The organism is Streptomyces sp. NPDC051104, assembly GCF_040682835.1.
GTDB lineage: Bacteria > Actinomycetota > Actinomycetes > Streptomycetales > Streptomycetaceae > Streptomyces > Streptomyces cynarae.
This window is the reverse complement of sequence record NZ_JBFBBS010000020.1, coordinates 1-57,671: the sequence shown is the minus strand read 5'-3', so window position 1 is coordinate 57,671 and position 57,671 is coordinate 1. Positions and strand designations below refer to the sequence as shown.

General features: G+C 72.4%; 45 protein-coding genes, 1 rRNA gene and 1 pseudogene (1 of these 47 running past the window's edge). 26 read left to right on the top strand and 21 right to left on the bottom strand.

The features are described from left to right. Both AB0N14_RS24960 and AB0N14_RS24955 read left to right on the top strand, forming a co-directional pair. On the top strand, positions 1-580 hold the 3' portion of the coding sequence (locus AB0N14_RS24960) for a TetR/AcrR family transcriptional regulator (protein WP_366027922.1). Its footprint begins 80 nt before the window's first position; only the last 580 of its 660 coding nucleotides appear in the window; its start codon lies off the left edge, out of view; the stop codon is at positions 578-580. Between the two features lie 338 nt (positions 581-918). After that, positions 919-2,091 (top strand): acyl-CoA dehydrogenase, encoded by a 1,173-nt coding sequence (locus AB0N14_RS24955; protein ID WP_366027970.1) that lies wholly within the window; start codon positions 919-921, stop codon positions 2,089-2,091. Here the strand turns inward: AB0N14_RS24955 and AB0N14_RS24950 are convergent. Both AB0N14_RS24950 and AB0N14_RS24945 read right to left on the bottom strand, forming a co-directional pair. After that, positions 2,054-2,317, bottom strand: coding sequence for a hypothetical protein (locus tag AB0N14_RS24950; protein ID WP_366027921.1), 264 nt, complete (start codon positions 2,315-2,317; stop codon positions 2,054-2,056). The genes AB0N14_RS24955 and AB0N14_RS24950 overlap by 38 nt on opposite strands. Positions 2,318-2,419: 102 nt before the next feature. After that, positions 2,420-2,857: a hypothetical protein gene (locus AB0N14_RS24945; protein ID WP_366027920.1), complete on the bottom strand. Its 438-nt coding sequence runs from the start codon at positions 2,855-2,857 to the stop codon at positions 2,420-2,422. Positions 2,858-3,124: 267 nt separating this feature from the next. Here AB0N14_RS24945 and AB0N14_RS24940 point away from each other — a divergent pair, with 267 nt between their 5' ends. The 4 genes from AB0N14_RS24940 (at position 3,125) to fxsA (ending at position 7,268) form a co-directional block, all read left to right on the top strand. After that, on the top strand, positions 3,125-3,565 hold the full coding sequence (locus AB0N14_RS24940) for an Lrp/AsnC family transcriptional regulator (protein ID WP_110626847.1): 441 nt from the start codon (positions 3,125-3,127) through the stop codon (positions 3,563-3,565). Between the two features lie 47 nt (positions 3,566-3,612). Continuing rightward, entirely contained in the window at positions 3,613-5,229 is a 1,617-nt protein-coding gene (locus tag AB0N14_RS24935) for an amidohydrolase (RefSeq protein WP_366027919.1), read from the top strand. Between the two features lie 605 nt (positions 5,230-5,834). Then, positions 5,835-6,635, top strand: a complete 801-nt coding sequence (locus tag AB0N14_RS24930; RefSeq protein WP_366027918.1) for a polyprenol monophosphomannose synthase — start codon at positions 5,835-5,837, stop codon at positions 6,633-6,635. Between the two features lie 75 nt (positions 6,636-6,710). Next, entirely contained in the window at positions 6,711-7,268 is a 558-nt protein-coding gene (gene fxsA / locus AB0N14_RS24925) for an FxsA family membrane protein (RefSeq protein ID WP_366027917.1), read from the top strand. 139 nt (positions 7,269-7,407) lie between these two features. Here fxsA and AB0N14_RS24920 read toward each other — a convergent pair whose 3' ends face one another. The 4 genes from AB0N14_RS24920 to AB0N14_RS24905 all read right to left on the bottom strand — a co-directional run bounded on the left by AB0N14_RS24920 (position 7,408) and on the right by AB0N14_RS24905 (position 10,852). After that, complete coding sequence (locus AB0N14_RS24920; RefSeq protein ID WP_003977404.1) at positions 7,408-7,782, bottom strand: RNA polymerase-binding protein RbpA; 375 nt, start codon at positions 7,780-7,782, stop codon at positions 7,408-7,410. A 267-nt stretch (positions 7,783-8,049) separates the two neighbouring features. Continuing rightward, positions 8,050-9,396 (bottom strand): MFS transporter, encoded by a 1,347-nt coding sequence (locus tag AB0N14_RS24915; RefSeq protein WP_366027916.1) that lies wholly within the window; start codon positions 9,394-9,396, stop codon positions 8,050-8,052. Positions 9,397-9,440: 44 nt separating this feature from the next. Further along, on the bottom strand, positions 9,441-10,208 hold the full coding sequence (locus tag AB0N14_RS24910; protein WP_366027915.1) for a glycerophosphodiester phosphodiesterase: 768 nt from the start codon (positions 10,206-10,208) through the stop codon (positions 9,441-9,443). Next, positions 10,205-10,852, bottom strand: a complete 648-nt coding sequence (locus tag AB0N14_RS24905) for a hypothetical protein (RefSeq protein ID WP_366027914.1) — start codon at positions 10,850-10,852, stop codon at positions 10,205-10,207. The genes AB0N14_RS24910 and AB0N14_RS24905 overlap by 4 nt, the downstream gene beginning before the upstream one ends. A 142-nt stretch (positions 10,853-10,994) precedes the next feature. Here AB0N14_RS24905 and AB0N14_RS24900 point away from each other — a divergent pair, with 142 nt between their 5' ends. Then, a complete protein-coding gene (locus tag AB0N14_RS24900; protein ID WP_366027913.1) occupies positions 10,995-12,494 on the top strand; it encodes a PLP-dependent aminotransferase family protein in 1,500 nt (499 codons plus the stop codon). Between the two features lie 25 nt (positions 12,495-12,519). Here the strand turns inward: AB0N14_RS24900 and AB0N14_RS24895 are convergent, their stop codons facing one another. Together AB0N14_RS24895 and AB0N14_RS24890 are read right to left on the bottom strand one after the other, a co-directional pair. Then, positions 12,520-14,163, bottom strand: a complete 1,644-nt coding sequence (locus tag AB0N14_RS24895; protein ID WP_366027912.1) for a hypothetical protein — start codon at positions 14,161-14,163, stop codon at positions 12,520-12,522. Positions 14,164-14,199: 36 nt separating this feature from the next. Further along, the gene (locus AB0N14_RS24890; protein WP_263228856.1) at positions 14,200-14,394 is read right to left on the bottom strand and encodes a hypothetical protein; all 195 of its coding nucleotides are present in this window, start codon (positions 14,392-14,394) and stop codon (positions 14,200-14,202) included. Between the two features lie 301 nt (positions 14,395-14,695). Between AB0N14_RS24890 and AB0N14_RS24885 the strand changes: the two genes are divergently transcribed. From AB0N14_RS24885 to AB0N14_RS24865, 5 genes are all read left to right on the top strand, one after another. Beyond that, a complete protein-coding gene (locus AB0N14_RS24885; RefSeq protein ID WP_366027911.1) occupies positions 14,696-15,088 on the top strand; it encodes an ankyrin repeat domain-containing protein in 393 nt (130 codons plus the stop codon). A 300-nt stretch (positions 15,089-15,388) separates the two neighbouring features. Then, a complete protein-coding gene (locus tag AB0N14_RS24880; RefSeq protein WP_366027910.1) occupies positions 15,389-16,807 on the top strand; it encodes a HEAT repeat domain-containing protein in 1,419 nt (472 codons plus the stop codon). Positions 16,808-16,946: 139 nt separating this feature from the next. Further along, complete coding sequence (locus tag AB0N14_RS24875) at positions 16,947-18,113, top strand: glycosyltransferase family 1 protein (RefSeq protein ID WP_366027909.1); 1,167 nt, start codon at positions 16,947-16,949, stop codon at positions 18,111-18,113. After that, a complete protein-coding gene (locus AB0N14_RS24870) occupies positions 18,110-19,321 on the top strand; it encodes a glycosyltransferase (protein WP_366027908.1) in 1,212 nt (403 codons plus the stop codon). Before AB0N14_RS24875 ends, AB0N14_RS24870 begins: the two co-directional genes overlap by 4 nt. Beyond that, the gene (locus AB0N14_RS24865; RefSeq protein ID WP_366027907.1) at positions 19,318-20,172 is read left to right on the top strand and encodes an SGNH/GDSL hydrolase family protein; all 855 of its coding nucleotides are present in this window, start codon (positions 19,318-19,320) and stop codon (positions 20,170-20,172) included. Before AB0N14_RS24870 ends, AB0N14_RS24865 begins: the two co-directional genes overlap by 4 nt. 9 nt (positions 20,173-20,181) lie before the next feature. Here the strand turns inward: AB0N14_RS24865 and AB0N14_RS24860 are convergent, their stop codons facing one another. From AB0N14_RS24860 to AB0N14_RS24840, 5 genes are all read right to left on the bottom strand, one after another. After that, positions 20,182-21,051 carry a biotin-dependent carboxyltransferase family protein gene (locus AB0N14_RS24860; RefSeq protein WP_366027906.1) on the bottom strand — a complete coding sequence of 290 codons (870 nt, stop codon included), beginning with the start codon at positions 21,049-21,051 and terminating at the stop codon, positions 20,182-20,184. After that, positions 21,051-21,665, bottom strand: coding sequence for a 5-oxoprolinase subunit PxpB (gene pxpB / locus AB0N14_RS24855; RefSeq protein ID WP_366027905.1), 615 nt, complete (start codon positions 21,663-21,665; stop codon positions 21,051-21,053). Before pxpB ends, AB0N14_RS24860 begins: the two co-directional genes overlap by 1 nt. Continuing rightward, entirely contained in the window at positions 21,662-22,414 is a 753-nt protein-coding gene (locus tag AB0N14_RS24850; protein ID WP_366027904.1) for a 5-oxoprolinase subunit PxpA, read from the bottom strand. The genes pxpB and AB0N14_RS24850 overlap by 4 nt, the downstream gene beginning before the upstream one ends. Positions 22,415-22,486: 72 nt before the next feature. Further along, positions 22,487-23,335, bottom strand: coding sequence for a putative hydro-lyase (locus tag AB0N14_RS24845; RefSeq protein WP_366027903.1), 849 nt, complete (start codon positions 23,333-23,335; stop codon positions 22,487-22,489). Then, positions 23,332-24,651, bottom strand: a complete 1,320-nt coding sequence (locus AB0N14_RS24840) for an MFS transporter (protein ID WP_366027902.1) — start codon at positions 24,649-24,651, stop codon at positions 23,332-23,334. The genes AB0N14_RS24845 and AB0N14_RS24840 overlap by 4 nt, the downstream gene beginning before the upstream one ends. A gap of 171 nt (positions 24,652-24,822) precedes the next feature. Between AB0N14_RS24840 and AB0N14_RS24835 the strand changes: the two genes are divergently transcribed. The 4 genes from AB0N14_RS24835 (at position 24,823) to AB0N14_RS24820 (ending at position 32,761) form a co-directional block, all read left to right on the top strand. Next, positions 24,823-25,521: a GntR family transcriptional regulator gene (locus tag AB0N14_RS24835; protein ID WP_366027901.1), complete on the top strand. Its 699-nt coding sequence runs from the start codon at positions 24,823-24,825 to the stop codon at positions 25,519-25,521. Positions 25,522-25,620: 99 nt separating this feature from the next. Then, positions 25,621-27,147 carry a hypothetical protein gene (locus AB0N14_RS24830; protein WP_366027900.1) on the top strand — a complete coding sequence of 509 codons (1,527 nt, stop codon included), beginning with the start codon at positions 25,621-25,623 and terminating at the stop codon, positions 27,145-27,147. A 47-nt stretch (positions 27,148-27,194) separates the two neighbouring features. Then, entirely contained in the window at positions 27,195-28,073 is an 879-nt protein-coding gene (locus tag AB0N14_RS24825; RefSeq protein WP_366027899.1) for a hypothetical protein, read from the top strand. Between the two features lie 53 nt (positions 28,074-28,126). Further along, entirely contained in the window at positions 28,127-32,761 is a 4,635-nt protein-coding gene (locus AB0N14_RS24820) for a hypothetical protein (protein WP_366027898.1), read from the top strand. Between the two features lie 96 nt (positions 32,762-32,857). Here AB0N14_RS24820 and AB0N14_RS24815 read toward each other — a convergent pair whose 3' ends face one another. Continuing rightward, positions 32,858-33,373, bottom strand: a complete 516-nt coding sequence (locus AB0N14_RS24815) for a hypothetical protein (protein ID WP_366027897.1) — start codon at positions 33,371-33,373, stop codon at positions 32,858-32,860. A 423-nt stretch (positions 33,374-33,796) separates the two neighbouring features. On the opposite strand from AB0N14_RS24815, the gene AB0N14_RS24810 reads away from it, so the two are divergent. The 5 genes from AB0N14_RS24810 to AB0N14_RS24790 all read left to right on the top strand — a co-directional run bounded on the left by AB0N14_RS24810 (position 33,797) and on the right by AB0N14_RS24790 (position 41,818). Beyond that, positions 33,797-36,580, top strand: coding sequence for a nitrate- and nitrite sensing domain-containing protein (locus AB0N14_RS24810; protein WP_366027969.1), 2,784 nt, complete (start codon positions 33,797-33,799; stop codon positions 36,578-36,580). Continuing rightward, on the top strand, positions 36,577-37,017 hold the full coding sequence (locus AB0N14_RS24805; protein ID WP_366027896.1) for a roadblock/LC7 domain-containing protein: 441 nt from the start codon (positions 36,577-36,579) through the stop codon (positions 37,015-37,017). The genes AB0N14_RS24810 and AB0N14_RS24805 overlap by 4 nt, the downstream gene beginning before the upstream one ends. Positions 37,018-37,026: 9 nt before the next feature. Beyond that, a complete protein-coding gene (locus AB0N14_RS24800; protein ID WP_366027895.1) occupies positions 37,027-37,422 on the top strand; it encodes a DUF742 domain-containing protein in 396 nt (131 codons plus the stop codon). 192 nt (positions 37,423-37,614) lie between these two features. After that, entirely contained in the window at positions 37,615-41,232 is a 3,618-nt protein-coding gene (locus AB0N14_RS24795; protein ID WP_366027894.1) for a hydantoinase B/oxoprolinase family protein, read from the top strand. Then, positions 41,213-41,818, top strand: a complete 606-nt coding sequence (locus AB0N14_RS24790; RefSeq protein ID WP_366027893.1) for an ATP/GTP-binding protein — start codon at positions 41,213-41,215, stop codon at positions 41,816-41,818. The genes AB0N14_RS24795 and AB0N14_RS24790 overlap by 20 nt, the downstream gene beginning before the upstream one ends. A 135-nt stretch (positions 41,819-41,953) precedes the next feature. Here the strand turns inward: AB0N14_RS24790 and glpK are convergent, their stop codons facing one another. The 4 genes and pseudogenes from glpK to AB0N14_RS24770 all read right to left on the bottom strand — a co-directional run bounded on the left by glpK (position 41,954) and on the right by AB0N14_RS24770 (position 47,423). Then, positions 41,954-43,474 carry a glycerol kinase GlpK gene (glpK, locus tag AB0N14_RS24785; protein ID WP_366027892.1) on the bottom strand — a complete coding sequence of 507 codons (1,521 nt, stop codon included), beginning with the start codon at positions 43,472-43,474 and terminating at the stop codon, positions 41,954-41,956. A gap of 21 nt (positions 43,475-43,495) precedes the next feature. After that, entirely contained in the window at positions 43,496-44,254 is a 759-nt protein-coding gene (locus AB0N14_RS24780; protein ID WP_366027891.1) for an MIP/aquaporin family protein, read from the bottom strand. 338 nt (positions 44,255-44,592) lie between these two features. Further along, positions 44,593-46,233, bottom strand: a complete 1,641-nt coding sequence (locus tag AB0N14_RS24775; RefSeq protein WP_366027890.1) for a GGDEF domain-containing protein — start codon at positions 46,231-46,233, stop codon at positions 44,593-44,595. Positions 46,234-46,273: 40 nt separating this feature from the next. Continuing rightward, positions 46,274-47,423 (bottom strand): annotated as a pseudogene (locus AB0N14_RS24770) (lipid-transfer protein). 199 nt (positions 47,424-47,622) lie between these two features. Here AB0N14_RS24770 and AB0N14_RS24765 point away from each other — a divergent pair. Together AB0N14_RS24765 and AB0N14_RS24760 are read left to right on the top strand one after the other, a co-directional pair. Further along, on the top strand, positions 47,623-48,432 hold the full coding sequence (locus tag AB0N14_RS24765) for a M15 family metallopeptidase (RefSeq protein ID WP_366027889.1): 810 nt from the start codon (positions 47,623-47,625) through the stop codon (positions 48,430-48,432). 46 nt (positions 48,433-48,478) lie between these two features. Then, positions 48,479-49,018 (top strand): NUDIX domain-containing protein, encoded by a 540-nt coding sequence (locus AB0N14_RS24760; protein ID WP_366027888.1) that lies wholly within the window; start codon positions 48,479-48,481, stop codon positions 49,016-49,018. A gap of 49 nt (positions 49,019-49,067) precedes the next feature. Here the strand turns inward: AB0N14_RS24760 and AB0N14_RS24755 are convergent, their stop codons facing one another. Beyond that, a complete protein-coding gene (locus AB0N14_RS24755; RefSeq protein ID WP_366027887.1) occupies positions 49,068-51,431 on the bottom strand; it encodes a glycoside hydrolase family 31 protein in 2,364 nt (787 codons plus the stop codon). Between the two features lie 213 nt (positions 51,432-51,644). Here AB0N14_RS24755 and AB0N14_RS24750 point away from each other — a divergent pair, with 213 nt between their 5' ends. Together AB0N14_RS24750 and AB0N14_RS24745 are read left to right on the top strand one after the other, a co-directional pair. Beyond that, a complete protein-coding gene (locus AB0N14_RS24750; RefSeq protein WP_366027886.1) occupies positions 51,645-53,612 on the top strand; it encodes an acetoacetate--CoA ligase in 1,968 nt (655 codons plus the stop codon). 111 nt (positions 53,613-53,723) lie between these two features. After that, positions 53,724-54,617 (top strand): hypothetical protein, encoded by an 894-nt coding sequence (locus AB0N14_RS24745; RefSeq protein WP_366027885.1) that lies wholly within the window; start codon positions 53,724-53,726, stop codon positions 54,615-54,617. 73 nt (positions 54,618-54,690) lie between these two features. On the opposite strand, the gene ptsP is transcribed toward AB0N14_RS24745, so the two are convergent. Both ptsP and AB0N14_RS24735 read right to left on the bottom strand, forming a co-directional pair. Beyond that, positions 54,691-56,361 (bottom strand): phosphoenolpyruvate--protein phosphotransferase, encoded by a 1,671-nt coding sequence (gene ptsP, locus AB0N14_RS24740; protein WP_366027884.1) that lies wholly within the window; start codon positions 56,359-56,361, stop codon positions 54,691-54,693. Positions 56,362-56,440: 79 nt separating this feature from the next. Then, positions 56,441-56,890 carry a PTS glucose transporter subunit IIA gene (locus AB0N14_RS24735; protein ID WP_366027883.1) on the bottom strand — a complete coding sequence of 150 codons (450 nt, stop codon included), beginning with the start codon at positions 56,888-56,890 and terminating at the stop codon, positions 56,441-56,443. Positions 56,891-57,457: 567 nt separating this feature from the next. Between AB0N14_RS24735 and AB0N14_RS24730 the strand changes: the two genes are divergently transcribed. Continuing rightward, a 16S ribosomal RNA gene (locus AB0N14_RS24730) occupies positions 57,458-57,671 on the top strand; the annotation flags it as partial.

The following is a 57,671-nucleotide window of genomic DNA, read 5'->3' as shown; positions in this document are numbered from 1 at the left end:
CATCGCGATCGGACGGAAGTTATTCGCCGACACGTCCTACGACACGCTGTCGATGGACGACATCGCGCGCCATGCCCAGGTGGCGAAGGGGCTCATCTACTACTACTTCAAATCGAAACGCGGCTATTACCTCGCCATTGTCGAGGATTCGGTGGCCGACCTCGTGACCTCCGCGGCCGCCGGCCTGGATCTGCCGCCGGTGGAACGGGTGCACCGCACCATCGACCGCTATCTGCGCTACGCCGAGCACAACCAGGCCGCCTACCGCACGATCGTCAGCGGCGGCGTGGGCTTCGACGCAGAGGTCCACGCCATCCGGGACGGGGTGCGCGAGGCGATCGTCACCACGATCGCCGAGGGGGCGTACGGGCGGCGTGACATCGCTCCGCTGGTGCGCACGGGACTGCTCGGCTGGGTGTGCGGCGTGGAGGGCGTGACTCTCGACTGGATCGACCGCCCGCTACTGTCCCGCGACACGATGTGCGACCTGCTCGCGAAGACGCTGGGCGGCACCCTGCGCGCGATCGAGGAACTGGAACCCGCGTACCCGGCCCCGCCACCGGCCCGCCGGCCGTCCTGACCACAACGGGAGGACTGATCGACCCCCGAGCGGTCCCACCCGGGTGCCGGCGAAGCCGTCTCGGGCTGGTCCACGGCGAGCGGAGACGGCCTGGGGGCAAGACCCCTCCGTCGGATGTCGATCACGCCGCGGCACGGCATCCGCTTTCTTGAAGTAAGCGGTCGTTAACCGGTGACGCCATGCCTCCGATCGGGCATACTCCAAGCGCCACAGCCGCTGGTCAGCCGCCTCCGCGACCCGGAGCGGCGAGCATCGGCCAGGCTCAGTGAGACCCGGCGGCGCCGCCCCACCCAAGGCGCATGTCCGCCGACGTGCCCAAGAGGGAGGAGAGCGTCGCCATGCCCGACCGCGCCCCGCAGCCGGTGGACCGACAACTGCCCACGGACGAGGCCCGGGATCTGATCTCGCTCGTCCGCGACATCGCGCAGCGCGAGATCGCCCCGAAGGCGGCCGAGGAGGAGCACTCCGGGCACTTCCCGCGCGAGACCTTCCGCCTGCTCTCCGACTCCGGACTGCTCGGCCTGCCGTACGACTCCGAGTACGGCGGTGGTGACCAGCCCTACGAGGTCTACCTGCAGGTCCTCGAGGAGCTGGCCGCGGCCCGCCTCACCGTCGGCCTCGGCGTCAGCGTCCACACCCTGGCCTGTCATGCCCTCGCGCACTACGGCACCAAGGAACAACAGCTGGAACACCTGCCCGCGATGCTCGGCGGGGGCCTCCTGGGCGCCTACTGCCTCTCCGAGCCGTCGTCCGGGTCGGATGCCGCGTCCCTGCGGACGAAGGCGGTCCGGGACGGCGACCACTGGGTGATCAACGGCACCAAGGCATGGATCACTCACGGAGGGATCGCCGACTTCTACACCGTGATGGCGCGCACCGGCGAGGAGGGCCCCCGCGGGATCACCGCGTTCCTCGTCCCCGCCGACACCGAGGGGCTGAGTGCCGCGGCGCCCGAGAAGAAGATGGGCATGAAGGGGTCGCCCACCGCACAGGTCCACTTCGACGGGGTGCGCGTGCCTGAAGAGCGGCGCATCGGCGACGAGGGACAGGGCTTCGCGATCGCGCTGTCCGCGCTCGACTCCGGGCGGCTCGGCATCGCGGCCTGCGCCATCGGCCTGGCCCAGGCGGCCCTGGACGAGGCCGTCGCGTACGCCACCGGGCGCCGGCAGTTCGGGCGGCCGATCTCGGACTTCGAGGGGCTGCGCTTCCTGCTCGCCGACATGGCGACGCAGATCGAGGCGGGCCGGGCGCTGTACCTGGCGGCGGCACGGCTGCGCGACGCCGGGCGGCCGTTCGCCAAGCAGGCGGCCATGGCCAAGCTGCACTGCACCGACACGGCGATGAAGGTCACCATCGACGCCGTCCAGGTGCTCGGCGGGTACGGCTACACCGTGGACTTCCCGGTCGAGCGCTATATGCGGGAGGCCAAGGCGCTGCAGATCGTCGAGGGGACGAACCAGATCCAGCGCATGGTCATCGCCCGTCACCTCGCTGGTCCCGAGTCCCGCTGAACGACTCCTGGCCCGCCGCGAGCCGGCGCGGGCCGGCCGGCGGCGCCGCGAGCCGCACCCACTCCGGGTCGTGGCGCCCCGGGAGCGTGCGGCCGCGGTCGGCCCAGGTGCGCATCAGCGCGCGGTAGATGGGCGGATCCTGCGGCTGCGGCGGCGGCAGCGTCGCCGCCGGTACCGGGATGAACACCGGCCGCCGGGGTCCGGTCGTCGAATAACTGGGGCTCATACACGGAGCAACGCCCCGACGCCCGCCGAGGTCACCGACCCCGCTAATCGAGCGTGAGTTCCGCGGCGGACCGCCCGGGGAACCGCCGCTGCCCGCGACGTGTCAGGCGGCCTGGCGGCGCAGTGTCGCGAGCCGCAGCGGGCGCGAACCCGGGCCGCCGACGTGCGAGAACGGCTGCGTGCGCCAGTCGAGCCCCTGAGGGAGGGTCAGCAGCAGGGCCGTGTCCTGCTCCTGGGGCTCCAGGGACTCGTCCGCCGGGCGGGCGTCGGCCGCCGCACGGCCCGTACCGGAGCAGACCGTGAGACCGAACGGGTTCCACGGCGAGGCGCACAGCGCGTGCTCGGGCAGGACCTCCTCGTCCGCCAGGAGCGCGATGGGCTGCGCGCAGTCCGGGCAGATCACCCGGTACATCTCGAAGGTGTCGTACGCGTCGAACTCCTCGCCGTCGAGGGCGTCGGGTTCGACGCCCTCCGGCTCGGGATCGATGACCGGCTGCTGCCGCTTGGGCACGGTGCGACCAGGGCGCTTGGGATTCTGCATGGGTTTCTCCCCCTCGGGCTGGGCCGACAAGGCACTGCGGCCTCGACCACAGCAAGCACTTCCCGTCCCGTCTCCGGAGTAATCACGAGAGCATCACGAAGCCTGGCCGGACGCTGTGGCGTTCGTCACATGCCGCTCGCAGGTGCCCCGTGCGGCCGCGGGTCACCCGGGCGGCTCACGGACCGCTGTCACCAACATCACAAACCGGGTATGACCTGCGCTGCTGAGGTATCCGCGGAGTCAGGGCGCACTGTAGGTTCTAGCGCCATGGAGGAGCTGGACCGACAGATCGTGCAGCTGCTCGTCAAGGACGGGCGGATGAGCTACACCGACCTGGGCAAGGCCACGGGCCTGTCCACATCGGCCGTGCACCAGCGGGTGCGTCGGCTCGAGCAGCGGGGCGTCATCCGCGGCTATGCCGCCGTCGTCGACCCCGAGGCCGTCGGCCTGCCGCTGACCGCCTTCATCTCGGTGAAGCCGTTCGACCCCAGCGCCCCCGACGACATCGCAGAACGCCTCGCGGGCGTCCCGGAGATCGAGGCCTGCCACAGCGTCGCGGGCGACGAGAACTACATCCTCAAGGTCCGCGTGGCCACGCCGCACGAACTGGAGGAGCTGCTGGCCCGGCTGCGGAGCCTCGCGGGGGTGTCCACGCGCACCACCGTGGTCCTGTCCACGCCGTACGAGGCAAGGCCGCCCCGGATCTGATCGACCTCCGTGCGGTGCGTCCCGTGCCAGGGGCGACACTGTTGCCCATGAGTGAGCGCACCGCCGAGCCGAAGACCGTCCTCCTGCGCCGTGGCGAGGTCCACAGCCCCGCCGATCCCTTCGCCACCGCGATGGTCGTGGAGGCCGGACATGTCGCCTGGGTCGGTTCCGAGGGCGCGGCCGACGCCTTCGCGGACGGTGTCGACGAGGTGGTCGACCTCGACGGCGCCCTCGTCACTCCCGCGTTCACCGACGCGCACGTGCACACCACCGCCACCGGCCTCGCGCTCACCGGCCTCGACCTGTCCGGTGCCCCGTCCCTGACGGCCGCCCTCGCCCTCGTACGGGACTTCGCCGCCGCCCGGCAGGACGACCGGATCCTGCTCGGCCACGGCTGGGACGCGGCACGCTGGCCCGAACGGCGGGCGCCCCGCCGGGAAGAGCTCGACGAGGCCACCGGTGGGCGTCCCCTGTATCTCAGCCGCATCGACGTCCACTCGGCCGTCGTCACCAGCGCCCTGCTGGACCTCACCCCGGGCGTGCGCGACAAGGCCGGCTTCACGGACGGCGAGCCGCTGACCCGCGACGCCCACCACGCCGTACGGGCCGCCGCGTTCGCCGCGGTCACCCCCGCCCAGCGCACCGACGCCCAGCGCACTGCCCTCGCCCACGCCGCCTCGCTCGGCATCGGCTCGCTCCACGAGTGCGCGGGCCCGGAGATCTCCTCCCAGGACGACTTCACCGGGCTGCTGCGCCTCGCCGCCGAGGAGCCCGGGCCGCGCGTCGTCGGCTACTGGGCCGAGCAGGACGTCACCAAGGCCCGGGAGCTGGGTGCGCTCGGCGCCGCGGGCGACCTCTTCGTCGACGGCGCCCTCGGCTCGCACACCGCGTGTCTGCACCAGCCGTACGCGGACGCCGCCCACACCGGCACCGCCTACCTGGACGCCGCCGCGGTCGCCGCGCATGTCGTGGCGTGCACCGAGGCCGGGCTGCAGGCGGGGTTCCACGCCATCGGGGACGCCGCCGTCACGGCCGTGGTGGAAGGGGTGCGCGCCGCCGCCGAGAAGGTGGGCACGGCCCGGATCCGCGCCGCCCGCCACCGCGTCGAGCACGTCGAGATGCTCACGCCCGAGACCATCGCGGCCTTCGCCGAACTGGGCCTGACCGCCTCCGTCCAGCCCGCCTTCGACGCGCTGTGGGGCGGCGAGGACGGCATGTACGCCGAGCGCCTCGGCGCCGCCCGGGCCCGCACGCTGAACCCGTTCGCGGCCCTGTTGCGCGCCGGCGTCCCGCTGGCGTTCGGCTCCGACAGCCCGGTGACCCCCCTCGACCCCTGGGGCACGGTCCGCGCGGCGGCGTTCCACCGCACCCCCGAACACCGGGTCTCCGTACGCGCCGCGTTCACCGCGCACACGCGCGGCGGCTGGCGGGCGATCGGACGGGACGACGCGGGCGTGCTGGTGCCGGGCGCGCCCGCGGACTACGCCGTGTGGCGCACCGACGCACTCGTCGTCCAGGCCCCCGACGACCGGGTGGCCCGCTGGTCCACCGACCCCCGCTCCGGCACCCCCGGACTGCCCGATCTGACCCCCGGGACCGACCTTCCCGTCTGCCTGCGCACCGTGGTCGCAGGCCGAACCGTGTTCGTAGGGCCGGGCGAGTGATCTCCCGGGGTGGCGCGGCGGCGACGATCCGTCAGAACCCCGTCGCGCGACCTGCGTATCCTCCGCTGCGGCCAGGCCCTTCGCCGAAAACCCGCAGGTGGGGCGGCTGTTGACAGTGAGGCGCGGAGGGCCGGTAGGTTCGGCCGGGTCCACCACCGAATCGTCCGACCGGGGAACCTCCGCGCAGTCGCCCGAGCGCCGCTGGGTCAGGGATGGTGTGCCGCGCCGGCGCATCACCACTGGGAGCCAGGCTCAGCGCCCGCGCCACGGCGAGGGCAACGTTCCGGTCGGTCGGCAGGGTGCGACCCGGGTGGGGCCCGGACGTCCAGTAGACAACGGCTCTCGGTCGATCCGCAGCCAGCGGGTCCCAGGTCGGCCCGAAGGGCGCCGGGCCCCGATCCGCAGCCCCCTGGCCGTGGCGAGCACTGGACCCGCTCTCGAAACCCCGTGGGCACCAGTGCGACCGGCCGGTGCATGCCGCCCGCGCGGTGGGCATTCATACCCGACTCTTATGGAATCGACACCTCCAGACGAACCCGCGGTGGCGGAGGCCCATGCCACGACCACTATGGTGGACCTCTGCGTACGGATGTGAAGGGGCAGCAGTGAACCACGGCGACGGGACCCTCGGGGCATCGGCCCAGGGCAAGCAGTTCGGTCCGCTCGGCACCGCCTTGGTGATCATTCCGACCTACAACGAGGCGGAGAACATCAAGACGATCGTCGGCCGAGTGCGGTCGGCGGTGCCCGAGGCGCATGTCCTCGTGGCCGACGACAACAGTCCCGACGGCACCGGCAAGCTCGCGGACGAACTCGTGGCCGAGGACGATCACGTCCACGTCATGCACCGCAAGGGCAAGGAAGGGCTGGGCGCCGCGTACCTCGCCGGCTTCCGCTGGGGTCTGGAGCACGACTACGGCGTCCTCATCGAGATGGACGCCGACGGCTCCCACCAGCCGGAGGAGCTGCCGCGCCTGCTGACCGCGCTCAAGAGCGCGGACCTCGTGCTCGGCTCCCGGTGGGTGCCGGGCGGGCGGGTCGTGAACTGGCCGAAGTCCCGCGAGTTCCTCTCCCGCGGCGGCAGCACCTACTCGCGTCTGGCCCTCGGCCTCTCGCTGCGCGACATCACCGGCGGCTACCGCGCCTTCCGCCGCGAGACCATCGAGGGCCTCGGGCTCGACGAGGTGGCCTCGCAGGGGTACTGCTTCCAGGTCGACCTGGCGCGGCGCGCGGTCAAGGCCGGGTTCCACGTCGTCGAGGTGCCGATCACGTTCGTGGAGCGCGAGCTCGGCGACTCCAAGATGAGCCGGAACATCGTCGTGGAGGCGCTGTGGCGCGTCACGGCGTGGGGTGCGGAGGAGCGCTTCGGCAAGGTCCTGGGCCGGGGCAGGAAGACGCGCCGGTAGGGACACGGGCGGCGTCACGGGCGCCGCTGAACGCCCCTTATCCCGCACTGAGCCGGGTCCGGGCACACTGGGAGCATGACGACTGGCGCTTCGACCTCTCCCCGCACCACGACCCGGCCCCGGCGCTCCCGATTGCGCACCTTTCTGCCGCTGGGCGTCGCCGCGTGGCTGGTGCTGGAGATCTGGCTGCTGACCGTGGTCGCCGGTGCGACCAGCGGATTCACGGTCTTCCTGCTGCTGGTCGCCGGCCTGGTGCTCGGCTCCGTGGTCATCAAGCGGGCGGGCCGCCGCGCCTTCCGAAACCTGAACGAGGCGCTGCGCAGGGGCGGCTCCCCGTCGAGGACCGGCGGCAACGGCCTGATGATGCTCGGCGGCCTGCTGCTGATGCTGCCGGGCCTGATCTCCGACGCGGCGGGCCTGCTCCTCCTGCTCCCGCCGGTCCAGAAGGCGGTCGGCCGATACACAGAGCGCACGATCGACCGCACACTCCGCCAGTCCCCGTACGGCAGCTTCGGTGACGCCTTCCAGCAGGCTCGTATGCACCGCCCCGACGGGAAGATCGTCAAGGGCGAGGTCGTCAGGGACGAGCCCGCGGACACCCCGGGGGAGCCCCGCCCGCCCCTGCCCCGCTGACTTTCCGGGCCGGGGGCGGAGCCCCGCAGGCGCCCGACCCACCCGCGCCCGACAACAAAACAGTGGGCGCCGCACGTCACAAAGACGTACGGCGCCCACTGACTGGCACGCGCAGTATCCCGCCCGATCCCCGGAGGGACTACGCGGACTTGCGGCTGTCCCGCGGATGCACCGCGATGTTCATCGCGCCGGACCGCAGAACCGCGAGACGCTCCTCGAGGACCTCTTCGAGCTCCTCACGGGTGCGCCGCTCCATCAGCATGTCCCAGTGCGTACGCGCGGGCTTCGCCTTCTTCTCCTCCGGACCGTCGCCGTCCACCAGGAGCGCCTGGGCACCGCAGACCTTGCACTCCCACTCCGGCGGGATCTCCGCCTCGACCGAGAAGGGCATCTCGAACCGGTGCCCCTTCTCGCATGCGTACTCCACGGCCTGGCGCGGAGCCAGGTCGATGCCGCGGTCCGTCTCGTAGCTGGTCACCACGAGGCGCGTGCCGCGAAGAGCTCGCTCACTCATGAATCGTGCCTCCCGGGCTTGTCGCCCACAGGACAGGTGTCGCTGTCGTCGTCATCCGGTCAACGTCCGGTCGGCGGTAAAGATTCCCGTTCCGAGTCCCGTTCCGGGTCATGCGTCGCCGTCGTAGCCGCCCCTTGTTGTACCCACCGGCGCCCGGTTTGTCACATCTGCTAGCAGATGTCACCCAGCGTTTCGGCTCCTTTGACGCGCAGTAACGGTACGCCTGGCAGGCCAAACGCGTACACTACCGCCCTTTGCGCTCGGACGCTAAATCCTCTCGGGCACCGGATTGCCCGCGTCGCGCACCGCCTCGCGTACCGGAACCCGGGCCAGCAGCACGAACCCGAGGGCGAAGAACACCACCAGCGAGATGATCGCGTCCCGGTAGCTTCCCGTCAGCTGGTACGTGACCCCGAACAGGAGCGGGCCCAGCCAGCTCATGCCGCGGTCGCTCATCTCGTACGCGGAGAAGTACTCGGCCTCCTTGCCGGGCGGGACCAGATGTGAGAAAAGCGACCGGGACAGCGCCTGGCTGCCGCCGAGGACCAGCCCGATGCAGGCCGCCAGCGCGAAGAACCCGGCCGGCGCGCCCGCAGGCAGAAAATAGCCGGCGGCGAGCGTCGCCGTCCAGGCGACCAGCGAGCCGAGGATCGTGCGCTTCGCGCCGTACGTCCGGGCCAGCCGGCCCATGCCCAGCGCGCCGCCCACCGCCAGCACCTGCACCAGCAGCACGGCGGCGATCAGGGTCGACTGACCGAGGCCCAGCTCCTGGGAGCCGTACACCGACGCCTGTGAGATCACCGTCTGGATGCCGTCGTTGTAGACGAGGTACGCCAGCAGGAAGGCGAGGGTGAGCGGGGTGCGCCGCATGTCCCGGACCGTCGCGGCGAGTTGCCGCCAGCCGTGCACCCCCTCAGCCGTCGACGTCGTACGGCGGTCGCGCAGGCGCCTGAGCGGGATCAGCGTGAAGGCGCCCCACCACAGGCCCGCCGCGGCCAGGCAGATGCGGACCGCCGTCGACTCCGAGACACCGAAGGAGTCGTGGGCCGTGAACAGGACAAGGTTCGCGATCAGGACCAGCGCACCGGCCGCGTAGCCGAAGGCCCAGCCACGCGAGGAGACCGCGTCACGCTCCTCGGGCGGGGCGATCAGCGGCAGATACGAGTTGTAGACCACCATCGAGACGGCCACCGACGCGTTCGCGACGATCAGCAGCAGGCCGCCGAGCAGATACCGGTCACCGTCCAGCAAGAACAGGCCCGTCGTGGCCGAGGCGCCCAGGTACGCGCACAGAGCGAGCAGCGGCTTCTTGCGGCCGGTGCGGTCGGCCGCCGCGCCCGCGAGCGGCATCACGAGAATCGCCACGACGACCGAGGCCGAGACGCAGTAGGCGAAGAACGAGCCGGCGCGCACCGGAACACCCAGCGGGTGGACATATCCGTCCGGATCCGCCGCCGACTTGGCCACCGAGGTGAGATAGGGACCGAGGAACACCGTCAGCACGCTCGTCGAGTAGACCGAGCACGCCCAGTCGTAGAAGTACCAGCCGCGCTGTTCGCGCCGCCGCTCGGCGGCCTCGTCGACGGCCCGTGCCCGCACGGTGTCGGTGCCCACCCGTGCCCTCGCTTCCCCGTGGAACGTGATCGTGCGCGGTGCGTTCAGACCCAGGTGCCCCGTTCTTCGAGGACCTTGCGCAGTGTGTCGATGTGATCGGTCATGATGCCATCCACTCCCAGGTCCAGGAGGCGGTGCATGCGATCGGGTTCGTTGATCGTCCACACGTGCACCTGCAGTCCGAGCGCGTGGGCGGTGCGCACGAAGCGGTGGTCGACCACGGGGACGCCCGACTGGGACTCCGGCACCTGGGCGGCGACCGCCGAGCGGCGCACCGCCGCAGGGATGCCCCAGGACCGCAGCCGCAGGTTGAGGACACCGCGGGTGCCGTACGACGTCGCCAGGCGCGGTCCGGCCAGGCGCTGGGCGCGCACCACGCGCGCCTCGGAGAACGAGCCGACGCAGATCCGGTCCCAGGCATCGGTGCGCTCGATCAGGTCCAGCAGGGGCCGCAGCGCGGGCTCCGCCTTGACGTCCACGTTCCAGCGCACATCCGGGAACTCCTCCAGCGCGTCCTCGAAGAGGGGCACCGGCTCGCTGCCCGCCACGCGCGCGTGCCGCACGTCCTCCCACGGCAGGTCGGCGATCCGGCCCGCGCCGTCGGTCACCCGGTCCAGGGTCGCGTCGTGGAACGCCACCAGCTTCCCGTCGGCCGTGGCGTGCACGTCCGTCTCGATATAACGGTAGCCCGCCGCCACCGCGCGCCGGAACTGCGCCATGGTGTTCTCCAGGCCGTGGGCCGCCCCGCCCCGGTGGGCGAAGGCGATCGGGCCGGGATGGTCGAGGTAGGGGTGGCGTATGAGGGTGGTCACGGACGCAGTATCGCGCGCTCCGGTTGCCCGGCGGCAACGACCGTGCTGCGCCCCGATGCCGCGGGGGCGGCGAACACGCGCAGGAAGAACTGGGCGAGCGGTCCGATGGACAGCGCGTACACGAGGGTGCCGATCCCGACGGTGCCTCCGAGGGCGAAGCCGGTCGCGACGACGGTGATCTCCACGGCTGTGCGGATCAGCCGGATCGAGCGGCCCGTGCGCTGGTGCAGTCCGGTCATCAGGCCGTCGCGTGGGCCGGGACCGAAGTCGGCGGCGATGTAGAGGCCGGTCGCCACGCCGTTCAGCACCACGCCCGAGACCAGGAGGGGCACACGGACGGCCAGTGAGCGCACCTCGGGGAGCACGGCCAGGGTGGCGTCCATGGCGAAACCGATCACCAGGACGTTGGAGACGGTGCCGAGTCCCGGACGCTGCCTCAGCGGGATCCACAGCAGCAGGACGGCCGCGCCCACGATCGTCAGTACGACACCCATGCTGAACCCGGTGAGCTCGGACAGACCCTGGTGCAGGACGTTCCACGGCTCCAGGCCGAGCCCCGCCTTCACCAGGAGGGCGGAGCTCGCGCCGTAGAGGGCGAGACCGGCGTACAGCTGGAGGAGCCGCCGCCCGAGACGACTCCTCATGGACTTGTCAATGTACGGGTCGCCCGGCGAGCCGACAGACAAAACGTGCCCCCCTGTGGTGGTAGTGGCCTGACGTATGTCACTCTGTGGCTTGGAAAGACGAGCCATCCATGGCCAATTCCGGGAAGGTGGACTGGGACTCATGGCACAGTGGACATCAGCGGTGGGCGCGGCACAGCTGGCCCGGCTGCTCACCTCCCAGCAGGACCGTCCCGCGGGCCCCGGCAGCCGCCGCCCACCCGCCTATCGGGCGCTCGCGGACGGCATCCGGCTGCTCGTGCTGGAGGGCCGGGTACCGGTCGCCGCCCGGCTGCCCGCGGAGCGGGAGCTGGCGCTCGCCCTGTCGGTGAGCCGTACCACGGTCGCGGCAGCGTACGAGGCGTTGCGCACCGAGGGTTTCCTGGAGTCCCGCCGCGGAGCGGGCAGCTGGACCGCCGTCCCGGCCGGGAACCCGGTGCCGGCGCGCGGCCTCGAACCGCTCCCGCCCGAGGCGCTCGGCTCGATGATCGACCTGGGCTGTGCCGCGCTGCCCGCGCCCGAGCCCTGGCTCACCCGTGCCGTGCAGGGTGCCCTCGAGGAACTGCCGCCGTACGCGCACACGCACGGCGACTACCCGGCGGGCCTGCCCGCGCTGCGGTCCATGCTCGCCGACCGCTACACGGCGCGCGGCATCCCGACCATGCCCGAGCAGATCATGGTGACCACCGGCGCCATGGGCGCGATCGACGCGATCTGTCACCTGTTCGCCGGGCGTGGTGAGCGCATCGCCGTCGAGTCGCCGTCGTACGCCAACATCCTCCAGCTGATGCGGGAGGCGGGCGCCCGGCTCGTCCCCGTCGCCATGGCCGAGGGGCTCGGCGGCTGGGACCTGGACCGCTGGCGCCAGGTGCTGCGCGAGGCTGCACCGCGGCTCGCCTACGTCGTGGCCGACTTCCACAATCCGACGGGCGCGCTCGCCGACGAGGACCAGCGCCGCCGCCTGGTGGAGGCGGCCCGCTCCGCCGGGACGGTCCTGGTCGTCGACGAGACGATGGGCGAGCTGTACCTGGAGGAGGGGCTCGAGATGCCGCGCCCGGTGAGCACCTTCGACCCGGCGGGCTCGACCGTCATCACCGTCGGCTCGGCGAGCAAGGCGTTCTGGGCGGGCATGCGCATCGGGTGGGTGCGGGCCGCCCCCGATGTCGTCCGCAGCCTGGTCGCGGCCCGGGCCTACGCCGACCTGGGCACCCCGGTCCTCGAGCAGCTGGCCGTGAACTGGCTGCTGAGCACCGGCGGTTGGGAGCAGGCGGTGGAACTGCGGCGCGGCCAGGCCCGGGAGAACCGGGACGCCCTGGTCGCCGCGGTGCGCAAGAAGCTGCCGACGTGGGAGTTCTCGGTGCCCCGGGGCGGCCTGACGCTGTGGGTGCGCACCGGCGGCCTCTCGGGCTCCCGTCTCGCGGAGGCCGGGGAACGGGTCGGTGTCCGGGTGCCGTCGGGGCCGCGCTTCGGCGTGGACGGGGCGTTCGAGGGCTATGTGCGACTGCCGTTCACGGTGGGCGGCGCGGTGGCGGAGGAGGCGGCGGTGCGTCTGGCGGCCGCGGCCCGCCTGGTCCAGACGGGCGCTTCGGGGCCGGCCGAGGCTCCGCGGACGTTCGTGGCCTGATCAGGGGCCCGGCGCGGGGCTGCCGTCAGCCCTCCACGGCCAGCGCCTCCGTCGGGACCGACTCGACCGGTGCGCCGCGGCCGGCCGGCTTCTCGCAGTCGATCGGAGCGCTGGAGGCGGTCGGTGCGCTTGGCGCGATCGGTTCGCTGGGGGCGATCGCTTCGCTGCGGCGGGGCAGCAGGGCGAGGACCGCCTGTCGGTGCTGATCGCCGGCGGTGTCGTCGTACGGGTCCGGGGTGGCCGGTACCTGGAGGCGGTGCACCGGGCCCGAACCCAGGCGGGCGTAACCGCGGCCGGGTGGCACGTCCTTGACGGGGGTGGTGTGCGGCGGCGCGCCGAGCACCGCCTCCAGCTCGCCGGGGGCCGCCGGGCCGAGCGCCACGCGCGCGCGGGTGTGCTGCAGGACCGCGTCGGACAGGCCGTCCAGGGCGTCCACCTGCTCGGCGACCACGACCGTGACGTTCGCGGCGCGGCCGTGCCGCAGCGGCACCTGGAGCAGGGCCTGGGGGTCGGCGCGGCCGTCGGCGGCGGCGAGAGGCCCGAGGACGGTCGGCCGGTCCAGCAGAATCCACAGCGGGCGCCTGACGTCGTCCGGCGGGGGGTGACCGGCCTGCCGGGCACGGTTGGCGGCGATCAGCCGCCGCTCCGTCTCACGGGTCGCCCACTCCAGGCTCGCCGCCGCCCCCGCGAGCCCGGACTCCACCGCCAGCACCCCGTCTCTGCCCGTCAGGAACGCGTACTCCCCGGCGCCGCCGCCCTCGACGATCAGCACGTCCCCGTGCTGCAGCGCCTGCAGGGCGATGGAGCGCACCAGCGTCGTCGAGCCGCTGCCGGGTGTGCCCGCGATCAGCAGGTGAGGCTCGGCGCACCGCGGGCCGGTGCGCCACAGAACCGGAGGCACGTCGCGTCGCTCCTCGCCGTGGGTGAGGGGGAGCGTGCGCTGGACTCCGGTGGGGTCGGTGAAGCCGAGGACCGTCTCGCCCGGGGCGGTCACGAAGCGCTGCGCGGCGATGTCGGTGGGCAGGGGAGGCAGCACGGTGACCGTCAGTTCGTTGCCCTCCTCGTCCCAGGCGAAGTGGTACTCGCGGTCCCGGCCCGACTTGGCGTGCAGGAGCTGTTCGATCCTGGCCCGTGATGCGGGCTCGCCGTCGGTGAAGTAGGCGGGATAGCGGATGACGAGGCGGGAGACGCGGCCGGTGTCGTCGAACTCGAAGGAGGAGAAGGCCCGGGTGAATTCCCCGCCGTGCGCGTACAGCGGAGCCGGGTCCTCGGCGGCCGAGAAGTACGGCACCAGGGCCTCGTAGAGGGCGCTCAGCCGCTTGGTCTGCGCGGGGTCCGGGCCCGGCGGCGCCGTCGGCCTGCTGTCCCGGCCCGTCCAGGCCGACGCCGCCATCAGCGTGATGGCGGTGAGCAGCGGCCCGTACGGCACCAGCGCCACGACCAGGATCACCGAAGCCACCAGGAAGAGCAGCGGTCCCCGCCCGTCCTTCGGCGTGTCCGCCCACCTGCGCCGCCCGGCTGCGGCCAGCCGGCGCAGGCCGCGCGTGATGGTGATCAGCGGGTGGAGGACGTCGGTGGCGCCGCCGGCCGCCGCCCGCGCCAGCTCCCGGCTGCGGGCGATCCGGTCGCCGCCGTTGCTCAGAATGCGGGGGAGGGGACGCCGAACCACTCGTTCTCCTGGGGGTGTGTGCGGACGGGAGCCGGGTCAGAAATTGATCCCGCCGAGGAGGCCCGCGAGACTCGCCCCGCCGGCCTTGATGCTCGGCGCGATGGCGGTGCTCGAGAGGTAGAACCCGAAGAGCCCGCAGGTCATTGCGTGCCGGCCCTTGAGACCGTCCTTGCGGCAGAACAGGAAGACGATGGTGCCGAGCAGCAGGACGCCCGAGATGTTCAGAATCATTTGCTCTCTCCTGGTTCGTGGGGGCAGTCACCATGAGTCCTTCCAGGCTCACAGAATGTATCCATACGATAAAAGGTGCAACTGGGTGAAATTCACCGGATTTCCTTCGGTCGGCCGAGCCGCCTGCACCCCTTGACCAGCCCTGACGCCCGCCACAGGCCTCGTCTGGATCTTTGCCTAGTACGGTGCCGGTCGTGTGACGCGGAAGCCAGTACGCTGGCGATTCACCCATACGGGGCACCAGTCCAGGCACCCTTGGGGCATCAGTACCAGCAGCCGTAGTGGAGAGGCGGTCCGGCCGATGAGTGAAGCCCCCGACCCCGAGGTCGTGGAGCTCGCGACCAAGATCTTCGATCTGGCGCGCCGAGGCGAGACCGAGACGCTCGCGGCATACGTCGACGCGGGCGTTCCGGCCAACCTCACCAACGAGCGCGGCGACACTCTGGTGATGCTCGCCGCCTACCACGGCCACGCCGACGCCGTCCGGGCCCTGCTCGAGCGCGGCGCGGAGGCCGACCGGGTCAACGACCGAGGCCAGACACCGCTCGCCGGAGCCGTCTTCAAGGGCGAGGCCGAGGTCATCCGGGCCCTACTGGACGGCGGCGCCGACCCGGCCGCGGGGGCGCCCTCGGCGATCGACACCGCCAAGATGTTCGGCAAGACGGACCTGCTCGAACTGTTTGGCGCACACTGATCCGAACACACTGACCAGCGGAAACGACGAAAACGGGGGAGGCGGTACCGGACCGCCCGAAATAAGGTCGCGGCAGCGCGAGAGCCCGGGTCATCATGACGTCGTGATTCACGGACGCCACGGCCGGGCAGGTGATGCCGCACCGCGCGGACCGTGATCGGTCCCCACGGGCCACCAACGAGAGGCAGAGGAAAATGGTCTTCAGCAAGCAAGAGACGGCGGGCGTCCCGACGTGTTGTCACGCGGCCAGGTAATGCGTGTCCCCCGGTTGCGTCGACGCTTGATGTGAGGCTGTTTCCCATGTTCGAACCGGTCATAGCGCCCAGCGGCACGCTGCTCGGCCTGCTCCAGAGGGGCCGCGGCGACGGCACACTGCACGCGCTCACCGCCCCCCGCGCCGAGGCGCTCGCGGCCCTCGACCACTGTGTGCTGCGCGACCCCCGCCACGACTGGCAGGTGGAGAACCGCTCCCTGTACTACGCCCGGCTCTACCTCGACCTGGGCGGCGAGCTGGACGCCATCGAGGCGCACCTGTTCAGCGCCGAGGACGTCCTCGAGGCGGACGAGTGCCGTACCGGACTCGCCCTCGCCGTCCTCGGGCACCTCGCCTCGTACGGCAGGCGCGACGCGCTCCAACTGCTGCGCAGGTACGCCGCCTCGGGCACCAACTGGGCCTGGGCCCTGGACGAGCTCGCCCTGCGCGACGACGACGCGGGCCTGCGCGCCCTGGCCGCCCCCGTCCTGGCCCGCTTCCCGGCCGACCCCGAGGGCGAGGCCGAACTCGCGGCCGCCGTCCGCGACGCCTTCGAACCACGGCCCTGGCGGCTGTGGGCCGACGACCCCCGCGAATCGATCGCCTCACGCGTGCGTGCCGCACAGGAGGCCGGCTGTTTCGACCGCTGGCAGCGGCAACTGCGGCCCCAGGGACCTCGCCCGGGGTGGAGCGTGCAGGCCGTCTTCGACTGGGCGCAGCAGGGCATCGAACGCGGTGCCGCGCTGCACGTGCCCGCCGCGCGCTGTCTCACCGCCGTCGCCGGCCCCGAGGATCGCGCCGAGATCGTCGAGGCCGCCCGCTCGGGCGGCGACGGAGCCCGCTCGACGGCCCTGCGGTACCTCGCCGACAGCAACGATCCGGATGCCCTCGAACTCATCGAGGATGCCGTGTCCACGGGTTCCGCGCTCGTCGTCGACGCGGCCCTGGACGCCTTCGAACGCATGTGCAGTCTTGCCGCCGTGGACCGCGCACGAGGCTGGGCCCGCCGGCCCGACGCCCTCGGGGCCGCCGCCGGGCGCATGCTCGCCTGCCGTGGCGGTGCCCAGGACAGCGACCTGGTCCTCGAGGCGCTCCGGGAGGCGGTTCGGGGCGAGGGCCCCGACGCGCCGACGCTGTGGACCCTCGTCGACGGCGCCGGACGGCTCGGCATCGCCTGCGCCGCACCTGTCCTGCGCCATGTCTACCGCGAGACCGCGTCCTCCCATCTCCGGGGGCGAGCCGCCCGCGCGCTGGCCGCCACCGACCCCTCCTTCGCCTCGGGATTCGCCGTCGAATGCCTCTGGGACTGCGAGGAGTCCACCCGCGAGATCGCCGCACGGCACGCCGAGACGGGAGACGCCCGCGTCGTGGAGCGGCTGCGCCGGCTCGCCGCGGATCCCGCCGAGGAGGCCGAGGTGCAGACCGCCGTACGCAGCCGGATCGGGCCCGACATGCCGGCCGTGTGAACATCCGGTGACCCGCGTGTCAGGAGTACGTGGACACGGGTGGACCTGTTCGGCTGTGCAGCTCAACGCTCATGGGACGTTCCCCGGCCGGAAAGATCGACGTTGACGCGGCCACGTCCGGCCCGGCGAGAACACGGGTATGCGTGTCGTCATCGTGACCGAATCCTTTCCCCCCGATGTGAACGGCGTGGCCCACTGCGCGCTGCAGACCGCCCGGCACCTCGTCGATCGCGGTCATGTTCCCCTCGTCGTCGCTCCGGCCACCTCCCCCAAGTTCTCGACTGAGCTCGACCAGGGAGGCGCCCCCATCGGTACCGGGCCCGACGCCCTCGCGCCGTGCCCCGTCGTCCGTGTCCCCTCCCTACCGCTCCCCGGCTACCCCCAGGTGCGCGTGGCACTCCCCAGCCGACGCGTCGCCGCGGCCATCACCGAACACCGCGCCGACATCGTGCACCTGGCCAGCCCCTTCATCCTCGGCGTCCGCGGCATGGCGGCCGCCGCCCGGCTCGGCATCCCCGCCGTCGCCGTCTACCAGACCGACCTCGCCGGCTACGCCCGGACCTACATGGGCGCCGGCGAGGCGGCGGCCTGGCGGCGCATCCGCTCCGTGCACGCCGCCGCCGACCGCACCCTCGCGCCCTCCAGCGCCGCCCTGCACGACCTGGAGGCACACGGTGTGCCCCGGGTGCAGCTGTGGCCGCGCGGCGTCGACACCGTCCGTTTCCGGCCAGACCTGCGGGACGAGGCGATCCGCAGGGAACTCGCCCCGAACGGTGAGCTGATCGTCGGCTACGTCGGCCGGCTCGCCCCCGAGAAGCACGTCGAACTCCTCGCCGGCGCCTGCGGTCTGGACGGCGTACGCGTCGTCGTCGTGGGCGACGGGCCGAGCGAGACCACCCTGCGCGCCGCCCTGCCCGGCGCCGTCTTCCTGGGCCGCCGCACCGGCGACGAACTCGCCCGGATCTTCGCCTCGCTGGACGTCTTCGTGCACACCGGCCCCTTCGAGACGTTCTGCCAGACCGTCCAGGAGGCCATGGCGAGCGGTGTGCCGGTCGTCGCGCCCGCCGCGGGCGGCCCGCTCGACCTGGTGGCCCACGGCCGCACCGGACTGCTCGTGCCGCCCGGGGACGCGGCCGCCTTCCGGGACGCCGTGTGGTCCCTGGCGGCCGACCCGGTGCTGCGGGCCGCCTACGGGGCCGCCGCGCGCACTCTCGTCGAGGGCCGCACCTGGGCTGCCGTCGGCGACCAGCTCATCGGCCACTACGCGGACGTGCTCGCCGCGCGCAAGACGGTGGTGGCGGCATGAGCTTCGCCACCGAGCGGACCGGCGCCGGGCTGCGTATCGTGCGGCTCGCCAACTTCGTCGCCCCGGCGTCCGGCGGTCTGCGCACCGCGCTGCGCGAGCTGGGCAAGGGCTTCAAGGAGGCCGGGCACGAGCCGGTGCTCATCGTGCCCGGCGAGCGCCACACCGACGAGACGACCGAGCAGGGCCGGGTCATCACCCTGCCCGGGCCGTTGCTGCCCGGCACCGGCGGCTACCGCGTCCTCGTGGACAAGCGCCGCGTCGCCGCCCTCCTGGAGGAACTGGACCCCGACCGTCTCGAGGTCTCCGACCGTACGACCCTGCGCTGGACCGGCAAGTGGGCCCGGCGCGCCCGGGTCCCCTCCGTGATGGTCTCCCACGAGACCGCCGACGGCGTCCTGCGCACCTGGGGCCTGTCCGAGACCATGTCCCGGCGCGCCGCCGACGCCCTCAACTCCCGTACGGCGCACACCTACGCGCGCGTGGTGTGCACCACCGAGTTCGCCGAGCGTGAGTTCGTGCGGATCGGCGCCCGCAACGTCGTACGGGCACCGCTGGGCGTCGACCTCGCACAGCGGCACCCGGCGCTGCGGGACGCGGGGCTGCGCGCACGGTACGCGCGCGGGGACGAGACGCTGCTCGTCATGTGCTCCCGGCTGTCCGTGGAGAAGAAGCCCGGCACGGCCCTGGACGCCCTGGAGGCCCTGCTGCACCGCGGACGGCGCGTGGTGCTGGTGGTCGCCGGGGACGGGCCGCTGCGGGCCCGGCTCGAACAGCGGGCCGAGGAGCGGCGGCTGCCCGTCACCTTCCTCGGCCACGTCGCGGACCGGGACCTGCTCGGCGCGCTGCAGGCCACGGCCGACGTGTGCCTGGCCCCGGGACCCGCCGAGACCTTCGGGCTCGCCGCCCTGGAGGCGATGGCGTGCGGCACGCCCGTGGTGGCCAGCGTCCTCTCCGCGCTGCCCGAGGTGATCGGCTCGGCCGGGGCGACCGCCGTGAACACCGGTGAGGCCTTCGGGGACGCGGTGGAGCTGCTCATGGAGCGGACCGAGTGCGAGCGCCGGGAGACGGCACGCGCGCGTGCCGAGTGCTTCGGCTGGAAGACGGCGGTGGACGCGTTCCTCGCGGCCCACGACGCCCTGCCGTTCGACGGTCCGACGGCGGCCGGTGACGCCCGCCCGCGGGAGGCGGCCCGGGAGGGCGTGCGATGAGACCCCTACGGTTCGTCTCGCTCGGCGACTCGCTGACGGAAGGCGTGGGCGACCCCGTCGGGGACACCTGGCGGGGGTGGGCCGCGCTCCTCGCCGACGGGCTCGCCCCGGCGGACAGCCCCGCGGAGTTCACCAACCTCGCCGTCAGCGGCGCCCAGACCCGGGATGTCCTGGAGCGACAGACCCCGGCCGCGCTCGACCTGCGCCCCGACGTCGTCTCCGTGGTCATAGGCGTCAACGACACCCTGCGCTGCACCTTCGACATCCACGCCGTGGCCGCCCGCCTCGACCAGGTGTACGCCGCGTTCCGCGCTCAGGGCACGGTGCTGCTCACGGCCTGCCTGCCCGACCCGGGGACGATGCTGCGGCTGCCCGGGGCGCTGGCGCGCCCGCTGGCGCGGCGGCAACGGGCCGTCAACACGGTCGTGCACGCGCTGTCCGAACGGCACGGGGCGGTGCATCTGCACGCGGCGGACGGGGACTGGATCAGCGACCGCGCGATGTGGAGCGCGGACCGGCTGCACCCGGGGGAGCGCGGGCACCGGCAGCTCGCCCTGCGCTTCCACGCGCTGCTCGCCGAGGCGGGCCTCGTCACCGGTGCCACGCCCTCGGCGGAGCCCGAGTTCCCGGCGCCGGGCCGCTCGGCGAGCCTGTGGTGGCTGGCCACCGCCGGGACGGGCTGGGTGGCCAGGCGGTGCACCGATCTGCTGCCGCAGCTGCTCACGCTGGCCGCCGACGAGGTCCGCCACAAGGCCAGGGGGACCAGCTCCCGACTGGACCTGACCGCCTCGCACGCGGTGGCCTCCGCGCTGGCCGCGCTGAAGGTCGCGGAGCAGCCGGACGCGGCGTGAGCGGCCCGCCTACCGACGGCTCACGGCCGTGAACCGCACGGGCGTGCCCGGGGCCGCCTGGGCGGCGGCCGCGAGGTCGGCGGTGCGGACGACCGCGATCACCGGGTACCCCCCGGTGGTCGGATGGTCGGCCAGGAAGACGACCGGGCGGCCGTCGGGCGGCACCTGCACCGCGCCCAGCACCATGCCCTCGCTGGGGAGTTCACCGGTCCGGGCACGCTCCAGGGCGGGTCCTTCGGTGCGCAGGCCGATGCGGTTGCTCGCGGCGGACACCCGGTACGCGCGCGTGCCGAGCGTGCGGAGCGCGTCGCGGGTGAACCAGTCGGTGCGCGGCCCGAGCGTCACCCGCAGCACCAGCTCGGCCGGCGGGCCCGGCTGGGGAACGGTGTCCACGCGGGCGTGAGGGCCCACCGGCACCCCCAGGGGCAGTACGGCACCGTCCGCGAGCGGGGGCGGGCCGAGCCCGGAGAGCAGGTCGGTGGAGCGGCTGCCGAGCACCGGGTCCACGGCCACTCCGCCCGCGACACCGACGTAACCGCGTACTCCGGCCCGTGCGGGCCCCACCTCCAGCAGCGCCCCGCCCGGCACGCGGAGCGGCGCTCCCCAGGGGGCGGGGCGGCCGTCCACGGTGACCGCGCAGGGCGCGCCGCCGACCGCGACGGTGACCGTCGAACGCGGGCGCAGTGCGCAGCCGTTGAGTGTGGTCTCCAGGACGGCGGCTTCCGGTGGATTGCCGACCAGCCGGTTGACGAGCGCCGCCGCGGGCGCGTCGAGCGCCCCGGAACGCGGTACCCCGAGATGGGCGTGGCCGGGCCGGCCCCGATCCTGCACGGTGGTCAGCAGCCCCGCCCGTACGACGACGAGAGCACGGTCCGCCATCAGGACCCCACCGGGACGAATCGGACGCTGACGCCCGGGGCGAGCAGCGCGGCCGGTACGCGCGCGTGGTCCCACAGCACCGCGTCGGTCGTGCCGATGAGCTGCCAGCCACCCGGCGACGAGCGCGGATAAACCCCGGTGTACGGGCCCGCGAGCGCCACCGAACCCGCCGGGACGGCCGTGCGCGGGGTGGCCCGGCGCGGCACGTGGTAGCGGTCCGGCAGGCCGGTGAGATAGCCGAAGCCGGGCGCGAACCCGCAGAAGGCGACCCGGAATTCGGCCGCCGCGTGTATCCGCGCCACCTCCTTGCGCGACACGCCCCACACGGCGGCCACCTCCGGAAGATCGGGACCGTCGTACCGTACGGGGATCTCGACCGGCTTCTCCGCGCGCGTGGCGGCCGGCGGGATGTCCCACTCGGCGATCCGGGCCGCGAGCCGGGCAGGGTCGGCGACGCCGTCGAGGAGGACCGTGCGGGCCGCGGGGACGACCTCACGCGCGGCCAGCTGACCAGAGGCCCGACGGCGCAGCAGCTCGGCGTGCAGGGCCTGTGCCTCGTCGCCGCTGGAGAGCTCGACCAGCAGCGCCTCGTCCCCCACGGGCAGCACCCTCATGCGAAGGCCTCCACCCGCACGCCCGAGGCCTCCAGCTCGGCGCGCACCCGGCGGGCCAGGTCGACCGCCCCCGGCGTGTCGCCGTGCAGGCACAAGGAGCGTGCGCGCACCGGGATCTCGCGCCCCGAGTGGGCCACGACGGTCCCGGAGCGGGCGAGGCCCACCGAGCGCGCGACGACCGTGTCGACGTCGGTGATCACCGCCCCGTCCCGGCCGCGCGGCACGAGCGTGCCCTCCTCCGTGTAGGCGCGGTCCGCGAACGCCTCGGTGACGACCGGGAGCCCGGCCTTGCCGGCCACCTCGAGGAAACGCGACCCGGGCAGCCCCAGCACGGGCAGCGTGGCATCGGCGAGCAGCACGCCGTCCACGACCGCCTGGGCCTGCCGCTCGTCGTGGACCACCCGGTTGTAGAGCGCGCCGTGCGGCTTCACATACGACACGCGGGAGCCCGCCGCGCGCGCGAAGACCTCCAACGCGCCGATCTGGTACGCCACTTCGGCGGCCAGTTCGTCGGGCGGCACGTCCATCGAGCGCCGCCCGAAGCCGGCCAGGTCGCGGTAGGAGACCTGGGCACCGATCCGTACGCCGCGCTCGGCCGCCAGTTCGCACACCCGGCGCATGGTGGCCGCGTCCCCCGCGTGGAACCCGCAGGCCACGTTGGCGCTCGTGACGACCGACAGCAGCCGCTCGTCGTCGGTGAGCTGCCAGCGGCCGAAGCCCTCGCCGAGATCGGCGTTCAGATCGATCATGGTCCCTCCTGGTCGGGCGCCGTCGGGCGGCGCGGTGCCGGTCGTCGTCGGGCGACGCGGTGCCGTTCGTCGTCAGACCACGCGGTACTGGTCGTCGCGGGCGTCGGTGATGAACATCTGCCCCGGTGCGTGGGTGATGGCGAACGGCGGGCGCGAGGCCATCACCGCGGCCTGCGGGGTCACGCCGCAGGCCCAGAACACCGGGATGTCGTCCGGTTCGGCGTCCACCGGGTCGCCGAAGTCGGGTCGCCCGAGGTCCTCGATGCCGAGGACCGACGGATCGCCGCAGTGTACGGGGCCGCCGTGCACCGCGGGGAGGAGACTGCTCTCCCGGATCGCGGCGGGCAGGTGCCGTGGCGGGACCGGGCGCATGGACACCACCATGGGGCCGTGCAGCCGCCCTGCCGGACGGCAGGGGCGGGCGGTGACGTACATCGGGACGTTGCGGCCCTGCTCGATGTGGCGCAGGGGCACGCCCGCCTCGCCGAGCGCCCACTCGAAGGTGAAGCTGCACCCGATGAGGAACGACACCAGGTCGTCCCGCCAGTGGGCGCGCACGTCCGTCGGCTCGTCCACCAGTTCGCCGTCCCGCCACACCCGGTAGCGCGGCAGATCGGTCCGCAGGTCGGCGCCCTCCGCGAGGACCGTCGTGGGCGAGCCCGCGTCGGTGACGTCCAGGACCGGACAGGGCTTGGGGTTGCGCTGGCAGAACAGCAGGGTGTCGTACGCCCAGTCGGCGGGCACCGAGATCAGGTTGACCTGGGTGTGGCCGGCGGCGACCCCGGCGGTGGGGCCGCTCAGGCCCTCCCGGACACGGGCCCGGGCGTCCTTCGCGCTCCACGCGTGCGCGTGCTCGTCGACGACGACGATCAGCGGTCGGTCTTCCGTGAGGGTCGGGGAGTGGTCTTCCGTGCGGTTCACCGCAGCTCCTTCCCGCGCGTCTCCGGCAGGCCCAGCAGCGCCAGTGCCGCGATCCCGTACCCGATCGCCCCGAAGACCAGCGCACCACCCACGCCCCAGCTGTCGGCCAGGAAGCCCACCAGGGTCGGGAAGGCGGCGCCCACCGCCCGACCGGCGTTGTAGGTGAAGCCCTGTCCCGTGCCGCGCACCGCCGTCGGGTACAGCTCGCTCAGGTACGACCCGAAGCCGCTGAAGATGGCCGACATGCAGAACCCGAGCGGGAAACCGAGCACCAGGAGCACGGTGTTGGCGCCGCTCGGGATGTTCGCGTACGCCAGGATGCAGATCGCCGACAGCAGGGCGAAGAGCCAGATGTTGCGCCTGCGGCCGAGCCGGTCGGTGAGGTGGCCGCCGGTGAGGTAGCCGAGGAAGGCCCCCGAGATCAGGAACGTCAGGTAGGAGCCGGTGCCGACGACCGACAGGCCCCGCTCCGACTTCAGGTACGTCGGCACCCAGGTCGCCAGTGTGTAGTAGCCGCCCTGGACACCGGTGGAGAGCAGACCCGCGAAGACCGTCGTGCGCAGCAGGCCGGGCTGCCCGTCCCTGCCCGGCTTGAAGATCGCGGCGAAGGAGCCCTTCTGGGCGCTCTGTTCGCGCTGGGCCGTCGCCTCCGGGGCGTCGTGCACCCGGCGGCGCATCCAGATCACCAGCAGCGCGGGCAGCGCACCGGTCCAGAACATCACCCGCCAGGCCAGGTCGTCGCCCAGGAACGAGAAGACCAGGGTGTAGACGACCGCGGCCAGCGCCCAGCCGACGGCCCAGGAGCTCTGGATCGCGCCGAGCGTACGGCCCCGGTGCCGGGCGCTCGCGTACTCGGCGACCAGGATCGCGCCGACCGCCCACTCGCCGCCGAAGCCGAGGCCCTGGAGGGCGCGGAAGACCAGCAGGGTCTCGTAGGTCGGAGCGAAGCCGCAGGCGACCGTGAAGACGGCGTACGTCACCACGGTGATCATCAGGGCCTTCACCCGTCCGACGCGGTCGGCGACCACACCCGCGACAGCGCCGCCGACCGCCGAGACGACCAGGGTGACCGTGGTGAACAGGCCGGTCTGGCCGCTGTCCAGACGGAAGTACGCCGCCAGCGCGACCATGCTCAGCGGAAGCGTGAAGTAGTCGTACGAGTCCAGGGCATAGCCGCCGAAGGCGCCCGCGAAGGCACGGCGGCCGCGCGGGCCGAGGGCGCGCATCCAGCCCAACGCGCCGTCGTCAGCGCCCCGTTCACCGGCGCCGGAGCGGGCGTCGGCGGTCGGGGCCGGGGAGGGAGGAGTCGTGCTCATGGGCACCTCGCAGTGAGGGACGGAGCGTGCTTGGGGGATGAGCCGTGCGGTGCGGAAGCCGCGACGCCGCGGTGAGCGGAGCGGTGCCGTGCTCAGCAAGGTAGAGGATCGTTGAACGATCCTTCAATACCCATGTTGTCTCGTCCTTGTCTCTGCGCTTGAATTCCGGGCATGGCAGAGGAGCTGACGGGACTGGCCGACGACCGCGCGCTGCTGGGGCGCACCAGCACCGCCGAGCGGGTGTCGGACATCCTCAGGAGCCGTATCGCCGAGGGCTACTTCCCGCCCGGCACCCGGCTGTCGGAGGACAGCATCGGCGGCGCCCTCGGCGTCTCGCGCAACACGCTGCGCGAGGCATTCCGGCTGCTCACGCACGAGAGGCTGCTCGTCCACGAGTTGAACCGGGGCGTCTTCGTACGGGTCCTGACGGTGGACGACGTGGAGGACATCTACCGCACCCGCACGCTCGTCGAGTGCGCCGTGGTACGGGGCCTCGGTCAGCCGCCGTACGCCCTCGAAGGTCTCGCGGCGGCAGTCGCGGAGGGGCAGCGGGCGGCGCGCGAAGGTGACTGGAAAGGCGTCTCGACGGCCAACATCCACTTCCACCGTGAACTGGTGGCGCTCGCCGGGAGCGAACGCACGGACGAACTGATGCGCAGCGTCTTCGCCGAACTGCGCCTGGCGTTCCACGTGGTGGCGGACCCGCGCCGGCTGCACGAGCCCTACCTGGCTCGCAACGAACAGATTCTCCGGACCCTGCAGGCGGGGCAGCGAGAGAGGGCCGAGCAGCTCCTGGCGGTCTACCTCGACGACTCACGAGCGGGCCTGGTCGAGGTGTACGGGCGCCGGGTGGCCGACACAGGTCAGTGACGCGGGGCTTGACATCGGCGGCTTTGCCGCGGGGCGCGGCCGACGGAGCGCACCCGGCGATTTGGGTCGTTGTCGGACCCAGGACCTAATCTGTGCACCGTGACTTCGCCTGCATCGACGGATCGTGTTCCGCCCCAGTTCAGCACGGGGCCGCGCCCCGCTTCCGGGCCGGCCGCCGACGAAGGGCTGGCCCGGCGGCTGCGCGCGCTCGCCTGCACCGCGCCGCTGCACGACCTGGACGCGCGCAAGGCCAACCTCGCGGGTGAGTACTCGGTGTACGGCATGGCGGAGATCGCCCTCGCCGCCATCGACCTGGTCACGCTGAACATGGACTTCGACACGGGCGCGGACCACGACCAGATAGTCGCCCGCCTCATCCCGCGCATCGCCGCCCAGGCCCCGCAGCGCCCGCCCGCCGAACACGAGCGCGTGGCCCGCTGGGTCCTGGAGAACCTGATCAACGTCGGCAGCGTCGACCGCGGCTTCCGGGCCGTCTACGGGACGTTCGCCCCGGACGGCACGTACGTCCGCCGCGACTACGACTTCAAGCTGATCGAGGAGGTCCCGGGCTACGGCGGAGGCGTCTACCTGCGGACGACGGACGAGGCGGTCAACGTCCTCGTCGGCGCCCTCGACACCGATGTCACCAGCGCCCAGATCGCCGCCGAGGTCAAACTGGAGGTGCTGATCAGCCGGGGCCGCCTCGCCGACGCCCAGCTCGCCGCCGAGCAGGCGCGCTACCGGACCGTGCAGTACTCGGAGTCCCTGCGCAAGGCCCTGGACGCCACCCGGCGCAACGTCCGTGCGGTGGACTGGCTGAACACGGTCCCGGACATGATCACCGAGGCCCTGGACCACGTCGCCGAGCGCTACCGCCACGAGAACGCGATCCTCACCAACATCCGCAAGGCCCGAGACGAGTCCGAGGACCCCGATCAGAAGCGGCGTGCCGCCGAACTCGTCGACATCGTCAAGGACTGCATCCGCCGGCACACGCAGCTGCAGTCCCGGCTCCTGGAAGCGGGCCCGCTGTTCCGCGCCGAGCAGGACCGGCAGGCGTTCGCCACGCCCGTCACGACGTCCGGGATCGACCTGTACGGGCATCTCGTCGCACAAGTGCTGCCCCTGGCGCTGGAGCGGGCGACCCGCGTCACGGACGCCTTCTTCACGCACGGTACGGGACTGCGTACGCCGTTCTCCGTGCGGGTCTCAGACCTCGTCGACCTGCTGCTGACGCCTCCGGTGGAGCGCGAGCACCTGGGCGCCGAGATGCCCGAGCCGGAGCTGATCGCCACACCGGACGACAGCAGGTTCAGCGAGGAGCAGCTGGCCGCCGCCATGGAACTGCTCGACCTGCCGGCGGACGCGCCACGGCGGCTGTCGGGGCTGTTGGCCGAGGCGCGCCGCAAGGACCCCGACCTGCCCTATCTCGTCGCCCTGCTGGCCGTGCACGCGGCGAGCCCGCCGGTGGGCACGGCGTACCGGCAGGGGGAGGAGAAGCTGCTGTTCGCGGTGGACGACGGCACGGAGCTGGACGACCCGGAGTTCGGCGGGGCCGACCTGATCGTGGGCACGGCCCTGCTGGACGCGGCGGGCATGGCGGCGGACCGGACGGAAGCGGCGTGATGCCGATGACCACGAAGCAAGAACCAGTGCACCAAGGAGCCCCAACCGTGACCGAGCACGTCGAGTGGAGTGAGCCGGACGCCGCCGCCACGCCGGTGAGCAGCGCCGTCACCCCCGCCGACGCCGCCGACGCGGCGCGGCTCGTCGCCTTCGGCCTGCAGCCCAAGCTGCAGCCCGCACGCGACCAGGAGTACGCCGACCTGCTGCGCCGCTACCGCGAGGACCCGCCGTTCGCGCGGCTCGCCGACGCCGTCGCCACCGGGCTCGGCCTCATCGTCCTGGAGGTGTCCCCGCGCGCGGGCATGGCCGTCACCGCGGCCGAGGACTCGGTGTTCGCGGTCCGCATGGGCGACTACGCGCGTCGCACATCGGCCGACTCCGCCGACCGCTTCCTGCACGGGCTCGCCCATCTGGCCGTCGCCGCCCTGGCGTTCCCGCGCCCGGAGGACCTCGCCGACGACGGTTACATCGGGCGCGTCACGGTCAACGGCGTCGACGCCTTCGTCCGCCAGGCCTGCCGCCGCCTCGAGGAGCGGGCCGAGGAGCAGGGGGAGAACACCGACCCGGCCACCGACGCGCCCGGCCTCGAGGCCGCCTGGCGGGTCTGGGCCAGACGCAGCGCGACCGGTGCCACCAAGGACGCGCGCCGACCGGCCGCCTCGACCACCGGCATCGTCGCGAAGGCCGTCGCGTTCCTCACCGACTCCGGATTCCTCCAGCGCACGGGCGACGAGAACGGCGGCACCTACCGCACCACGGCCCGCTACCAGCTCCAGGTGCGCGACATGGCCGGCAGCGCCGCCATGGCCGAACTCCTCGAACTCGGCATCGTCCCGGTCACCGACGGCGCGGCGACCCTGCTGCCCGCCGAGGACACCGACGACCTGGAGCTCGTGGCCGACGCCGGACTGCCGTTCCACTCCTGAAACACCCGCACTGTTCCGAACACCAGCAAGACTTACGACGAGAGTCCGCCGCCATGTACGAGCTGTCCCGGGTCCGCCTCTACTCCATCGGCCCGGCCGGTGCGCGCTACGCCGACACCGTGCTGGACCTGCGGGGCGTGGGTGATCCGGTGCTCGAACCCGCGCCCACGCAGGCGGAGTTCTTCGAGGAGGAGCCCGTCGGGCCACCGTGCAGGCCCGCCCCCGCGGGCGTGCTCTTCCTGGAGAACGGCGGCGGCAAGTCCGTCCTGCTCAAGCTGATCTTCTCCGTGATGCTGCCGGGCCACCGCAACACGCTCGGCGGTGCCAGCTCCGGTGTGCTGCGCAAGTTCCTGCTCGCCGACGACTGCGGACACGTGGCCCTGGAGTGGCAGCACGTGCAGACCGGCGAGTGCGTCGTCGTCGGCAAGGTCAGCGAGTGGCGCGGGCGCCAGGTGTCCAATGACCCGCGCAAGTTCGCCGAGGCCTGGTACTCCTTCCGCCCGGGCCCCGGACTCACCCTGGACAACCTGCCCGTCGCCGAGTCCACCGCCGTACGGCCGCCCGTCGAGGGCACCTCCGGGGCGCAGGGGCGGCGCCGCACGATGAAGGGCTTCCGGGACGCCCTCATGGAGGCGGGCAAGGCGTACCCGCACTTGGAGGTGCACTGGGAGGAGATCCACGACCGCTGGAACGAGCACCTGACGGACCTCGGCCTGGACCCCGAACTGTTCCGCTACCAGCGGGAGATGAACGCGGACGAGGGTGAGGCCGCCGGTCTCTTCGCGGTCAAGAAGGACTCCGACTTCACGGACCTGCTGCTGCGTGCCGTGACCGACACCCGGGACACCGACGGACTCGCCGACCTGGTCAGCGGTTTCGGCAACAAGCTGGGCCGACGGGCCGAGCTGATCGCCGAACGGGACTTCACCGCCGGGTCCGTGGACCTGCTCGGGCGTATCGTCGACGCCGCCGAGGTCCGCTCGCGGGCGCGCGACATCCACGCGGGCGCCGAGCGGCGGACACGCACGCTGGCGCGGCGCCTGTCCGCGCGCGGAGTTCAGGAGCGGATGCGCGCCGCCGACCTCGCCGAGCAGGTCACCGCGGCCGCGCACGCCGTCACCCAGGCGGAGACCGCCCGCGAGCGCAGCGAGCTCATCGCGGCCGAACTCGCTTACCGGCACGCCTCCTTGGCGCTCGCCGGTGCCGAGAAGGCCGCCGCCGCGCAGAAGCGCGAACTGGCCGACGCCCGCCAGCTCTACTCCGCGTGGCAGGCCGCCGAGGCCGTGCTGCGGCACCGTGCCGCAGCCGACCGGGTGGCGCGCGTGTCGGCCGCCATCCAGGAGGCCGAACGGGACGCCGCGCCCGCGCTCGCCGCCCGCGCCAAAGCCGCCGTCGATCTCGTACGGGCGCTGCACGGGGCCGCCGAGAGCGCCGAGTCCCTCGCCAACGAGGAGGAGGAGCGGTCCGCCGCCCTGCAGGAGGTGAGCGAGTCCGCCTACCGGGACTCGACGTCCGCCGCCACCGAGGCGCAGCGTGCCCGCAGCGAGGCCGGGCACCTGCGCCAGCGGCTCACCGAGGTGGAGCAGGAGACCGCCGAGGCCGTGCGTGCGGGCTGGCTGGACGACAGCGCACCCGACGCCGACCCGGCGCGGGCGGCGCTCGCCGCGAGCGACGCCGAGAAGACCGCCGTCGCCGCCTGGGACATCGCACGTGAGGCCTCCCGCAGGGCCTCCGAGCACGCACGCGAGGCGGCCACCGCCGAGTCACGGGCGGAGCTGACGGCGGCCCGCGCCGCGGACGCGGCCACAGCCGCCGAGCGGGCGTACGAGGCCGAGCGGCGCACCGCCGAGGCGCTGGCGGCCGAGGAGCGCCTGGCGGAACTGCTGAGCCTGTCCGGCACCGGTGCGCGCCCCCGGGTCCCCGGGCCCCGGCGCGACGAGGACACCGGCGAGGCCGACGCCAAGGCGGCACCGGACGGCACCCTCACCGCCGAGGAACTGGACCGCTTCGCCGACGAACTGCGCGAACTGCTCGACGACTCCGTCTCCTCCGCCGAGCGGCAGCTCTTCGAACTGCGGACCGCGGCGGCCGACGACGCGCGCATCCTCGGGGCCCTCGGTGACGGCGGGCTGCTGCCGCCCGGCCCGGACGTGCTCGCCACCGTCGAGTACCTCGGCGAGCACGGCATTCCCGCGCTGCCCGGCTGGCGCTACCTCGCGCAGGCCGTCGACCCCGCCGACCACGCGCGCGTGCTGACCGCCCGGCCCGAGCTGGTCGACGGCGTGATCATCACCGATCCGGAGTCGCACGTCCGGGCCCGTCAGGCGCTGAGCGAGGCCGCGCTGCTGCCCCGCTCCGCCGTCGCCGTCGGCACCGCCGCCGCGCTGCTCGCCCCGACCCCGCCCGTCGACGAACGCGACCACACCGGCGATGTGTTCCTCGTCCCGCCGAACCCGGCCATGCACGACGAGCACGCCGCCGACGAGGAGCGCCAGGCGCTGCGCGCCCGCGCCACCGAGCGGGACGAGGAGATCCGGACGCTCGCGGCCCGGCTCGGCAAGGACCGCGAGCTCGTGGCCCGGCTCGCCTCCTGGCGCACGGGATGCCCGGCGGGCCGGCTCGCCGAGCTGGCGCAGGCCGCCCGGGACGCCCGCGCGTTCGCCGAGGAGGCCGAGGCCGAACTGGCCGAGGCACGCACCGCCCGGGCCGAGGCCGACGAGACGGCCGCCGAGGCCGCCCAGGTGCGCGACGAGCGCCAGGAGGCCGCACAGAAGGCCCGCCGCGCCGCCGACGCCCTCGCCGGACTCGCCTTCCGGCTGCGCGAACGCGCCGGCTGGCAGGTCAAGCTGCGCGAACTCGCCGACGAGGCGGTAGAGGCCGAGGCCCGCGCCCAGGCCTGCCTGGAGCGCGCCCGCGCCGCCGACGAGGACCGGCGCGCCGCCCAGCGCGCCGCCGACGACGCCCGCCGCACGGCGCGTGCGCTGCGCGCCGAACGCTCGGAGATCGCGGGAGCCCCCGACGACGTACCGGAGGACGACACGGACGCGCCGAAGGCGTCGCTGCCCGCCCTCCGCGAGGCCTACCGGGCCGCCTCCCAGGTCTACGAGAAGGTCGGTGTCGGTGCCGACCTGCGCGCCGAGCAGGCGCGGGCCGAGAGCGACGAGTCCGCCGCACGCGCCGAACTGGACCGGCTCAGCAACAAGGTCCGCACCCGCGCCGAACAGCTCCTCGCCTCCCCGGACGGCTCCGACGGGCCGTCCCGGCAGGCCGCCGCCGCCCGCGCCGAGGAGCTGGTGCAGATCCTGGAGACCCGAATGTCCTCCGCCAGCGAGCAGCTCGGCCGACTGCGCGGGGAGGCCGAGCGGCACGCACCCGAGAACGGCGAGGCCCACACCGAACTCCCCGAGGAACTGGTGCCGCGCGACACCGAGCACGCTCAGGCCCTGCTGCGCACCGCGACGGCCGAACTCGCCTCCCGCACCGAGGCCCTGACCCAGGCCCGCGACGCCCATGCCGAACTTCTGGAGGCCCACCGGGCGGCCGAGGACGCGGCGAGCGGCTTCGACGAGATCGCCGCGATGCTCCGCGACCTGCTGCGCGAGCACGCCTCGGAGGAGGAGCACGAGGAGCCGGAGCCCTACCCGGGCACCCTGGAGGAGGCCCGGAAGGCCGCCGCCGAGGCCCGCCGCTCCCTGCGTGGCTGCGCCGCCGACCTGTCCGCCGCCGAGGCCGCCGTACGCGAGGCGAGCGACGTACTCGTACGGCACGCCAACTCCACACGGTACGAGCAGGTCCGCACACCCGCCCGCCAGCAGATCCGCGAACTGCCCGCATCCGCGCTGCCGGAGCACGCGCAGCGCTGGGCGGAGGCCTTCGCACCCCGACTCCGGGTTCTGACGGACGAGTTGGCGCAACTGGAACGCAACCGGGACTCCATCGTGGACCGGCTGCGCGGCCTCGTGGAGTCCGCGCTGGCGACCCTGCGCTCTGCCCAGCGCCTGTCCCGGCTGCCCGAGGGACTCGGCGAGTGGTCGGGGCAGGAGTTCCTGCGGATCCGCTTCGAGGAGCCCGACCAGGCCACGCTCATCGAACGACTGGGCGAGGTCATCGACGAAGCGACCCGCGCGGCCGTCAAGAAGAACTCCGACCTGCGCCGCGACGGTATGTCCCTTCTCCTGCGCGGCGTCAGCGCGGCACTCCAGCCCAAGGGTGTCGCCGTAGAGATCCTCAAGCCGGACGCCGTGCTGCGCGCCGAGCGGGTGCCGGTCGGGCAGATGGGAGACGTCTTCTCGGGCGGCCAGCTGCTCACCGCCGCCATCGCGCTGTACTGCACGATGGCCGCCCTGCGCTCGAACGACCGGGGCCGCGACAAGCACCGCCACGCGGGCACGCTGTTCCTGGACAACCCCATCGGACGCGCCAACGCGACGTACCTGCTGGAGCTGCAACGGGCCGTCTCGGACGCGCTCGGGGTGCAACTGCTCTACACCACCGGCCTGTTCGACACGACGGCGCTCGCCGAGTTCCCGCTGGTCATCCGGCTGCGCAACGACGCCGACCTGCGAGCGGGCCTGAAGTACATCCGGGTGGAGGAACACCTGCGGCCGGGACTGCCGCAACAGCCCCATACCGGAGAGGCGGTGCACAGCGAGATCACGGCGACGCGGATGTTCAAGCGGCCCGCGTGACTGCCCGCGTGACCGTGGGGCGGACCCACTTGCGGTCCGCCCCACCGCGCGCCCCGCTGTCCCGTGCCCTCCCAGGCGCGAGGGGCCCTCATTCCGTCACGGATGCGACAACTGCCCGGTCCCGCCCCGCCGACGTATGCGCTCCTGAGCCCGCTCCGCCACCCGTGCCCGACGGCGGGCCGCGCGGCGTTCACGGCGCAGGGCGCGGGCCGTGCTGCTCGGGGTCGACACCACTCCATAGCGCTGGTTCCACACCTGGCGCGTCACCCAGACGTCCAGCGCGCCCCACGTCGCCACCACCGTGCTCGCCACGCTGCTGAGCACCATGGGGAACGCCAGCCAGGAGTCGGCCAACGTGCACAGCACGGCGATCACCGCCTGCATCAGCGTCACCGCGATGATGAGGACCGCCCGAACTGCCGCCGTCCGCACGGGATCCGGCAGCCGCCGCCGACGCGCGGGCTCCTCCACCCACAACGGCCGGTAGGACGGCGCGTCCCGCTGCTCCACGTCCGCCGCAATGTCGCGATCCGGTGCCTGGGGACCCCGTCGCGCTGCTGTGGGCGCCGCGGCGCCCGTCCCGGGTGCCCCGCGCCGCTCCGCCGTGTCCATCAACCCGTCACTCCCCACCGCCCGCAGACCACTCGTCCCGGTGTCACCCGACACCGACTCCTCAGTGGCTGCCCGGCTTGCGCTGTTTTACGCCGCCCGAGTGCGGCATGCGGCGCCTGTGGCCGATTCCGCCCCCAATTCCCCTACAGGAAGACGATCGTCGTTCCGTGAAGATTCCCAGCGAACGAAAAATTCCGGCCAAGGAGCCCCCAATTCCCGGCCGGATACCCCGCCGCACCGCGTGCATGTCGCGGGGAGGCGATGCGCCGTAATGGCAGGACAACTGCCCACCTGCTGCCCGCCTTCCGCGGGCGGCGCGCCCGCTCGCTCCTTCGAGATACCCGTGGGTCGGTAGTAGGCTCACGCCGTTTGTTGACGCACATGTGTACCCCCGGGACCGAGGGGGTCGAGCTGGGGGAGGCCATGCGCTTTCGCGGGAAGTCGATCCGCCGGAAGATCGTGGCGCTGCTTCTCGTGCCGCTGCTGTCCTTGACCGCCATCTGGGCCTTCGCCACGGTCCTCACCGGCCGTGAGGCCCAGTCGCTGTTCAACGTGTCCCACATCGTCGAAGAGGTCGGCTACCCCACCGAGGACACCGTCCGCGTCCTGCAGCAGGAGCGCCGCCAGACCCTCGTGTATCTCGCCGACCCGCGCGCCTCCGACTCCCTCGCCGCGCTCCGTCGCAGCCGCGCCGCCACCGACGAGATGGTGGCCAAGCTCCGCCGCAACAGCAAGGACGAGGACCTGCACGAGGACATGGGGCAGGGCACCGCCGAGCGCCTCGCCTCCATCCTGGACGCCCTGGACGGCATGGCGTCGCTGCGCCGCAGCGTCGAGGACGGGACCGTCAACCGCTCCCAGGCCCTCGACCTCTACAACCGTCTCGTCGACCCCTGCTTCACGCTGCTGGCCAATCTCCACCTCCTCGACAACGTGGAGATGGACAAACAGGGCCGCGCTCTGGTCAACGTCTTCCGCGCCCGCGAACTGCTCTCCCGCGAGGACGCCCTCCTCGGTTCCGCACTCGTCGCCGGCCGGCTCACCCGCGATGACATCCACGACGTCTCCGTCCTCGTCACCCAGCGCTCCGTGATGTACGACGTCAGCCTGCCGCTGCTGCCGGCCTCGGAGAGTCAACGCTTCCAGCGCTACTGGAAGAACGCCGGCACCGCGCCGCTGCGCGTGGCTGAAAAGGCCGTCGTCGGCGCCGCTCCCGGCACCCCGCACGGCGTCACCGCCAAGAGCTGGGACGAGGCCGCCGGCCAAGTCCTGGACCGGCTGGACCGGATGAGCACGCAGGCCGACGACCGCTATCACGACCGCGTCCGCCCCCTCGCCGTCGACGTCGTCATCAAAGCGGCCATCCCCGGTGTCCTGGGCCTCATCGCCCTGCTGGTCTCCCTGGTCATGTCCGTCCGGATCGGCCGCGCCCTCATCCGTGACCTGCGCCGGCTGCGCCTGGAGGCCCACGAGGCGTCCGGGGTGCGGCTGCCCAGCGTCATGCGCCGTCTCTCGGCGGGCGAACAGGTCGACGTCGAGACCGAGGTGCCCCGCCTGGAGTACGACAAGAACGAGATCGGCGAGGTCGGCCAGGCCCTGAACACCCTGCAGCGCGCCGCCGTGGAGGCCGCCGTCAAGCAGGCCGAGCTGCGCGCCGGTGTCTCCGAGGTCTTCGTCAACCTCGCCCGCCGCAGCCAGGTCCTGCTGCACAAGCAGCTCACCCTGCTCGACGCCATGGAGCGCAGGACGGACGACACCGAGGAACTCGCCGACCTGTTCCGCCTCGACCACCTCACCACGCGCATGCGCCGCCACGCCGAGGGCCTCGTCATCCTCTCCGGCGCCGCCCCCTCCCGGCAGTGGCGCAAGCCCATCCAGCTCATGGACGTGGTCCGCGCCGCCGTCGCCGAGGTCGAGGACTACGAACGCATCGAGGTGCGCCGGCTGCCCCGCGTCGCCGTAACCGGGCCCGCCGTCGCCGACCTCACCCACCTGGTGGCCGAGCTTCTGGAGAACGCCACGGTGTTCTCGCCGCCGCACACCGCCGTGCAGGTCGTCGGCGAGCGTGTCGCCAACGGCTTCACCCTGGAGATCCACGACCGCGGTCTCGGCATGACCGCCGAGGCGCTCATGGACGCCAACCTGCGGCTGGCCGAAACGCCGGAATTCGAGCTCTCCGACACCGACCGGCTCGGCCTCTTCGTGGTCAGCCGTCTGGCCCGGCGGCAGAGCGTCCGCGTCTCCCTCCAGCCGTCCCCGTACGGCGGCACCACGGCCGTCGTCCTCATTCCCGACACACTCCTCACCGACGACGTCCCGGACACCAACGGCATCGGCTTCCGCCTCGACCGCGCCCTGCCCGACACGTCGTCCGGCACCCGCAAGGACCGCGCCTGGGCACTGCCCCACGCTCCCGTCAGGCTCCCGGGTATCCCCGCGTCGATCCTGGACGGCCCCGTCGAGCTCGAAGCCCCCATCGACCTGGACGCCATCGACGACTTCTCGGGCGCCCTCGAGGACCAGGACGACGAACCTGGCGTCTTCCGCCCCCGCCGCCCCCTCGCGGACACCCCGCGCGAGCAACACCGGCAGGCACGCGACACACGGCGCGAGGCTGCCCGCCCCGGCGACACCGACCACCCGGGCGCCCCGGTCCCGCTGCCGCGCCGCCGCGCCCCCAAGCTGGTCAGCTCCCACGGCCGCCCGGTGACCGGACAGGGACCGCGGCGGTCCGCGGCCGACGAGGAGCAGAGCGCGCCCGACCGCGGCGTGACGGGGCTCCGGGAAGACCGTCGGCCGTCCGGCCGCTCCGGGGAACCCAAGGCCGACGCCGTACGTTCGTACGATGATCGCACCGAGGTGCCTGCCCTGCCCCAGCGGCGCCGCACCGGGCCCCCGTCCGGCCCGGAGGGGACCATGGCCAACCGGGACGGGGGGGCCGGAGGGGCGGACGCGGGCCCGCTGCCCCGCAGGGTGCGGCAGGCCAGCCTCGCCCCGCAGTTGAAGGACGGGCCCGGCCGGCGCGCCGAACGCGAGCAGTCGGGCGCCGCCGACCGGGCGGGGCGCGCCGAGCGCGACGCCGACGAGGTTCGCAGCCGTTTCTCCTCGCTCCAGCGGGGCTGGCAGCGCGGCCGCGAGGAGAACGCCGCGGGCGACGAGGCCCAGGACGGCTCAGCACGAGGAACGACAAAGGGAGACGGTCGATGACCGCACCGAAGGCCGCAGGGCCCACCGCGACCAACAAGGCGTCGGGGGAGCTGAACTGGCTCCTCGACGACCTGGTGGAGCGCGTCGCCAGCATCCGCAAGGCGCTCGTGCTCTCCAGCGACGGTCTGCCCACAGGGGTCTCCAAGGAGCTGAGCCGGGAGGACAGCGAACACCTGGCAGCGGTCGCCTCCGGATTCCACAGCCTCGCCAAGGGCGTCGGCCGCCACTTCGACGCCGGCGGGGTCCGCCAGACCATCGTCGAACTGGACGAGGCCTTCCTGTTCGTCACCGCCGCCGGCGACGGCAGCTGCCTCGCCGTCCTGTCGGACGCCGACGCCGACGTCGGGCAGGTGGCCTACGAGATGACCCTTCTCGTCAAACGGGTCGGTACACATCTGGGGTCTGCTCCGCGCACCGATCTGCCCGCGGGCGGGTAGTGGGACGGCATGAGCCGAGACGGTCAGGGAAGCAGCCACTGGTTCGACGACGAGGCCGGACCGGTCGTCCGTCCGTACGCCATGACGCGCGGCCGCACCAGCCACGAGGTGCAGCACCGCCTCGACCTGATCGCGGTGGTCGTCACCGAGCCGCACGTGAACGATCCCGAGGGGGACCCGTCGCTGTCCCCGGAGCACGTGGACATCGTCGAACGGTGCCGTGACACTCCCCAGTCGGTCGCCGAGCTCGCCGCCGAGCTCGATCTGCCCGTCGGCGTGGTGCGGGTGCTCGTCGGGGACCTGGTGGACGAGGAACTGGTCCATGTCACCCGTCCCGTACCGCCCGCCGAGCTGGTGGACGAGAGCATCCTGCGCGATGTGATCAACGGCCTGCGAGCCTTGTGAGCCGGGGGTGCCGCGCGCTCCGGCCGAGCGCGCGCACACCCCCGCGGGCGGCGCCGACGTGCCCTCCCGCGCGCGGACCGGCGCCGCAACCCCCGTCCCGATATGATCCAAGTGATCGTCGGCCACCCACCGCAGCGTGCCGATCACCGACCTGCGGGCAGGGTTCCGAGCAGCGCGATCGGAGAGACGGACGTGACCACGGGCTGGCAGTTCTGGGTCGACCGCGGCGGCACCTTCACCGATGTCGTCGCGCGCCGCCCGGACGGCCGGCTGCTCACCCACAAGCTGCTGTCGGACAACCCCCACCGGTACGCGGACGCCGCCGTCGCGGGCGTACGCGCACTCCTCGAGGACGGCGGCCCCGTCGACGCCGTCCGCATGGGCACCACCGTCGCCACCAACGCCCTGCTGGAACGCAAGGGCGAACGCACCCTCCTCGTCATCACCCGCGGCTTCCGCGACGCCCTGCGCATCGCCTACCAGAACCGCCCGCACATCTTCGCCCGCGCGATCGAGTTGCCCGAGCTGCTGTACGAGCGGGTCGTGGAGGTCGACGAACGCATCACCGCCGACGGCACCGTCCTGCGCGCCCCCGACCTGGACGCCCTCGCCGGACCGCTGCGGGAGGCGTACGGCGACGGGATCCGCGCGATCGCCGTGGTCTGCATGCACAGCCATCTGCACCCCGCCCACGAGCGGGCCATCGGCGAGCTCGCCGCCCGCACCGGCTTCCCGCAGATCTCGCTGTCCAGCGAGGTCAGCCCCCTGATGAAACTGGTACCGCGCGGCGACACGACCGTCGTCGACGCCTACCTCTCGCCCGTCCTGCGCCGCTACGTCCAGCACGTCGCCGACGAACTGCGGGGCGTGCGGCTGATGTTCATGCAGTCCAACGGCGGGCTGGCGGAGGCCGGACAGTTCCGAGGCAAGGACGCCATCCTGTCCGGGCCCGCGGGCGGCATCGTCGGCATGGCCCGGATGTCGCAGCTCGCCGGTCACGACCGTGTCATCGGCTTCGACATGGGCGGCACCTCCACGGACGTCGCGCACTTCGCCGGCGAGTACGAACGCGTCTTCACCACGCGGATCGCCGGAGTGCGGCTGCGGGCCCCCATGCTCGACATCCACACGGTCGCGGCGGGCGGCGGCTCGATCCTCCACTTCGACGGCGCCCGCTACCGAGTAGGGCCGGACTCGGCGGGCGCGGACCCAGGACCCGTCTGCTACCGCGGCGGCGGCCCTCTGACCGTCACCGACGCCAACGTGATGCTCGGGCGCATCCAGCCCGCCCACTTCCCGCGCGTGTTCGGCCCCGACGGAGACCAGCCCCTGGACGACGCGCTCGTCCGCGAGCGCTTCGCCGCCCTCGCCCGCGACATCCGCGAGCGGACCGGGGACGACCGCACTCCCGAGCAGGTCGCCGAGGGCTACCTGCAGATCGCCGTCGCCAACATCGCGGGCGCCGTCAAGCGGATCTCGGTGCAGAAGGGCCACGACGTCACCCGCTACGCGCTCACCACTTTCGGCGGGGCAGGCGGCCAGCACGCGTGCCTGGTCGCCGACTCCCTGGGCATCCGCACCGTCCTCGTACCGCCCATGGCGGGAGTGCTCTCCGCGCTCGGCATCGGTCTCGCCGACACCACCGCGATGCGCGAACAGTCCGTCGAGGCACCCCTGGAGCCCGCCTCGATGCCCGGCGTCCTGAAGACCGCCGACGACCTCGAGAGCGCCGCCCGCGCCGAACTCCTCGCCGAGCACCTGCCCGAGGACCGCATCCGGGTCACCCGCCGTGCCCAACTGCGCTACGACGGCACCGACACCGCGCTCACCGTCGAGTTGACCGGAGCCGGCACGATGCGGCACGCCTTCGAAGAACGTCATCGCGCCACGTACTCCTTCACGCTCGACCGCCCGATCGTCGTCGAAGCCCTCTCCGTGGAAGCCACCGGCGTCACCGAACCCCCCGATCTCTCCGCCCTCGCCCCGTACGAAGGCCACTGCGCCGCGCCCGAGACCGTCCGCCTCCACACGGGCGGCGCATGGCGCGACGTACCTCTCCACCGCCGGGAGCATCTGCCGCCCGGCGAAGCCGTCACCGGCCCGGGGATCATCACCGAGGCCAGTGCGACGACCGTCGTCGACGACGGCTGGCGTGCCGTGCCCCGCGACGACGGGCATCTGGTCATGGAACGCGTGGCGATTACGGAGAGTTCCCGCTCGGACACAGAAGTGGATCCGGTCCTGCTAGAGGTCTTCAACAACCTGTTCATGTCGATCGCCGAACAGATGGGCGCCCGCCTCGAGTCCACCGCCCAGTCCGTCAACATCAAGGAACGCCTGGACTTCTCCTGCGCCCTCTTCGACCCCGAGGGCAACCTGGTCGCCAACGCCCCGCACATCCCCGTGCACCTCGGCTCGATGGGCACCAGCGTCAAGGAGGTCATCCACCGACGCGGCGACAGCATGCGCCCCGGCGACACCTACGCCGTCAACGACCCCTACCACGGCGGCACCCACCTGCCCGACATCACCGTCATCACGCCCGTCTTCGACACGGACGGTGACCGGATCCTCTTCCACGTCGCCTCCCGCGGTCACCACGCGGAGATCGGCGGCATCGCGCCCGGCTCCATGCCCGCGCGCAGCCGCACCATCGAGGAGGAAGGCGTCCTCTTCGACAACTGGCTGCTCGCCGAGGGCGGCCGCTTCCGCGAAGAGGAGACGCTCCGTCTGCTGACCGGGGCGCGCCACCCGTCACGCAACCCGAAGACCAACCTCGCCGACCTGCGTGCCCAGATCGCCGCCAACCGCAAAGGCGTCGACGAAGTCGGCCGTATGATCGAGGACTTCGGGCTCGACGTGGTGCAGGCGTACATGAAGCACGTCCAGGACAACGCCGAGGAGGCCGTGCGCCGCGTCATCGACGCCCTGGACGACGGCGAGTACGCCTACGAGACCGACTCCGGCGCCGTCATCCGCGTCCGGATCCGCGTGGACCGCGAGAACCGCTGCGCGGCCATCGACTTCACCGGCACGTCCGCGCAACTCCCGACCAACTTCAACGCGCCGTTGTCGGTGGTGAATGCCGCCGTCCTGTACGTCTTCCGGACTCTGATCGCCGACGACATCCCCCTCAACGACGGCTGTCTGCGGCCCCTCGACATCATCGTCCCGCCCGGCTGCCTGCTGGCCCCCCGGTACCCGGCCGCCGTCGTCGCCGGGAACGTCGAGACCTCCCAGGCCATCACCGGTGCCCTGTACGCCGCGCTAGGGGTGCAGGCCGAGGGCTCCGGCACCATGAACAACGTCTCCTTCGGCAACGACCGGTACCAGTACTACGAGACGGTGGCCTCCGGATCCGGCGCCGGTGACGGCTTCCCGGGCGCGCCCGCGGTGCAGACCCACATGACCAACTCGCGCCTGACGGACCCGGAGGTCCTCGAGTGGCGGCTGCCGGTCCTGCTCGAGGAGTTCGCGGTGCGCCGCGGCAGCGGCGGCGCCGGACGGTGGCGCGGCGGGGACGGTGCCGTGCGCCGTATCCGCTTCCGGGAGTCCATGACCGTCTCCACGCTCTCCCAGCACCGCAGGATCCCGCCCTACGGCATGGCGGGCGGCAGGCCCGGAACACTCGGCGCCAACCGGGTGGAGCGCGCGGACGGGACCGTGGTGCGCCTCGCGGGCAGTGATGCGGCAGACGTCGGCCCGGACGACGTACTCGTCATCGAAACCCCCGGCGGCGGAGGTTACGGACCGCCGCCGTCCGATCCCCGTCGAGCAGGAGAAGAGAACGATGGTCCTCGGGCGCAGTGAGCGCGGCAAGCTTCCGGTCGAGCCCGTCACGCTCAAGATCCTCGTGGCCGGCGGTTTCGGCGTGGGCAAGACGACCCTCGTCGGCGCGGTCAGCGAGATCAGGCCGCTGCGCACCGAGGAGGTGCTCACCGAGGCGGGCCGCCCGGTGGACGACACCCGTGGGGTGAAGGGCAAGCACACCACCACCGTCGCCATGGACTTCGGCCGCATCACCCTCCGCGAGGACCTGGTGCTCTACCTGTTCGGGACGCCCGGCCAGGACCGCTTCTGGTTCCTGTGGGACGAACTGGCCACCGGTGCCCTGGGCGCCGTCGTCCTCGTCGACACCCGCCGCCTGGAGGACTGCTTCGCCGCGGTCGACTACTTCGAGCGCCGGTCCATCCCGTTCGCCGTCGCCGTCAACTGCTTCGACGGCGCTGTCCGCCACCCCGCCGGGGACATACGGCAGGCCCTCGACCTTGACGACGACGTACCGGTCGTCCTCTGTGACGCCCGCGAGCGGGAGTCCGTCAAGGAGGTGCTGATCGAGGTCGTCCGGCACGCCGGCACGCACACGGCCGACGGCCGCGCGAGCGTTGCCACCTGATCCCGCGGACACGCAGGGGCGGCCCGTACCCCCGCCGACCGGGGTACGAGCCGCCGTAGCGCACGCGCGCGTGGCTCAGGCGGCACGCACGCACGCGTGGCTCATGCGAGACGCACGCGCGCGTTGACGCGCGGGTCAGTCCGCCTCGTCCTCCTGCCAGCCGAAGCTCTTCTCCACGGCCTTGCGCCAGTTGCGGTACTCCCGGTCGCGGACCGACGCCTCCATGGCGGGCGTCCACTCGACGTCCTTCTGCCAGTGCGACTTGAGCTCGTCGAGGTCGTTCCACACCCCGGTCGCGAGGCCGGCCGCGTACGCGGCGCCCAGGCAGGTCGTCTCGGAGACCTTCGGCCGGATCACCGGCACGCCGAGCACATCCGCCTGGTGCTGCATCAGCAGGTTGTTCTTCGTCATGCCGCCGTCGACCTTCAGGGTGGTGATCGGCACCCCGGAGTCCTGGTACATGGCGTCCACGACCTCACGCGTCTGCCAGCTCGTCGCCTCCAGCACCGCCCGCGCCAGGTGTGCCTTGGTGACGTAGCGGGTCAGCCCGGTGACCACCCCGCGCGCGTCGGAGCGCCAGTAGGGGGCGAACAGGCCGGAGAAGGCGGGCACGATGTACGCCCCCCCGTTGTCGTCGACGCTCGCCGCCAGCGTCTCGATCTCGTCCGCGGTGCGGATGATGCCGAGCTGGTCGCGGAACCACTGCACCAGCGCGCCGGTGATCGCGATCGACCCCTCCAGGCAGTAGACCGGCGCTTCGTCACCGATCTTGTAGCCCATGGTCGTCAGCAGCCCGTTCTTCGACGGCACCGGCCGGTTGCCGGTGTTGAGCAGCAGGAAGCTGCCCGTGCCGTAGGTGTTCTTCGCCGTCCCCACGTCGTAGCAGGCCTGCCCGAACACCGCCGCCTGCTGGTCGCCCAGCGCGGAGGCGACGGGGACGCCCGCGAGTTGGCCGACAGCGGTCCCGTACACCTCGGAGGAGGACCTGATCTCCGGCAGGATCGCCTCCGGGACGTTCATGGCGGACAGGATGGAGGGATCCCACTGGAGCGTCTGAAGGTTCATCAGCATCGTGCGCCCCGCGTTGGTGACGTCGGTGACGTGCCGTCCGCCGTCCGTGCCGCCGGTCAGGTTCCAGATCAGCCAGGAGTCGATGGTGCCGAACGCGATCTCGCCGCGGTCGGCTCGTGCCCTGAGCCCGGGCACGTTGTCCAGCAGCCAGGTCGCCTTGGGTCCGGAGAAGTAACTCGCTAGCGGTAGCCCGGTCTGCTCGCGGAAACGGTCCTGCCCGTCGGGGCCGCCGAGTTCGTTGCACAGCGCGGCCGTCCGGGTGTCCTGCCAGACGATCGCGTTGTGCACTGGCTTGCCCGTGGCGCGGTCCCACAGGACCGTGGTCTCGCGCTGGTTGGTGATGCCGAGCGCGGCTATCTGGTCGGCGCGCAGCCCGGCCTTGGCGATCGCCCCCGCGACCACCGCCTGCACCTTGGACCAGATCTCCGTGGCGTCGTGCTCCACCCAGCCCGGCTTGGGGAAGATCTGGCGGTGTTCGCGCTGGTCCACGGCGACGATCCCGCCGCTGTGGTCGAAGACGATGCAGCGGCTGGATGTGGTGCCCTGGTCGATAGCGGCGACGTACTTGCGGTCGTGGTCCGTCATGACGTCCCCTTCGTCAAAGGGTCAGAAGGCTGCTTTGTACACAAGGGCCGACAGCGCACCGCCGATCAGCGGTCCTACCACCGGTATCCAGGCGTAGCCCCAGTCCGACCCGCCCTTGTTGGGGATCGGCAGCAGGGCGTGGGTGATGCGCGGGCCGAGGTCCCGGGCGGGATTGATCGCGTATCCGGTGGGCCCGCCGAGGGAGAGGCCGATGCCGACGACGAGCAGGGAGACGAGCAGGATGCCGATGCCCGAGCCGTACGCCGTCGTGCCGGGGATGATGCCGATACCGGTTCCGAGGTTCTTGCCGAAGAACAGGATGGGCAGCACCAGACCCACGGTCGCGATGATCTCGGTGATCAGGTTGGCGACCGGATTGCGGATCTCCGGGGCGGTGGAGTAGATCCCGAGCGTGGGCTGGGCCCTGTCCTCCTCGGCGTTCGCCTGGAACTGGGCGAAGTAGACGAGCCAGGTCAGCACGGCGCCGAGGATCGCGCCCGCCATCTGGCCCAGCAGGTAGTACGGGACGTCCTCCCACTTGGTGATGCCGGCGATGGCGAGGCCGATGGTCACCGCCGGGTTGAGGTGTCCGCCGGACTTGGGGGCGGCGGTGTAGGCGCCGGCGAGGACGCCGAAGCCCCAGCCGAAGGCGATGACGACCCAGCCCGCGCCCTTGGCCTTGGAGTAGTGCAGGGTGACGGCGGCGCAGACTCCCGCGCCGAACAGGATGAGTACGGCCGTGCCGATCAACTCGCCGACGAAAATGCTTGCATGCGTCATGGCGGCTCCTAGGCCCTCGCCCGGGGTCCGTCCGACCCCGTGTCGGTCCTCCGTGCAGGGTTGCGTTTCCCTTGGCGACTTCAGCCGAAGGCAGGGAGCGTCCCGAACCCCGCCCGGCGTCCGCGACGAGCGTGCCTGTGCAGCGGAACCGCCCGTGGGGGACAACCCGTTGGTGCCGGTGTGGGCCTCGGGTCGCATGACCTGAAGACGCCCGAATGCGGCGATGCCGACTGACATCCGGAAGTTTTCTCCCGCACCCACGGAGCGTCAAGGCAGGCGACGTAAACGGTGGGCAGGCATCCGCAGGATCGGGGAGAGCAGGCGGGCGCGGCCTGGTGTCAGCGGCCGCCCGGGACGCCCGCCGGGGCCGGAGCCGGAAGCGAGCCGCGGCGGATCTCGTGGCCGGGTAGACCGGCCCGGCCCAGGACCCAACTGGCGCCGCTCAGCGCCTTCGCCGCCTGCTTGAGGGGGGCCAGACACGCCGCCGCCTGACGGTGGTCGGTCACGCTGCCGGGCGCGCACAGGACCGTGGCCAGCGACAGCGTGACCGTGCGCCCGCCCGCCGACCAAGGGGCGTCCAGCACCGACGCCGCCAGCGGATCCAGCCTCTCCGGATCGGCCAGCACCAGGAAGTCGTCCCCGCCGATGTGCCCCACCCGGGTGCTTCCCGACGCCGCGCCCTGCAACGCCCGCCCGACCGCACGGATGAGCTCGTCACCGGCGGCGAACCCCGCCCCGTCGTTGACCTGCTTGAAGTGGTCGACGTCCAGCCAGCTCAGCGCGAACACTCGTCCGTCCGCGATCCGCCGGTCCACCTCACCGGTGATCGCGTCCGACCCGGGCAGCCGGGTCAGCGGATTGAGCCCCGCCGCCTCCTCGACCCGGCTCTCGGCCAGCGCCCGTACGAGGTCCGCGAGGCGTACGACGCCCACACACCGCCCCTGGCGGTCGACCGCCGCAACGTCGTCCGAGGTGCGGTCCCGCTCGCCGTCCGCGACCACGTCGAGCACCTCCCAGGCCGTGGCGCCGATGCCGACCGTGCGCGGCGGATCACCCAGCTTCGCGGCGGGCCGGTCGGCGTACAGCGCATGCCCGTACCGCCCCGACATCGGCAGCAGGAACCGCGAACGGTGCACCGATCGCACCGGCACCCCGGCCCGGTCCACCAGCAGCACACCGGACACCTCCGGTGACCCGGTGAGCAGCGCCCGCACCTGACCCGCCGAGGCCGTCGCGGGTAGCAGCGCGGCGGGCCGCAGGAACTGCCGCACCGACGGCCCGGTACGCGGGGTCGCCGGCACGGAAGGGACCGTCACCGGAACGTATACGTCCACGGCGGGCCGCCGGGACGGCGGCGCGAACAGATCACCCTGTGCCAACTGCGCGCCCGCCGCCCGTACCGCCGCACACTGCGTCTCGGTCTCCACACCTTCGACCGACAGCAGCGCGCCCAGCTGCTCACACAGCGTCCGCATGGCCCGCACCGCGGCCGGCCGTGTCAGCAGGGACGCGTCGAGCTTCATGAGATCCGGCGCCATGTCCGCCAGCAGGCGCAGCGGTGCGTCGCCGTCGCCGACTCCGTCCGCGCAGATCCGGAAACCCTCGCCGCGCAGCGCGCCCACGGCGTCCAACAGGGCCCGGTGCGGCACGTGCGTGTACGGCGGACCGACGTCGACCGTCACCTCCCACGGCAGCCGCCCCGCCTGGCGCACGGCCTGCCGCAGGGCGGTGAGGCCGCCGAGATCGGCGAGCGTGGCCGCGAACACGTTGACGTGCAGCGGCAGGAGGGTCTCCTTCCGCGCCGCCGCGCCGACCGCCAAGGCGGCCAGACCGCCGTCGAGTTCAGGGTCCCGGCGGGCCTGCGCGAGGACATCGCCGGTCTCCGGGCGCGCGAGAATCTCCAGTGCCGCCACCCCTCCGGTCGTCAGATTGACCACCGGCTGGAAGGCGAAGCGGATGCTGTCCGTCCAGGAGGGCACGGGAGCATGATGGCGTCGTCGGCGCCCGCCGAGGCCCAGTTCATGACCTGTTCACACAGCATTCCCCGAACAGCCCCTGGTTCGCGGTGACCCCGATTCGTGCCCCCGCCACCTGGCGGTCTCCCGCCTCACCCGCAACTGCCAGGTCAGCTCGCACACCTGGGCGATCGCCTGCGCCGGGACGGCCTCACCGAAGGACGCCAGACCGCCGCTCACGTCGACGGGTATGCGCCCGCCGAGGGCCGTGGCGCCCTCTCCCAGCAGCTTGGCGCCCTCGCCCCGCGGGCACAGGCCCAGGTCTTCGTACCACTGCAGTTCCAGGGCCGTGGACAGGTCGTAGACCTCGGCGAGGGAGAGGTCCTCGGGCCCGATCCCCGCCTCCTCGTAGGCGGCTCGCGCGATCGACGCGCGGTACGTCTTGGATGCCGGCTCGACCGCCACAGCCGAGTCCGTGGCGATGTCGGGCAGGTCCAGCACGGTCTGCGGATAGCGCGGCGTCACCGTGGACACCGCCCGGATCCGCACCGGCCGCGCCGCTCCGTGCCGGTGCGCGAACTCCATGCTCGACAGGACGAGCGCCGCCCCGCCGTCCGAGGTCGCGCCGATGTCGAGGAGTCGCAGCGGGTCGGCCACCACCGCCGAGGCGGCGACCTCATCGGCGGTGACCCGCTTGCGGTACCGGGCGTTGGGATTGGTTGCTCCCATGGCCGCGTTCTTCACCTTGACGCGCGCGAAGTCGTCGACGTGTCCCCGTGTACGGCCATCCGGCGGCGGGCGTACAGACCGAAGTACGCCGGGTTGGTCGCCCCGAGGATCCGGAACCGCAGCCAGTCCGGATCGTCGGGCCGGTCACCGTCCGCGGGGCGGAAGAACCCCTTGGGGGCCGAGTCGGCGCCGACCACCGGCACCACGTCCGCGAGTCCGCAAAGGATCTGAGCCCGTGCGGTGTCGGCGGCCTGCGCCCCCGAGGCGCACGCCGCGTACACGCTCGTCACCCGCGCCCCCTGCCAACCGAGCGCCTTGGCGAACGTCGCCCCCGCCACGTACCCGGGATAACCACCCCGCACGGTGTCCGCACCCACGATCGAGCCGACGGCCCGCCAGTGGACCCCCGCGTCGGTGAGCGCCGCCCGCGCGGCCACTGTCCCGTACGCCACGAAGCCCCGTCCCCCTTTGCCCCACGGGTGCATGCCCGCGCCGAGCACCCCCACGTCGTCCCGTGAACCATCCGGCCATCACGGGGGTGCGGATGCGCGACATGGCCCTCGCTAGCACTGACCTGACGGAACGTCAGGAGCCTGCCACGTGCTCCGGGAAATCGGCAGAGTCGCCGCAGAACGGCACAGGCGTCCTTCCCCCGCCGAACCTCGACTGATAAATGCAAGGGACATGACATGTTTCTCGGTCGTCCTACGAAGCCTGGCCACCGCGCTCGCCGCACTCCTCGCCGTCGTCTCCGCATCGACCACCGCTCCGGCCGCGCCGCAGCCCAAGGCGCCCTCGGACTTCGTCGCGCTGAGATCCGTGGACCCGACGATCCTCGAGGAGATCCGGTACTTCACCCCGCACAACTTCGTCGGCCAGCGCATCGACGGCTACCAACAGCCCCTGTGCATCCTCACCCGCCCGGCCGCCGAAGCGCTCCACAAGGCACAGACCAAGCTGGTGCGCGAGGGCTACACGCTCAAGGTCTACGACTGCTACCGGCCGCAACGCGCCGTCGACCACTTCGTGCGCTGGGCGAAGGACCTCGACGACCAGAGGATGAAGGGCGAGTTCTATCCGCGGGTCGACAAGAACCGCCTGTTCGCGGACGGTTACATCGCGGAGAAGTCCGGGCACAGCCGCGGATCCACCATGGACCTGACGATCGTCCGTCTGCCCGCCAGGCCGACCCGTCCCTACGTCCCCGGCCGGCCGCTCGTGCCGTGCTACGCGCCGAAGGCCGAGCGCTTTCCCGACAACTCCGTCGACATGGGCACGGGATTCGACTGCTTCGACACACTGGCCCACACGGACGACCCCCGGATCGTCGGCGAGCAGCGCGCCAACAGGCAGCTCCTGAAGCGCACCCTCGAGGGCCTCGGCTTCGTCAACCTCGCCGAGGAGTGGTGGCACTACACCTTCAAGCCGGAGCCCTACCCGGACACCTACTTCGACTTCCCCGTGTCCATGAAGTCGCTGACGTCCTCCCCTTGAGCCGCCCCCGGAAGACGCCGCACAGATGATCGGATACAGTCCGCCAGTGTCCGAATCCCCGATCCCGTCCGCCGTCGACTCCGCGCCGGATTCCCACTGTTCGAGCTGCGGAGCGCCCTACGGAGAGGGCATCTCCGGCTGGCCCCGCACCTGCGCCGCCTGCGGCACGGTGGCCTACCGCAACCCGCTGCCCGTCGCGGTCGCCCTCCAGCCCGTGTACGACACCAAGGGCACGTCCCTCGTGGTCATCACCCGGACCATCCCGCCCGCGCGCGGGGGCGTCGCCCTGCCCGGAGGGTTCATCGACCACCGGGAGGACTGGAGGCACGCCGTCGTCCGGGAGCTGGAGGAGGAGACCGGCATCGGCGCCGCCGCCCGCGATGTGCGGCTCGTCGACGCGATGAGCTCGCCCGACGGCCACCTGCTGCTGTTCGGGCTTCTCCCGGAGCGTCCGGCCGCGGACCTGCCGCCACCAGCCGGCACGGACGAGACGGAGGGCTGGCAGCTCCTGCGCCGACCCGCCGAACTCGCCTTCCCCCTGCACACGCTGGCAGTGCAGGGGTGGTTCGAGGGCCGCTACGTGTGAGCTCACGCGGGACGCGCGCAGCACAGCCTCGCGCGCGTCCCGAACCGGGTCACGCGTGGTCCAGGCCCCGTACCCGCACCGGATACGCGGGATCGCTGCGGCCTTCGTCCGTCTCCCGCCGGACCACCACCCGGCGCCCCTTCCACCGCGTCACATAGCGCTCGATCTCCGGCTCCTCCCAGCCGTCGCCCGCGTCCGGCACCACCGTCCCGCCCCCGGACCGCCCCCGCGCGGGAGCCCAGACCTCCAGCTCCAGGTCCCCGTCGGCACCCCGTACGGGCAGGACGGCGCCCGCTCGCGCGAACACCGGGATCCGCCCCAGGGGCGCGTCGACCACCACGTGGCCCGGCCCTTCGTACACCGCCTCGCTCACCGTGTCGTACCAGCGGCCGGGCGGCAGCAGCACCGTCCGCCGGACCGCGCCGGCCTCCAGCACCGGTGCCACCAGGAGGCTGTCGCCGAGCAGGAAGGCGTCCTCGCAGTCCCTCAGCGCCCTGTCCTCGGGCGCGCCCCACCACAGGGGCCGCACATAGGGCACACCCGTGCGGCGCGCCAGATGCGCCAGGGTGACGAAGTACGGCAGCAGCCGCCGTCGCTCGGCGAGCGCCCCGCGCGCGTGCTCCAGAACGTCGTCGCCGAACTCCCAGGGCTCCCGCCCGGCGCGGGGACCGGCGTGTGTGCGGAACAGCGGCAAGTAGGAGGCGAGCTGGAACCAGCGCAGATACAGCTCCGGCGACGGACTCCCGTCGAAGCCGCCGACGTCCGGCCCGGAGTACGGCACACCGCACAGCCCGAGTCCCATCACCAGCGACAGCGAGGCGCGCAGCCCCGGCCAGCCCGTGGCCACGTCCCCGGACCAGGTCCCGCCGTAGCGCTGCATGCCGGCCCACCCGGAGCGCGAGAAGAGGAACGGCCGCTGATCGGGGACGAGGCCGCGCAGCCCCTCGTAAGCGGCCCGCGCCATGCACAGGGCGTACACGTTGTGGGCCTCCCGGTGGTCGCCGCCAAGGCCCTCCAGCGCGTGCCGGGCCGAGCGCGGCAGGGTGTTCTCCCCGAAGGCCGTGAACGACACCGGCTCGTTCATGTCGTGCCAGAACCCCGCGAAGCCCTGGGTGAGGCGCTCCTCGTAGAGCCCGCCCCACCACTCACGCACGCGCGCGTGCGTGAAGTCGGGGTAGACGGTCTCACCGGGCCACGCGACCCCCACCACCGGCCGCCCCGACGCGTCCCGCACGAACGCGTCCTTCGCGCGCCCGCTGTCGTACACGGGATCGCCCGGCTCGTCCTTGACCGCGGGGTCGACGATCGACACCAGGCGGATCCCGTCCCGGCGCAGATCCTCGGCGAGCACCGGCAGCTTCGGGAAGCGGTCCCGGTCGACCGAGAACACCCGGTGGCCGTCGAGGTGATCGATGTCGAGATGGACGGCATCGAGCGGAAGGCCGTGCTCCGCGTAGCCGGCGACGATCCGGCGCACCTCCTGCTCGCTGCCGAAGCCCCACCGCGCGTGATGGTGCCCCAGTGCCCAGGCCGGCGGCACGGCCGGCACCCCGGTCAGCGATGCCCAGACGCGCAGCACGCGCGCGGGGGTGCCCACCATCACCCAGCAGCGCAGCGGCCCGCCGTCCATCCGCACCTCACAGGCTCCCGCCCGGTCGTGCCCGGAGCCGGCACCCTCCTCACCCTCGCGCAACCTCACCGTGCCGTCCCACGAGGTGTCGTGGAAGACCAGATGCGTGCCCGCATCGGCCACCACCATCTGGACCGGCATGGTGATGTACAGGGGGTCGTCGCCGGGTCCGAACGGCCGCCCCGGGTCCGTGTTCCACAGCCGGTACGTCCCGTCGCGCAGTCGCGGCCCCCCGACCCGCCCGCCGAGCCCGAAGAAGCGCGCGTCGGGGGCCACTTCCGCCCGCTGCATCCAGCGCGCGCCGCCCCCGCCCGCCGGCTCCCACCACCGGGGCGGCAGGTCGCGGCGCAGGGTCACGCCACCGGGCGTACACACCTCGATCGCCCCGTGCCGCGACACCACGACCGTGACGCGCTCCGCCACGACCCGCAATCCGCCGTCCTTGTCCGGCTCCAGCACCGCCCGTGGATCCGGCTCGGGGCAGCGGCCCGCGAGGGCGTAGGACGGCTCCGGCGCCACCCCGTCCCAGCCCCAGAACACGGCCCCGTTCACGGCGACCATGACCCGCAGCTCGGTGCGCGCGAACCGTACGACGCCCCCGCCCGGCCCGGGCTCCACGTCCCGCACGGGCCCAGGTACCCGCGCCCGCTCCGCGCCCCGCCGCGGCAACCCGGTGGCGTCGGCACGCCGCCTGCGCCAGGCGGCCCGCACGGTGCGCAGGCCCCCTGCCGCACCCCCCGAACCGACCGCTTTCACCGAACGCACCAGGTCACGACCGTCCATGCTGCTCACCCTGCCACTGACGTCCTCGTACAGGGGTACCGTTCAACTGCCGTTCACCTGTGTTCTGAGCACAGCTTCGCGATGCCGACTATGTGGGGCACACCCTGGTGCAGAAGTCGATCACATGGCATCGTCCGTGTCAGCCGCGTGACGCGCACACCCCAGCACGTGCGCGGACCACGCACACGACGCGTACAGTCCGGGAGCCGCCCCATGACCTCAGCGAACCCCACGCCTCTCTGGCAGCCCGACGCCGACCGCATCGCCCGGGCACAGATCACCCGGTTCCAGGCCTGGGCGGCCGAACGCCACGGAGCACCTGCCGACGGCGGCTACCCAGCGCTGCACCGCTGGTCGGTGGACGAGCTGGAGACCTTCTGGAAGGCCGTCACGGAGTGGTTCGACGTACGGTTCTCCACGCCTTACGCGCGCGTGCTCGGCAACCGTTCCATGCCGGGCGCCGAATGGTTCCCCGGGGCGACCCTGAACTACGCCGAACACGCCCTGCGCGCGGCAGCCACCCGAGCCGACGACCCCGCCCTGCTGGCCGTCGACGAGACCCACGAGCCCCGCCGGGTCACCTGGTCCGAGCTGCGCCGCCAGGTCGGCTCGCTCGCCGCCGAACTGCGCGCCCTCGGCGTACGCCCCGGAGACCGCGTCAGCGGCTACCTGCCCAACATCCCCGAGGCCGTCGTCGCCCTCCTCGCCACGGCCGCCGTCGGTGGTGTGTGGACCTCCTGCGCACCCGACTTCGGAGCCCGCAGCGTCCTGGACCGCTTCCAGCAGGTCGAACCGGTCGTCCTGATCACGGTCGACGGCTACCGCTACGGCGGCAAGGAGCACGACCGCCGCGAGACCGTCGCCGAACTCCGCCGCGAACTGCCCACCCTGCGAGCCGTGGTCCACATCCCGCTCCTCGGCACCGCCGCCCCCGAAGGCGCCCTGGAATGGTCGGCCCTGACCTCGGCGGACGTCGAGCCCCTCTTCGAGCAGGTCCCCTTCGACCACCCGCTGTGGGTGCTGTACTCCTCGGGCACCACCGGCCTGCCCAAGGCCATCGTCCAGTCCCAGGGCGGCATCCTGATCGAGCACCTCAAGCAGCTCGGCCTGCACTGCGACCTCGGCCCCGAAAGCCGCCTCTTCTGGTACACGTCCACCGGCTGGATGATGTGGAACTTCCTCGTCTCCGGCCTGCTGACGGGCACCACGATCGTCCTGTACGACGGCAGCCCCGGCCACCCCGACACCGGCGCCCAGTGGCGCGTCGCCGAACGCACCGGGGCCACACTCTTCGGCACGTCCGCCGCGTACGTCATGGCCTGCCGCAAGGGGGGCGTGCACCCGGCCCGCGACTACGACCTCACGAGGGTGCACTGCGTGGCCACCACCGGCTCGCCGCTGCCACCGGACGGCTTCGCCTGGCTGCACGACGAGGTCCGCGACGACCTGTGGATCGCCTCCGTCAGCGGCGGTACCGACGTGTGCTCCTGCTTCGCGGGAGCCGTACCGACTCTTCCCGTGTACATCGGAGAACTACAGGCGCCCGGCCTCGGCACCGACCTGCAGTCCTGGGACCCCAGCGGCAAGCCCCTCATCGACGAGGTCGGGGAACTGGTCGTCACCAACCCGATGCCCTCCATGCCGATCCGCTTCTGGAACGACCCCGACGGCAGCCGTTACCACGAGAGCTACTTCGCCATGTATCCGGGAGCCTGGCGCCACGGCGACTGGATCACCGTCACCTCCCGCGGTTCCGTGATCATCCACGGCCGCTCGGACTCCACGCTCAACCGCCAGGGCGTCCGCATGGGGTCGGCGGACATCTACGAAGCCGTGGAACGCCTCCCCGAGATCAGGGAGTCCCTCGTCATCGGCATCGAACAGCCCGACGGCGGCTACTGGATGCCCCTGTTCGTCCACCTGGCCCCCGGGGCCGTCCTGGACGACGCCCTGCTGAACCGCATCAAGCAGACCATCCGCGAACAGCTCTCACCGCGCCACCTCCCCGACGAGATCATCGAAGTCCCGGGCGTCCCGCACACCCTCACGGGCAAGCGCATCGAAGTACCGGTCAAACGCCTCCTGCAGGGCGCCCCGCTGGAAAAGGCCGTCAACCCGGGCTCCATCGACAACCTCGACCTGCTCCACTTCTACGAGGACCTGGCCCGCAAACGCGCCTGACACACGCCGTCCAGCCTCCGCGGCGGCCTGCCGGCCACCTCGACCGGCGGGCCCTTGTCAGTGCCGTCCGTTACGTTGAGTGAGCACGGATCACTGTACGTAGGGGGAATCATGCCGCACACCGAGCAGCGCACCATGCGACGCGTCCTGCGCCGCGAGATCGCCGGCACCATCGGCCTGTTGACGGACGAACACGACTTCACCGCGATGCGGCGCTACCGCACCTTCACCTTCGACGACCACACGACCTACCTGCAGCAGGTGGAAGCCCTGCTCAGGACCCTCGCCGCGCAGGGCAGCCACACCACGGTCGCCCTCTTCGACCCGGAGGAGTACGCGGAGTTCTGCGCCCACAACGGCCTGGAACCGGACGCCCCGTCCAGCCGCACCCGCTTCACCGCGGAACTGGCTGCCACCGGACCGACCCTCCCGTACGAAGGACAGCCCCTGGCCGAACTGGTCCCCGACCTGATCGACGAGGCAGTACGGCAGGCCACCTGGCAGTACGCGACCAATGTGCTGGCCCGGCTGGGCGTGTGCGCCTCCTGCGGCGAGGACATCGGGCGCTCAGCCTTCGCGCGCGCCTCCCGCCTCATCGCCCGCATCCTCGACACCGCGAGCCCCGGGCACCGACACCTCGTGTGCAGCGTCTCGGCCGCACCCGAGACACTCGTCGCCGTGCTCCACGCGGACGAGGACCGCGACGGCACGGCCCACCTCGACGAGACCGAGGCACTGGAATTCACCAGCGTCCTCGCCCTCGGCATCGCCACCCACAGCGCCGGCGGCCTCGTCATGCGCACCACAGCGCCGGGCACCCCCGACCGTGTCTACGGGTGGCGCCTGCGCGGCGAACGACTGGAACCACTCACCGCCGCAGAGGTCTTCGACGCCTACTGCACCGACATCGAGTCCGGTGACCTGGTCTCGCCCGAATCCGGTGTCGACTACTGCACCCCACCCGACCTCGGAGACCACGGCATCACACCCGGTCACGCCCATTGAACGGGCGAGGGGCGCCCCACCAGAAGGCGGAGCGCCCCTCGCCGCTTGACGCCGGAGCGACGACGCGTGCCGCCTACTCGCCGGACAGCACCGTCTGAGCCGCCCTGCGCGCCTCGTCGGCGGTGTCCGCGGCACGCGCGGCCGCCGCGGCACGCTCGCACTGGGCCAGCGTGTACTTCGCCAGCGTCGCCCGGACATAGGGAATCGACGCAGCACCCATGGACAAGGAGGTGACGCCCAGACCGGTCAGCACACACGCCAGCAGCGGATCCGACGCGGCCTCACCGCAGACACCACAGCTCTTGCCCTCGGCCTTCGCCGCCTCCGCGGACAGCGCGACCAGGTCGAGCAGCGCCGGCTGCCACGGATCCTGCAGACGCGACACCGCACCCACCTGGCGGTCCGCGGCGAACGTGTACTGCGCGAGGTCGTTGGTTCCCAGCGACAGGAACTCGACCTCCTGCAGGATCGAGCGCGCTCGCAGCGCGGCCGACGGGATCTCCACCATGGCACCGAACTTCGCCCGCAGCCCGGCCTCACGGCACGCGCCCGCGAACGCCCTGGCGTCGGTGCGGTCGGCGACCATCGGCGCCATGACCTCGAGGTAGACCGGCAGCCCCTCCGCGGCCTTCGCGAGCGCCGTCAGCTGGGTGCGCAGCACCTCCGGGTGGTCGAGCAGCGTCCGCAGACCGCGCACACCCAGCGCCGGGTTCGGCTCGTCCGCCGGGGTCAGGAAGTCCAGCGGTTTGTCCGCACCCGCGTCCAGCACCCGCACGACGACCCGGCCCTCGGGGAACGCCTCGAGGACCTGCCGGTAGGCCTCGACCTGCTTCTCCTCGGACGGCGCCTTCTTGTTGTCGTCGAGGAACAGGAACTCCGTACGGAACAGACCCACACCCTCGGCGCCCGCATCCACAGCGGCCGGCACGTCCGCCGGACCACCGATGTTCGCCAGCAGCGGCACCTTGTGACCGTCGGCCGTGGCACCCGGCCCGGTCGAGGCCGCCAGGGCCGCCTTGCGCTTCGCCGCCACGGCCTCCAGCTGCGCCTTCTTCTCGTCGCTCGGGTTCACGAATATCTCGCCCGTGCTGCCGTCGACGGCGATCACCGTGCCCTCGGCGAGCTCACCCGCACCCGGCAGCGCCACCACGGCCGGAACGCCGAGCGCCCGCGCCAGGATGGCGCTGTGGCTGGTCGGCCCGCCCTCCTCGGTGACGAAGCCGAGCACCAGGGACGGATCCAGCAGGGCGGTGTCCGCCGGCGCGAGATCCCGGGCGACCAGTACGTACGGCTCGTCGCTGTCCGGCACACCCGGCATCGGCACTCCGAGCAGACGCGCGACGATACGGTTCCGTACGTCATCGAGATCGGCCACACGCCCGGCGAGGTACTCCCCGGCGCCCGCCAGCAGCTCCCGGTACGCGGCGAACGCGTCGTAAACCGCCCGCTCCGCCGTGCTGCCGACGGCTATGCGACGCTCCACGTCGGCCATCAGCTCGGGGTCCTGGGCCATCATGGCCTGGGCCTCCAGCACCGCCTGCGCCTCGCCGCCCGCGAGATTGCCGCGCGCGATCAGATCGGCTGCCACAGCTTCCACGGCCTGGCGTGCGCGCCCCTGTTCACGCTCCGCATCCTCCGCCGGGATCTGCTTCGCCGGGGGCTCGAGCACCGCCGTCCCCATGTGCCGAACCTCGCCGATCGCCACACCGTGGCTCACACCGACGCCTCGCAGCGTTGTTTCCATCTCACCCGTCTCCGAATCGTGCGGCGGGTCCCGCCACCGCGATGGTTGTCTGTTGTGCCGTTCAGTTACGGCGCCGGCATCACTGCCAGGAGAAGAGCTGGTCGCCCGCCTTCACGTCGCCCTCCTCACGGAGACCGGACAGGGAGTCGGCCGTGGCCTCGAGCGCCACCACCGGGCACACCGGGGACTTGCCGGCCTGCTCGACGGCGGCCGGGTTCCAGCGCACGACCGCCTGACCACGCGTGACGGTGTCGCCCTTGTTGACGAGAAGCTCGAAGCCCTCGCCGTTCAGCTGCACGGTGTCGATGCCCAGGTGGGTCAGTACGCCGTGTCCCTCTCCGTCCACCACGACGAAGGCGTGCGGATGAAGGGACACGATGACGCCGTCCACGGGGGAGACGGCCTCCACGGGTTCACGTACGGGGTCGATCGCCATGCCGGGGCCGACCATCGCTCCTGAGAAGACGGGGTCGGGCACTGCGGCCAGTCCGATCGCACGTCCGGCGAGAGGGGACGTCACGGTGGTCATGGAAAGCCTCCCAGGGGTGGAGATCCGAAGGGGCCGCCACTGCCTGTCCCGGACGGCGCACTGGGCAGCAGCGTATGTCATATGAACTGCCGGTTCCGCATGAGACGTACGGGTTGGCGACCCTTGGAACGCGGCACGAGTGATTTGCACCCGCTCCCGGACCGGTGTACAGTCGTACCCCTGCCTAGGGCGGAGCGATGCGACCGAGCGTCGTTGGCCGGGCAGCACCCAAACTTGTCAGATCCTATCTCGGGGTCCGTTTTGCATGTCTGCAGGGCGGTGGTCAGAGGGACGGAAAAACACTGATAGAGTTTGAAACACCGAAGGGAAGCGCCCGGAGGAAAGCCGAGAGAGTGAGTCTCTCCGGTGAGTACGAAGGAAGCGTCCGTTCCTTGAGAACTCAACAGCGTGCCAAAAGTCAACGCCAGATATGTTGATACCCCGTCCGTCGGATGATTCCGATGGTCGAGGTTCCTTTGAAATAACACAGCGAGGACGCTGTGAACCTTCCGATCATTCCTCGGGAGGTTCCGCTCTCGTGGTGTTCGCCCCGATTACGGGGAAGCATTCACGGAGAGTTTGATCCTGGCTCAGGACGAACGCTGGCGGCGTGCTTAACACATGCAAGTCGAACGATGAAGCCCTTCGGGGTGGATTAGTGGCGAACGGGTGAGTAACACGTGGGCAATCTGCCCTGCACTCTGGGACAAGCCCTGGAAACGGGGTCTAATACCGGATACGACCATCTTGGGCATCTTTGATGGTGGAAAGCTCCGGCGGT

What these genes read in the sequence shown, in the direction of transcription:
- AB0N14_RS24945 (WP_366027920.1), bottom strand. Translation starts at nt 2,857, where the DNA reads ATGCAGAATCCCAAGCGCCCTGGTCGCACCGTGCCCAAGCGGCAGCAG.
- AB0N14_RS24835 (WP_366027901.1), top strand. Translation starts at nt 24,823, where the DNA reads ATGGCAGAGGAGCTGACGGGACTGGCCGACGACCGCGCGCTGCTGGGG.
- AB0N14_RS24765 (WP_366027889.1), top strand. Translation starts at nt 47,623, where the DNA reads ATGACATGTTTCTCGGTCGTCCTACGAAGCCTGGCCACCGCGCTCGCC.
- fxsA (WP_366027917.1), top strand. Translation starts at nt 6,711, where the DNA reads ATGACGACTGGCGCTTCGACCTCTCCCCGCACCACGACCCGGCCCCGG.
- AB0N14_RS24860 (WP_366027906.1), bottom strand. Translation starts at nt 21,051, where the DNA reads ATGGCGGACCGTGCTCTCGTCGTCGTACGGGCGGGGCTGCTGACCACC.
- AB0N14_RS24950 (WP_366027921.1), bottom strand. Translation starts at nt 2,317, where the DNA reads ATGAGCCCCAGTTATTCGACGACCGGACCCCGGCGGCCGGTGTTCATC.
- AB0N14_RS24780 (WP_366027891.1), bottom strand. Translation starts at nt 44,254, where the DNA reads ATGACGCATGCAAGCATTTTCGTCGGCGAGTTGATCGGCACGGCCGTA.
- AB0N14_RS24840 (WP_366027902.1), bottom strand. Translation starts at nt 24,651, where the DNA reads ATGAGCACGACTCCTCCCTCCCCGGCCCCGACCGCCGACGCCCGCTCC.
- AB0N14_RS24865 (WP_366027907.1), top strand. Translation starts at nt 19,318, where the DNA reads ATGAGACCCCTACGGTTCGTCTCGCTCGGCGACTCGCTGACGGAAGGC.
- AB0N14_RS24810 (WP_366027969.1), top strand. Translation starts at nt 33,797, where the DNA reads ATGCGCTTTCGCGGGAAGTCGATCCGCCGGAAGATCGTGGCGCTGCTT.
- AB0N14_RS24870 (WP_366027908.1), top strand. Translation starts at nt 18,110, where the DNA reads ATGAGCTTCGCCACCGAGCGGACCGGCGCCGGGCTGCGTATCGTGCGG.
- ptsP (WP_366027884.1), bottom strand. Translation starts at nt 56,361, where the DNA reads ATGGAAACAACGCTGCGAGGCGTCGGTGTGAGCCACGGTGTGGCGATC.
- AB0N14_RS24940 (WP_110626847.1), top strand. Translation starts at nt 3,125, where the DNA reads ATGGAGGAGCTGGACCGACAGATCGTGCAGCTGCTCGTCAAGGACGGG.
- AB0N14_RS24890 (WP_263228856.1), bottom strand. Translation starts at nt 14,394, where the DNA reads ATGATTCTGAACATCTCGGGCGTCCTGCTGCTCGGCACCATCGTCTTC.
- AB0N14_RS24820 (WP_366027898.1), top strand. Translation starts at nt 28,127, where the DNA reads ATGTACGAGCTGTCCCGGGTCCGCCTCTACTCCATCGGCCCGGCCGGT.
- AB0N14_RS24755 (WP_366027887.1), bottom strand. Translation starts at nt 51,431, where the DNA reads ATGGACGGTCGTGACCTGGTGCGTTCGGTGAAAGCGGTCGGTTCGGGG.
- AB0N14_RS24805 (WP_366027896.1), top strand. Translation starts at nt 36,577, where the DNA reads ATGACCGCACCGAAGGCCGCAGGGCCCACCGCGACCAACAAGGCGTCG.
- AB0N14_RS24745 (WP_366027885.1), top strand. Translation starts at nt 53,724, where the DNA reads ATGCCGCACACCGAGCAGCGCACCATGCGACGCGTCCTGCGCCGCGAG.
- AB0N14_RS24850 (WP_366027904.1), bottom strand. Translation starts at nt 22,414, where the DNA reads ATGATCGATCTGAACGCCGATCTCGGCGAGGGCTTCGGCCGCTGGCAG.
- AB0N14_RS24900 (WP_366027913.1), top strand. Translation starts at nt 10,995, where the DNA reads ATGGCACAGTGGACATCAGCGGTGGGCGCGGCACAGCTGGCCCGGCTG.
- pxpB (WP_366027905.1), bottom strand. Translation starts at nt 21,665, where the DNA reads ATGAGGGTGCTGCCCGTGGGGGACGAGGCGCTGCTGGTCGAGCTCTCC.
- AB0N14_RS24955 (WP_366027970.1), top strand. Translation starts at nt 919, where the DNA reads ATGCCCGACCGCGCCCCGCAGCCGGTGGACCGACAACTGCCCACGGAC.
- AB0N14_RS24790 (WP_366027893.1), top strand. Translation starts at nt 41,213, where the DNA reads ATGGTCCTCGGGCGCAGTGAGCGCGGCAAGCTTCCGGTCGAGCCCGTC.
- AB0N14_RS24735 (WP_366027883.1), bottom strand. Translation starts at nt 56,890, where the DNA reads ATGACCACCGTGACGTCCCCTCTCGCCGGACGTGCGATCGGACTGGCC.
- glpK (WP_366027892.1), bottom strand. Translation starts at nt 43,474, where the DNA reads ATGACGGACCACGACCGCAAGTACGTCGCCGCTATCGACCAGGGCACC.
- AB0N14_RS24750 (WP_366027886.1), top strand. Translation starts at nt 51,645, where the DNA reads ATGACCTCAGCGAACCCCACGCCTCTCTGGCAGCCCGACGCCGACCGC.
- AB0N14_RS24800 (WP_366027895.1), top strand. Translation starts at nt 37,027, where the DNA reads ATGAGCCGAGACGGTCAGGGAAGCAGCCACTGGTTCGACGACGAGGCC.
- AB0N14_RS24905 (WP_366027914.1), bottom strand. Translation starts at nt 10,852, where the DNA reads ATGAGGAGTCGTCTCGGGCGGCGGCTCCTCCAGCTGTACGCCGGTCTC.
- AB0N14_RS24880 (WP_366027910.1), top strand. Translation starts at nt 15,389, where the DNA reads ATGTTCGAACCGGTCATAGCGCCCAGCGGCACGCTGCTCGGCCTGCTC.
- AB0N14_RS24875 (WP_366027909.1), top strand. Translation starts at nt 16,947, where the DNA reads ATGCGTGTCGTCATCGTGACCGAATCCTTTCCCCCCGATGTGAACGGC.
- AB0N14_RS24920 (WP_003977404.1), bottom strand. Translation starts at nt 7,782, where the DNA reads ATGAGTGAGCGAGCTCTTCGCGGCACGCGCCTCGTGGTGACCAGCTAC.
- AB0N14_RS24935 (WP_366027919.1), top strand. Translation starts at nt 3,613, where the DNA reads ATGAGTGAGCGCACCGCCGAGCCGAAGACCGTCCTCCTGCGCCGTGGC.
- AB0N14_RS24815 (WP_366027897.1), bottom strand. Translation starts at nt 33,373, where the DNA reads ATGGACACGGCGGAGCGGCGCGGGGCACCCGGGACGGGCGCCGCGGCG.
- AB0N14_RS24885 (WP_366027911.1), top strand. Translation starts at nt 14,696, where the DNA reads ATGAGTGAAGCCCCCGACCCCGAGGTCGTGGAGCTCGCGACCAAGATC.